Below are 56637 nucleotides of genomic sequence, written 5' to 3' on the forward strand. Positions count from 1 at the left end.
TCAGATCCCGGCGCAAACCGTGCTGGACGCGCTGGAAATTGTCAGGCGGGATTATGCAAACAAGTTAAAAAACGCGGAAAGCGCCTCGCAAACGCCGCAGAAGTAAGATGTTGCCCACGGCGGAGTGCTGGCAGAGTGGTCCTCTGCGCATGACGCCGATGGAGGCAATATTGATGGAAAAGGTCAGTCAAACCCCGCACGATGCGGTTTTTCGCCAGATGCTGATGCATCAGGCGGTGGCGAAGGATTTCCTGCAGCTGTATCTGCCCGCGCCGTTTCTGGCAATCTGCGAGCTGGATTCGCTGCAGCTGGTCTCCGGTAGCTTTGTTGAAGAGGACCTGCGCGCCAGCTATTCCGATATCCTTTACTCACTGCGCACCCGCCACGGACCGGGCTATGTTTACGCGCTGATTGAGCACCAGAGTACCCCGGACAAGCTGATGGCGTTTCGCCTGCTGCGCTACGCGCTGGCCGCCATGCAGCGTCATCTGGACGCTGGCCACGACACGCTGCCGCTGGTGGTGCCGATTCTGTTTTATCACGGCAAGGTCAGCCCCTGGCCCTGGCCCCGCAACTGGCAACAGCTATTCGCCGAACCGGCGCTGGCGAAGGCGCTCTATAGCGGTGATTTTCCGCTGGTGGACCTCACCGTTATGCCAGATAATCAGATAGTCCGTCATCGGCGGATGGCCATGCTGGAGCTGTTGCAAAAGCATATCCGCCATCGCGATCTGGCCGAGCTGCAGGTGCCGCTGATCGCGCTGATGACGCAAGGCTATCTGACAGAAGCGCAGTTGAATACGCTGCTGCGCTATATGTTGCAGGCGGGTACAACGGAACATCCGGGGGCGCTGATCCGCGCGCTGGCGGCGCAGTCGCCCAGGCATAAGGAGCTGATGATGACCATTGCCGAATGGCTGGAAGAGAAAGGCCGTAAACAGGGGCAGCAGGAGGGCGAGCAGGAAGGTCGAGAAGCCGCCACTCGCAGCATCGCCGCCAGAATGCTGGCGCGCGGCCTCGAACGACAAATCGTGAGAGAACTCACCGGGCTTAGCGACGAGGAGCTCGCCGCGCTGGCGCCCTGATGCAACAGGGGCGGCGTTGCGCCGCCCCTCTTCAGTTAAGACGCGACGGAGGGAGCTAAATCGTCGCCCTTTCCATCCCGCTTCACTTCCGTGACTTCATCACCCTTTTCATTTCGCAGATGGACTTCCAGCTGGTTAAAGGCAATGTTGATGTCATTCTCCCGGCACAGACGGTCGATGGCGCGGTTGAGCTCATCCACCGTGTAGCTGCGATCGCGCAGTTCACGGACATACAGACGTAGTTCATGATCCAGCGTACTGGGGCCGAATGTAGTGAAGAAGACCGCCGGCGCTGGCTCCTGCATCACTTTCGGATGATCGTGCGCCACCTTCAGCAGCACCTCCTTCACCTTATCCAGGTCGGAACCATAGGCGACGCCGAGGCGGATCACCACGCGGGTCACGGTGTCGGAGAGCGACCAGTTGATCAAGCGCTCGGTAACGAACGCCTTGTTCGGGATGATCACCTCTTTGCGATCGAAGTCGGTAATGGTGGTGGCGCGAATACGGATTTTGCTTACCGTACCGGAGAAGGTGCCGATAGTCACCGTATCCCCGATGCGCACCGGACGTTCGAACAGAATAATCAGGCCGGAGACAAAGTTACCGAAGATCTCCTGCAGACCAAAACCCAAACCAACCGACAGCGCGGCCGCCAGCCATTGCAGTTTGTCCCAGGAGACGCCCAGCGACCCGAATACCGTCATCGCCCCAATGGCGATAATCGCATAGTTAAGAATGGTGGTGATGGCGTAGGAAGTCCCCTGACGCATATTGAGCCGCGACAGGACCAGCACCTCCAGCAGCCCCGGCAGGTTGCGGATTAGCGCCCAGGCAACCATCGACGCCACAATGGCAAACAGCAGGCTGCCCATCGTCACGCTGCGCACCACGCTGGCCCCCGCCTCGGTGCCGTTGTAATGCCAGAGGGTGATGCTGTCGAGATAGGCGAAAACGGTGATCAAATCCGACCAAATCGCCCAGAACATGACCGCGAACAGCGCGATCATCACCAGCATGGTGATGCGCAACGTCTGCTGGTTAACCTGCTCGAGGGCGATAGTCGGCTCCTCCTGCGGCTCGGCGCCTTCCGCGCCCTCCTTCACCAGATGCTGACGGCGCGCCAGCGCCCGGCGCCAGGCGATACGCCGCGCCGCCACGCTCAGGCCACGCAGCACGGTCTGGTACAGCAGGTTCCAGATCATTACCAGATAAACCGTCTCGATCCAGCGTCCCGCCAGGCGCAGCGTGGTGTAGAAGTAGCCGGTCGCCGTCAGCACCATCAGGGCCACCGGAACGATAGACAGCACCGTGATCGTCAGCAGGCGCAGGCTGTGCGACTCTTTATCGCGCCAGCTTTCCCGGCACATCGGCCAGACCAGCACCGCGATCAGCAGTAAGTTGAAGAAAATCACCAACTGCCCCAGCACATCGTCCATCAGGTTCAGCGGCGACAGCTCGGAAATCACCGACCAGAAATTCAGCGGCAGCAGCGCCAGGCTGACGCGGACAATCTGCCGCCGCCAGTGGCTGGTCAACTGCGCCGGCATATTAAAGTGGCTGACCGCCACGCCGTTCTTTTCCAGCACTTTCCAGCACAGGCCAAACACCAGCCAGAACATCGCCAGTTTTTTACTGTACGCCCACAGCAGTCCGCTGATATTTAACTGCATGGTGAGTAAGATCAGGCCAATCGCCAGAATCACCAGCACCACCGGTAAGGCGCGGATCAGGTCGATAAAGATCGCCTTCGGCGTATGCAGTTGGGTATCATTGCGTAGTTGGCCTACCTGAGAAGCCAGCTTCGCCTGATAATCCTTGAGCCACTGCAAACGCCAGCGGATCAGGCCGGCAATTAGCAGCAGCGGTAATCCGGCGAGGAAAGCGATAAATACCGCCGGCCACGCTTTTTCCCAGTTCACGGTGATTTTCATCGCCTTAAACTGACCTTTCAGCGCTTCCGGGAAGGCCTTAATCCACTCCCAGTCCATCGGTTTATTGCTGTTCACCCAGAAAATTTGCTGGGTCAGGATTTCTTTCAGGCTGCTGGAGACGCTCATCAGCTGCTGCTGGTTGATCTGCAGGTTGATGGCCATCATCAGCTGGTTCCCCAGCTGTTTATTGAACTGGTCAAGCAGCTCGCGACGCATGTCGATCACTTCCAGCAGCGCGGCGTGCACTTCATCGGTTACTTCAGCGCTGTGCCCCTCTTCCAGCTTAGCGACATAGGCATCGCTCTGGAACAGGGCGTCGCGCTGCTGGTTAACTTCAAACTGTTCAAGCCGCAGGTCGGCTATGCGATTAGTCATATCCTGCAGCTCATCCGCCGACGGCAGCGTCTGCTGCTGCTGATAAAGAATGCGCGACAGCAGCAGGCTGCCCTTGAGCACGGAAATTTGCTCTTTAATATCCCGCTCAGACTGCAGGGCGCGGTCGAGCCAGTTCTTTACCTGGATATTGCGCTGCACCAGCTGGTTGCCATTCTCCGTCGCCTGGATCAGCTTCTCGCTCAACTGGTGGTTAACATCCAGCTCCTGCTTGACCAGCGGGTTGGCCTGAATACGCGTGGTTTCATCCGGCGTGACCGCCTCCTGGGCGGTTTTCTCAGTCAGCGTCAGTCGCTTGCTGTTCACCGCCTCCTGCAGCAGCTGCAGCTGATGCTCCAGCCGGTTGCTCCAGGCGGTTACATAGTCACGCTGCTTCTGCAGGGTATCCTGCAGGATAGTGTTGCCTTCGAGGCTCTTACGCTGCTGCTCGATCTGCGCGTTGAGCAACGCCTGCTGGGCCTGCAGCAACACCTGCTGGGTCGGACGCAGAGTCTCATCGCCCACCGAGGTGCCATTCAGACGATTACGGATCTGCTGCAGCTGCTGGGAGGCGTTGTACATCGCATTTTGCACCCGTTCCGGCTGCGTTTGCAGGGAAACCAGCTGGCTGTTGTAGGTTGCCAGATCGTTTTGCGCATTCTGCAGATCGTCCAGCGTTTGGGTGACGCGTGATTCCAGCTGACGCAGGGAGAGCGTGCTCAGCGTCTTGCGCGTCGCGTCGTCGTTCGGGACATCGCTCAGGTTGTTAAGGTTATCCACCGCCTGGCGCAGCTTCGCCGGGGCTTGCTCGACCTGCTGGCGGAGCTGCGTCGTCTCGCTCTTGATGCGATCGATTTTATCCAGCGTTTCCAGGGTCTGGGTCAAATCCTGCTGGACCAGTTTATCCTGCGGAGTCAGTTCCTTTTGCTTGTTTAATGTGTTGAGCTGACTCTGCACCTCCGCCCGGTCAGGGAGGTCTGCGGCGCGGCCCTGAACTGGACTGAAAAGGCCAATTAAACAGAGCAGCATAATGGTAAAGATGAACGTGGCGCGTTGCCTGGAGATCGTGTGCAGCATAGTTAATATGAATGAATGCAAATGCCGGAGAATACCGGGGGTCGTCGCAAGCGCGCAGAATAGCACTTCTCATCGCTGGCGAATAGCGGCGGACCGCGCTAAAAATTCACGCTCATCCGCACGCTTCGTTAAGCTGGCAGGCTCTCCGGGCCGCGAAGCGTGGGGCAGAATTGATACATCTCCAGCAGGATGGCGACGTAGTCACGCGCTTCCGCATGCAGGTCGAACGAGTCGGGAGCAAACAGCCAGTTCTCCATCAGGCCTGAAAGGTAGCTGCGCATTAAAATCGCCGCTCGCCGGGTGAGTAAATTGGCAGGCAACAGCTTCGCCGCGATACACTCTTTTAAGGTTTGCTCGATACGCTCGTAGCTCGCCAGGGAGAGCTGCCGCTGGGCCTGCTGCACTACGGTCATTTCTCCGACGAATTCGCACTTATGGAAGATAATCTCCATCATCAACCGACGACGCTCTTCTGTCACTGTCGCTTCAAGAACATAGACTAATATCTCCCTGATAACTGAGAGTGGATCGTTGGGGAATTTTGCCCGATACTCAATTTCGAGATCGCTAATACTGGCGTCTGACAGCTCCCAAATTTCGTTGAATAAATCTGATTTATTCTTGAAATGCCAGTAGATAGCCCCCCTCGTTACACCCGCAGCTTTTGCAATTGTTGCCAACGAGGTAGATGATACGCCTTGCTGCGAAAACAGACGCAGAGCAACATCCAGAATCAGTTGCCGGGTTTCACGTGCCTGTTGTTTGGTTTTTCGTGCCATAGGTTAATGACTTTACAGAGGTTACGTTTACATACATTTGTGAATGTATGTACCATAGCACGACCATAATAGAAAGACTGTAGTGGGTTTGTGGTTGTTTGAGCCACTGAACATTTTGAAATTGGACACTCGAGGTTTACATATGAACAAAAACAGAGGGTTAACGCCTCTGGCGGTCGTTCTGATGCTCTCAGGCAGCTTAGCGCTAACAGGATGTGACGATAAACCGGCTCAACAAGGAGCCCAGCACATGCCGGAAGTCGGTATTGTGACGCTCAAATCCGCACCTCTACAAATAACCACCGAACTGCCAGGCCGCACCAGCGCCTATCGCATTGCGGAAGTTCGTCCTCAGGTCAGTGGCATTATTTTAAAACGTAACTTCGTGGAAGGTAGCGATATCCAGGCCGGCGTTTCCCTGTATCAGATCGATCCAGCCACCTATCAGGCCAGCTATGACAGCGCCAAAGGCGACCTGGCAAAAGCCCAGGCGGCGGCAAACATGGATCAACTGACGGTCAAGCGTTATCAGAAACTGTTAGGCACTAAATATATCAGTCAACAAGACTACGATACCGCCGTCGCGACGGCGCAGCAGAGCAATGCGGCCGTGGTCGCGGCGAAAGCAGCCGTTGAAACCGCGCGCATCAATCTGGCCTACACCAAAGTCACCTCGCCGATTAGCGGTCGCATTGGTAAATCCGCAGTGACCGAAGGGGCGCTGGTGCAAAATGGTCAAACAACCGCCCTGGCAACCGTTCAGCAGTTGGATCCGATCTATGTCGACGTCACCCAGTCGAGCAATGATTTCCTGCGCCTGAAACAGGAGCTGGCCGATGGCCGTCTGAAACAGGAAAACGGGAAAGCGAAAGTGGAGCTGGTGACTAACGACGGTCTTAAGTATCCGCAGGCTGGCACGCTGGAATTCTCGGATGTCACCGTCGATCAGACCACCGGCTCTATCACGCTGCGCGCTATTTTCCCTAACCCGGATCACACCCTGCTACCGGGGATGTTTGTCCGTGCCCGTCTGGAAGAAGGGGTTAACCCTGACGCCCTGCTGGTGCCGCAACAGGGTGTCACCCGTACGCCGCGCGGCGATGCCAGCGTCATGGTAGTGGGTGAAGGCGATAAGGTCGAAGTCCGACAGGTCACTGCTTCTCAAGCGATTGGCGATAAATGGCTGGTCACTGACGGTCTGAAATCCGGCGATCGCGTTATCGTCACTGGCCTGCAAAAAATCAAACCAGGCGTGCAGGTAAAAGCGCAGGAAGTAGCTTCTGATGATAAACAGCAAGCCGCAGGCAACGCGCCATCAGAACAAACCAAGTCTTAACTTAAACAGGAGCCGTTAAGACATGCCTAATTTCTTTATCGATCGCCCCATATTTGCATGGGTGATCGCCATCATCATCATGCTGGCTGGGGGATTATCGATCCTCAAATTGCCGGTGGCGCAATATCCGACGATTGCGCCGCCAGCAATTTCCATTACCGCCATGTACCCCGGTGCTGACGCCGAAACCGTGCAAAACACCGTGACTCAGGTTATCGAACAGAATATGAACGGTATCGATCACCTGATGTACATGTCCTCGAATGGCGACTCCACCGGTACGGCGACCATCACCCTGACCTTCGAATCCGGTACCGATCCGGACATCGCCCAGGTTCAGGTTCAGAACAAGCTGGCCCTGGCCACCCCTCTGCTGCCGCAAGAAGTACAGCAGCAAGGGATCAGCGTTGAGAAAGCGTCCAGCAGCTTCCTGATGGTTGTCGGCGTTATTAACACCAACGGCACCATGAACCAGGACGATATTTCGGACTACGTGGCGGCCAACATGAAGGACCCGATCAGCCGTACCAGCGGCGTCGGCGACGTTCAGCTTTTCGGTTCCCAGTACGCGATGCGTATCTGGATGGATCCGAATAAACTGAATAACTTCCAGCTCACGCCGGTGGACGTGATCAGCGCTCTGAAAGCGCAGAACGCCCAGGTAGCCGCTGGTCAGTTAGGCGGTACGCCGCCGGTGAAAGGCCAGCAGCTCAACGCGTCCATCGTCGCACAGACGCGTCTGACCAATACGGAAGAGTTTGGCAACATCCTGCTGAAGGTGAACCAGGATGGTTCCCAGGTTCGTCTGCGTGATGTCGCCAAAATTGAGCTGGGTGGCGAAAGCTATGACGTGGTGGCGAAGTATAACGGCCAGCCAGCGTCCGGTCTGGGTATTAAACTGGCTACCGGCGCGAACGCGCTGGATACCGCCAACGCGATCCGCGCTGAACTGGCGAAGATGGAGCCGTTTTTCCCGTCGGGGATGAAAATCGTTTACCCGTATGACACCACCCCGTTCGTGAAAATCTCTATTCACGAAGTGGTTAAAACGCTGGTGGAAGCGATCATCCTGGTCTTCCTGGTGATGTATCTGTTCCTGCAGAACTTCCGCGCCACGCTGATCCCGACCATCGCGGTGCCGGTGGTCCTGTTAGGGACCTTCGCTGTGCTGGCGGCGTTTGGCTTCTCGATAAACACCCTGACGATGTTCGGGATGGTGCTCGCCATCGGCCTGCTGGTGGATGACGCCATCGTGGTGGTCGAGAACGTCGAGCGCGTCATGGCCGAAGAAGGCCTGCCGCCGAAAGAAGCGACGCGTAAATCGATGGGGCAGATTCAGGGCGCGCTGGTAGGTATCGCCATGGTGCTGTCGGCGGTATTTATCCCGATGGCATTCTTCGGCGGTTCAACCGGCGCCATCTATCGCCAGTTCTCCATCACCATTGTTTCCGCAATGGCGCTATCGGTACTGGTCGCGCTGATCCTGACGCCGGCGCTGTGCGCCACGATGCTGAAGCCGATTCAGAAAGGCAGCCACGGCGCGACCACCGGTTTCTTCGGCTGGTTTAACCGCATGTTCGATAAGAGCACGCACCATTACACCGACAGCGTAGGCAACATTCTGCGCAGCACCGGTCGCTATCTGGTGCTGTATCTGATCATCGTGGTGGGCATGGCGTGGCTGTTCGTTCGTCTGCCGAGCTCGTTCCTGCCGGACGAAGACCAGGGGGTATTCCTGAGTATGGCCCAGCTGCCTGCCGGCGCCACCCAGGAGCGCACGCAGAAAGTGCTGGATGAGATGACGAATTACTATCTCACCAAAGAGAAGGACAACGTGGAATCCGTGTTTGCGGTTAACGGCTTCGGCTTCGCCGGCCGCGGCCAGAACACCGGTATCGCGTTCGTCTCGCTGAAAGACTGGAGCCAACGTCCGGGCGAAGAAAACAAAGTTGAAGCGATCACCGGTCGGGCGATGGGCTACTTCTCGCAGATTAAAGACGCGATGGTCTTCGCCTTTAACCTGCCGGCTATCGTTGAACTGGGTACCGCGACCGGCTTTGACTTCCAGCTGATTGATCAGGGCGGCCTGGGACACGAAAAACTGACCCAGGCACGTAATCAGCTGTTTGGCATGGTGGCGCAGCATCCTGACGTGCTGACCGGCGTGCGTCCTAACGGTCTGGAAGATACACCGCAGTTCAAAGTCGATATCGATCAGGAAAAAGCCCAGGCGCTGGGCGTCTCCATCAGCGACATTAACACCACGCTGGGCGCTGCCTGGGGCGGAAGCTATGTCAACGACTTTATCGACCGCGGCCGCGTGAAGAAAGTGTACATCATGTCCGAAGCGAAATACCGTATGCTGCCGGAAGACATCGGCAAGTGGTATGTTCGCGGCAGTGATGGCCAGATGGTGCCATTCTCCGCCTTCTCCACCTCGCGTTGGGAATACGGTTCGCCGCGTCTGGAACGCTACAACGGTCTGCCATCGATGGAAATTCTTGGCCAGGCAGCGCCAGGCAAGAGTACCGGTGAGGCGATGAGCCTGATGGAAGAGCTGGCGGGTAAACTGCCGTCGGGTATCGGCTACGACTGGACCGGGATGTCTTATCAGGAGCGGCTGTCCGGTAACCAGGCCCCTGCCCTGTATGCCATCTCGCTGATTGTCGTCTTCCTGTGTCTGGCAGCGCTGTATGAGAGCTGGTCGATTCCGTTCTCGGTCATGCTGGTCGTACCGTTAGGTGTGGTCGGCGCGCTGTTAGCCGCCACCCTCCGCGGTTTAACCAATGACGTTTACTTCCAGGTTGGCCTGTTGACCACCATCGGCCTGTCGGCGAAAAACGCGATACTGATCGTTGAATTCGCCAAAGACCTGATGGAGAAAGAGGGCAAAGGGCTGATTGAGGCGACGCTTGAAGCGGTGCGTATGCGTCTGCGTCCGATCCTGATGACCTCCCTGGCGTTTATCCTTGGGGTTATGCCGCTGGTTATCAGCTCCGGTGCTGGCTCCGGTGCGCAGAACGCCGTCGGTACAGGCGTAATGGGCGGGATGGTGACCGCGACGATCCTGGCTATCTTCTTCGTGCCGGTGTTCTTTGTGGTGGTTCGTCGCCGCTTTAGTAAGAAAACGGAAGATATTGAGCACAGCCATCAGGTTGAGCATCATTAATCTGCACTACTGAACAAAGGGCCGCCACCGCGGCCCTTTTTTTGTTCATTACCGACAGGGCACATATTGCCATTGTTTATTTTTCGCGCTGCATTTAATATCTATTGATGTGTTGCAGACTATATCTATCGCGCTGTTTAGCCCTTAGGATCTTCTTACGCTCATTTACCAGGAATAATCCTAATATCATCATTCACGGCCGGCGGTTTCTGAACGCGACGACTGCCTGTCTTAAACCAATGATTGATAAGACATCTCTATTTTTCAGGCTGCGCGCCCGGGCCGCAGAAATTAATTCGTCTATTTTTAAGATAATTTCTCTCTGATAATTGTAATTTTTCGTAATAGCACGATGAAATCTCCTGGAGAGTGGATTATAGTTAAATCAGCAGGATTACTCAGTTAGTGTCAGGTCAGTTAGTCGTGTTCATCCCACAACGGTGTTTGTTAGTCGTCGTTTAAACCACTCAAAAGGGGATGCGTTATGGACGAATACTCGCCAAAAAGACATGATATCGCACAACTACGCTTTCTCTGCGAAACGCTGTATCATGACTGCCTTGCAAACCTGGAAGAGAGCAACCATGGCTGGGTCAACGACCCGACATCGGCTGTCAATCTCCAGTTAAATGAACTGATCGAGCACATTGCCACATTCGCCCTTAATTATAAAATTAAGTACGCTGAGGATAATAAGCTGATCGCTCAGGTTGACGAATATCTGGACGACACATTTACGTTGTTCAGTAACTACGGCATTAACTCTACGGATTTGCAAAAGTGGAAAAAATCCGGTAATCGGTTATTTCGTTGTTTTGTCAACGCCAGCCGGGAAAATCCGGCCAGTCTTTCGTGTTAGGATTATTACAATCAAAAGGTGGAATTATGTCTGATAAGCCATTAACTAAAACAGACTATTTGATGCGCTTACGTCGTTGCCAGACAATTGACACGCTGGAGCGCGTCATTGAAAAAAACAAATATGAACTTTCTGATAATGAGCTGGCGGTATTTTACTCAGCCGCCGATCATCGTCTGGCTGAACTGACTATGAATAAGCTGTACGATAAAATCCCGACGTCCGTCTGGAAATTTATCCGCTAATTAGTGCGCCCGACGCGGTCTGCTGACCGGATGGTAATCGCCAGCCTCAGCAGGACATCTTTGTGATAGTCATCACAGCATTCAGCAAACAGCAAACTTGTAACCGGTTTCTTTTTTATACTGTTGCGACCTCTAACGTCAGGTATAAGGAAGACCAATGAGTGAAGAAAAACGCAAAATGATCGCCGGTGAGCTCTATTTATCTGGCGACCCAACGCTTCGCGCCGATCGCCTGCGCGCCAGACAGCTGCTGCACCGTTATAATCATTCCGCCCCGAATGCCCAGGAAGAACGTCAGCATATTCTGGCCGAGCTGTTCGGTCGCGCTGGCGATGCGTATATCGAGCCAAGCTTTCGCTGCGACTACGGCTACAATATCTTTCTCGGCGCCGGTTTTTACGCCAATTTCGACTGTGTGATGCTGGACGTCTGCCCTATCCATATTGGCGATAACTGCATGCTGGCGCCGGGCGTCCATATCTATACCGCCACCCATCCGCTGGATGCTGAGGCCCGAAACAGCGGCCAGGAATATGGCAAACCGGTGACCATTGGACACAATGTGTGGATTGGTGGTCGGGCGGTGATCAATCCCGGGGTGACCATTGGCGATAATGCGGTCATCGCCTCCGGAGCGGTGGTCACTAAAGACGTTCCCGCCAGTACCGTTGTCGGCGGCAACCCGGCGCAGATCATCAAGCGCCTTCCGCCGCCGAATGCGTAACTGTTATGCTTTTCTGTAACTGATCTGTTACTTTCTCCGCGGAATACTGCAACATAAAATAACCTTCAGGCTGAGCCTGCCGCACCTGAGCCATCGGGCGCACGGGGCGGGCTTATTGCAGAATTCGGGGACCAAGATGACAGAAATACAACGCCTGCTGACTCACACCATTGACGAACTTAACGTGCAGGAAAAACGCGATAATCGCCCGCGTTTTAGCATCAGTTTTATCCGCAACCATCCGGGCCTGTTTGTTGCCATGTATGCCGCGTTTCTGGCGACGCTGGTGGTCATGCTGCGCTCTGAAACGCTGGTGGATTCGGTCTGGTTGTTGGTGGTGCTGTTCATCCTGTTCAACGCTTTTTTCTTCTTTGACGTCTATCCACGCTATCGTTACGAAGATATCGATGTTCTCGACTTTCGCGTGTGTTACAACGGCGAATGGTACAACACCCGCTTTGTCCCCCGACAGCTGATCGACCGTATCCTGCAGTCGCCGGACGTCGATAGCGAGCAGAAGGCACAGCTTAAAAAAATGGTCGACACCAAAGGCGAGCTCTCCTTTTACGATGTCTTTACGCTGACCCGCGCCGGTACTGCGCAATAAGACGATTCAGCGTCCGCAGCGCCAGCGGATAGCGGGAAGCCGAAGTATTGCCATACCCCAGCACCAGCCCGCTCCGCCCCCGCCGCGGGTCGAGATAGAAATGACTTAGCGCAGCGGGCGCCAGCTGAAACTGACGCGCCTGCTGCGCAATCGTTCGATCGTCGATCCCCTCTATGGCCAACGTCAGATGGAGTCCCCCTTCCCCACCGAGGACTTCACACGGCACGGTAATCTCTTGCGCCAGCGCCTCGCGCAGCTGTTGCTGACGTTTGCGGTACAGACGACGCATCGCTGCCAGATGACGCGCATAGTGTCCCTTCTCGATAAAGCTGGCCAGCGCACGCTGTTCAGCGCGGTGCCCGCCGCGCAGCAGCGCGCCAATGGCCTCCTGAGCGGCATCCGCCAACGCGGACGGCATGACCATAAAACCGATACGCAGCGCCGGAAACAGGGTTTTACTGAAGGTGCCGAGATAGACCACCGGGGCATCCGGGACCATCCCCAGCATCGCCGGGACCGGCTCTCCGCTGTGGCGAAACTCGCTGTCGTAGTCATCCTCCACAATCCACGCGCCGTGCCGATGGGCATACTCCACCAGCGCCAGACGCCGCGCGGCGCTCATGACGCTCCCAAGGGGATACTGATGAGAGGGAGAGGTGAAAATCAGCCGGGGTGGCTCTGCCACGCCGTTGGCGATACACATCCCTTCACCATCGACGGCCATCCCACAGACCCGCAGCCCCGCTCGCTGGAAACCACTCCTGGCGCCCAGGTACCCCGGCTCTTCCAGCCACACGCTGTCGCCCGGGTTGGTCAACAGCGAGGCGCATAAGTTGACCCCTTCCAGCGCCCCCTCGGTGATGACGATCTGCCGGATATCGCACCGGATGCCCCGGGAGAGCGCCAGATGGCGGGCGATAGCCTCCCGCAGTTGGGGATCGCCCGCGGCCTCACCGTAGCCCAGCAGCGTGCTGCCTTCGTCGCGCAATGCCTTATCGATTAACCGCCGCCACAGCGGCAGCGGGAAATAGTTCACCGCCGGCATGCCAGGCGTAAACGGCAGCGCCGGCGAGTCACGGCGCATAGCGGCTGGCAGCCCCTGCAGCCGCTCAGACAGCACAACGGGTGGCGCGATTACCTCCTGCCGACCGCTAGCGGCGAGCGGCACCACCTGCGTCCCCTGACGGCTTCGCGTCAGGTATCCCTCCAGCGTCAGCTGCTCCAGTGCGGCATTCACCGTATTACGCGACAGATGCAGTCGACCGGCAATCACGCGCGATCCTGGCAAACGGCAGCTGGCCGCCAGGGTTCCCTGCAGGATGGCATGGCGCAAAGTGTGGTAAAGGGCGCGCTGCAGGGTTTCGTCCGTTCGCTGCCGCATCCCCTGCGTCACCAACCCATAAAACGCATCGTCCGGTATATTCATGTCGCCTCCTCGTGGATCCATAAAAACATACTCTAATGGCACTTTTTATGGAACCAGCCAGCGCGTACGCTGCCTGTACATCCCCAATAAGGAAACCGCAATGTGTGAATACAATCAGTTTGGACAGGCGCTCGGCGCCGCGCTGCCCGACTGGCAACCCCGCCCCTGGCCGACCCGGCAGGTACTTCAGGGCAGCCGCTGTCGGCTCGAACCACTCACCCTCGCCCACGCCAGCGATCTGTTTGCTGCCCATCAGCTGGCGCCCGACGCCCGCAGCTGGACGTGGCTGCTGCGCGAACCGGAAACCAGCCTGGCTGAATTTAGCGCCTGGGTGGCGCAGGTTGCGACGCTGGCCGATCCGATCCATTTCGCCGTCGTTGACCAGCAGCGTGGAACGGCGGTCGGCTCGCTGGCGTTAATGCGCATCGATGCCACCCATGGCGTGGTCGAGGTGGGGCATGTCCATTTCTCTCCGCTGCTGAGCCGAACGGCTATGGCCACCGAAGCGCACTGGCTGTTGATGCAGTATGTATTCGAGACGCTCGGCTACCGTCGCTATGAATGGAAATGCAATAGCCTCAATACGCCGTCAGGCCGGGCGGCAAGGCGACTGGGATTTCAGTACGAAGGACGTTTTCGTCAGGCACTGGTGAGCAAAGGACACAACCGGGACACGGACTGGTTTTCAGTGATTGATGGCGAATGGCCGCAGCTGGATAGCGCCATGCGCCAATGGCTGGCCGCCGACAATTTTACCGCCGACGGCCAGCAGCGCCGTCCCCTGGAAAGCTTCCGTTAACGACGTTTTTTGCGCCCCTGCACTGCTTTGAAGCGGGGGTTGCTCTTGCAGATCACGTACAGCCGCCCTTTGCGTTTGACCAGCTGGCAATCCGGGTGGCGCTGTTTGGCGCTGCGTAATGAGTTAACGACCTGCATCATGCCTTCCTTTTTGCATCAATGAAGCCGCCAAAGCGCTGGCGGAAACGGGCCGCGCTACCCTCGCTGGCGAACGTTTTTTGTTTGCCGGTGTAGTACGGATGCGATTTCGAGGAGACGTCGATCGTCACATACGGATACGTCTCACCGTCGAGCTCAATCACGCGTTCGGTGCGGATGGTTGAGCCAACTTTAAAATATTCATTGGCGCTGGTGTCGTGAAACACCACCGTGCGATAGGGAGGATGGATATGGGCTTTCATCATGACCTCATAATTATGTTATAACATAACAATTAAGGTACGCCGTTCCACGACAAAGATCAACCATGGTCATATCAGGGGTAATAACAAAGAGGCGAGTTTCCTCGCCTTTGGCTTCAGGGCGCCAGACGGTGGGCGATAGCGCGAAGTTGCTCCGCGATAGCCTGCAGATCTTTCCCCTGCTCGACTCTGGCGCCGCTGGAATGGCGAATCACCAGGCGCGCCGGCAGGATGGATGAGGTATGCGCCGCGCCGCTGGTACTGGCGAGGATCCGCCGCACCGCCTCTTTCCCCTGCAGGTCGAGGTCCAGCGAGACCGTACTCAATGCCGGATAGAAAAAGGAGCTTTCGTAGGTATCGTCATAGCCAATCACCGACTTCTCTCCCGGCACCGCCACCTGATGCTGATGGAAGGCGCTGAGCACCCCCAGCGCCATCTGGTCATTGCCCACCAGCACGGCGCTGAAATTAGGCGTTTCCCGCAGCATCTGCAGCGCGCCGGCGTAGCCGCTCTGCGCATCCCAGTTGCCGCGCAGGACGGTCACCGGCTTCAGACCGTAGCCATCCAGGGTCTCGAGCCAGCTTTTCAGCCGCAGTTTCGCCGATACGGAGCTGTCCGGGCCTGCCAGCAACGCAATCTCCCGATGCCCCATCTCATAGAGATATTTGACGCTGGCCCGGGTGCCGTCCGCCGGGTTAAACGAAACGTTAAACACGGAGCTGTAGGGATCAACGTCGAGAAACAGGCAGACGATATCATCATTGTCAGCGGCGATTTTCTGCGCCTGTTCAGTCTCCAGCGGCACGTTGATAATGACCTTATCCACCCGCTGAGACTTCAGCTCATTGATGGAATCCTGGATGCTTTGGTTGACGCTCTCATCAATCATTGAAATCAGGACCTGGTAACCTTCCAGATTGGCATAGCGTTTTACCGCCGCCGCCACCTGGGAGGGGGCATGCCAGGCCAGCGAAATCGTCACCAGTCCGACCGTCTGGCTCTCCTTCCCCACCAGCTGCTGCGCCAGCCGGTTTGGCACATAGCGCAGAGCCTCTATCGATTTCTCCACCTTGCGGCGCGTCGCTTCGGATACATTGGCAGATTTGTTGAGTACCCTGGACACGGTCTGGTAAGAGACGCCCGCATGACGAGCGACGTCTTCCAGAGTAGCGCTTTTAGACTTCATGGTCCGGTTCCTTATGTTGTTATCCCATGATTGTAACAGGGGCCATTTGAAAAAACGCTCACCGCTACCTCTCATCGCAAAATTACACCACAAAAAGTATTACGTTCACAACCAGGTTAATTGTGAATCACCTCACTCATCACAACAAAAACCAGCGTTATTATTTGCAGTTAGTCACACAATAATCATATCTCATTTGCCTGAAGTTACATTTAGGCATTTTATGACATCAGTTATGTGAACGTAATACAAAACAATAAGAGGATAGAGATGAATACGACACTGCGCGTCCTTTCCACAGCATTAGCCGCTGCGCTAATCGCCCCTTCCGCCTTTGCGGCTACCGCTGCGATCCCGACCGTTGATTTTCATGGCTATTTGCGTGCCGGGGTTGGGGTCTCCGGCGACGGTAGCGAAGCGGAATGGCAAAAGAACAAGCTGGGCCGGTTGGGGAACGAATCGGATACCTATGGCGAGCTGGAGTTAGGCTCCGAGGTCTACAAAAAAGATGATGTCAGTTTCTATCTCGACAGCATGGTCAGCATGGTCTCCGATGGCTCTAACGATAATGAAACCACGCTGAACGATGACGCGCAGTTCGGCTTACGTCAGCTGAACCTGCAGATCAAAGGGCTGATCCCGGGCGATCCGAATGCGGTGATCTGGGGCGGCAAACGTTACTACCAGCGTCACGACCTGCACATCATCGATACTAAATACTGGAACATTTCCGGCTCCGGGGCCGGGGTGGAAAACTACACCCTTGGCCCGGGCGCCGTCTCGCTGGCGTGGATCCGCGGCGATGCCAACGACGTTGACTATCGCGTCGATGGCGACAGCAACGTCAATATCAACTATATCGATTTACGCTACGCGGGATGGAAGCCGTGGTCCGGGTCGTGGACCGAATTCGGCATCGACTACGCCATGCCGAACACCACCAAAAAACAGGATAGCTACGGCGGACTGTACGATGCCGAAAATGGCGTGATGCTGACCGGTGAAATCAGTCAGGATATGCTGGGCGGCTATAACAAAACCGTGCTGCAGTATGCCAACAAAGGTCTGGCGCAGAATATGGTCTCCCAGGGCGGCGGCTGGTACGATATGTGGAACTACGTGAACGACGCCACCGGCTATCGCGTGATTAACACCGGTCTGATCCCAATTACCGAGAAGTTCTCCATCAACCACGTTCTGACCTGGGGCTCGGCGGATGACATTACCGACTATACCGATAAAACGCGGATGCTGTCGCTGGTCGCCCGCGGGCAGTATCAGTTCACCGACTACGTGCGCCTGATTGGCGAAGTCGGCGGTTTCTATCAGAAAGACAGCTATAACAATGGCACCAGCTACAAACAGGCCGGTGAGAAATATACCATTGCGCTGGGCCTGGCGGACGGGCCGGACTTTATGTCACGCCCGGAATTACGTATTTTCGCGTCGTATCTGAATGATTCCGAAGATGGTAAACCGTTTGAAGACCAGACGGCGAATAATACCTGGAATTTCGGCGTACAGGTTGAAGCCTGGTGGTAATATCGCGCTGGTAAGACAAATACGTTATTTATATCTCCAACTGTAAGGTCATTAATTTCCCTCCGGTAATCATTATTGCCACTGCTGTCTTTGTCTTATTTTCGGGATAACCTGTTTTCAGGTTATCCCGTTTTATTTATTTCCGCGCGGCAAAATGGTCATCCAGCAATTGACGTAGCGCATCGGACTGCTTACCGAAAATAGCATGAACCTGCTGGCCAAGAATAATGACACCCAGCGCGCCCTGCTGCTGTAATGCGTCCGAGTCCACGGCTGCCAGATGACGAACCGTTACCCGCAGACGGGTAATACAGGCGTCCACTTGGGTAATATTCGCTTCACCGCCGAAGGCCTGAACCAACGCCTCGATTTGCTGTTTTTCCGCTTCGCTTAACGGCTGTGCCGGACGTGCAGGAGAGAAATAGTGCAGGAAAGATTTTAAACTCACCATCATAAACTCCAGGGTAATAGATACAAAAAAGCCTGCTCGGCAGAGCAGGCGTGGAGAAAAAAGGATTAGGCGTGGCGACGGAGAATACGGCAATCCCATGCTGACAGGGTCAGCGGGTCCGACACCGCCGCGTCGGTCAGGCAATCCCGATACCCTGACGGCAGGCTCAGGGTATGGCTTTGCGCGCTGTAGTTCTGCAGGAAGACAAACGTGCTCTCACCGTCGGTGCGCGCAGTAGCCACCACGCCGGGCGGTAAATCCGCCGCGATCGCCCGCGATAGCGCCAGCTCCTTGCTCAGGGCGGCAAAGAAGTCGCGCTGGAAGGCCAAATCGTTGCGGGAGGCCACATGCCAGGCTTTACCTTTCCCGAAGCCGTTCACCGTCACCGCTGGCCTTCCGGCATAAAAATCATCCCGGTAGGTGGCCAGCGTCTGCGCGCTTTCGGTATGGATCAGTTCACAGAGATGGCGCACCTGATACGGGCCCTGCAGACCGCACTGATTCCCGGCCAGGCCCTGCACCAGATTAAACTCGCCGTCATTCAGGCAGTCGATCTCTTCCGCCCAGATGCCCAGCAGATTGCGCAGCGGGCCCGGGAAGCCGCCGAGATAGCAGAGATCGGATTCGTTGACGATGCCGGTCCAGTAAGTGGTCACCAGATGGCCGCCGCTGGCGACAAACGCCTCCGCCCGCGCGGCAAAGCCGTCGCGCACCATGTATAACATCGGGGCAATGACCAGCCGGTACGGCGTTAAATCAGCGTCGGCGTCAATCACATCGACGGCGATGCCCTGCTCCCAGAACGGACGGTAGTGCTCATTGACCGTCTTCTCATACTCCATCCCCAGATTGCGCGGTCCCTGGGCGTCATCAAGCGCCCAGCGGTTCTGCTGGTCGAAGATAATCGCCACTTTCGCCTCGGTGCGACAGCCCCGGACCTCCGGTAGCTTGCTCAGTATCTCACCGAGTTTGCTGACTTCACGGCCAATACGGGTATCGATGTGCCCGACATGGTCGACCACCGCGCCGTGAAATTTCTCAACCGAACCGCGACTTTTCCGCCACTGGAAATACTGCACCGAGTCGGCGCCATGCGCCACCGCCTGCAGCGAGGAGAGAATATGCATGCCCGGTTTCTTCAGTTTGCTGGTCGGTTGCCAGTTAGTCGCACCCGGCGTGGACTCCATCAGCACAAACGGCTGGCCGCCCTTCAGGCTGCGCATCATGTCGTGATACATCGCGGTGTAGCAGGCCAGCGCGGTTTCGTCTTTGTCGCGGTGCCACATCGGATAGCTGTCCCACGAGATAAAGTCCAGCACCTCCGCCAGCTGCCAGTAGTCATAATCGTAGAAATACTCCATAAAGTTGGTGGTCACCGGGAGGGCGGCATTCGCCGCCTTCAGCGGGGCGATTTCATGGCGGCAGAAATCGGTCACCTGAGCGGTGTTAAAGCGATGCCAGTCAAGGTTGAGACCGTGGATCGACGTTTCGCCCTGCGGCGCAGGCGATTCAATCTGCGACCAGTCGGTATAGGTATGGCTCCAGAAGGTGCTCCACCAGGCCTGGTTGAGGTTCTCCAGGGTCTGGTACCGCGTCTTCAGCCAGTCGCGAAAGCGGGCCTGGCAGAGATCGCAATGGCATTCGCCGCCATATTCATTGGAAATATGCCAGCCCAGCACCGCCGGGTGCGCAGCATAGCGATCCGCCAGCAGGCTATTGATTTTCAGGGTCTTCTCACGATAGATCGGCGATGACATACAGTGGTTGTGACGGCCGCCGTGCAGGGCCGGCACCCGATCGCGCCCCACCCGCAGAACCTGCGGATAGCGTTGAGACATCCACGCCGGACGCGCGCCGCTCGGCGTGGCCAGAAATACATGAATGCCGGCGGCATACAGTTTATCGAGGATAGTATCCAGCCAGGCGAAATCAAATACCCCTTCGCGCGGCTCAAGTTTCGCCCAGCTAAATATGCCCACCGACATCACATTGCATTTTGCCTGCTGCATCATGGCAATGTCTTTATCAATAATGTCGGGGTCATTCTCCCATTGTTCCGGATTATAATCCGCGCCATGCAGCAGCGTATTAACCTTTGAATGTAAAGGTGCAAATTTATTCATAATAAACTTCCTGAAAAGAACGACAAATAATTAATTAAATACTTTTACCGACGGCAGTACTTTTCCCTGGCAGTCAAATAGCGCCTGATTTTCCCGCGCATTACCCTCTTTCCATTCGTCATGGATATATTTCATCCCCGCCGGGGTGGCCCAGGTATTTCCCGGCACAGCAATCCACGTCGGCTCCCAGTAAAAAATACCTTTGCCGCGCTGGTCGGGAACATCTATTACGGCCTGCATCAGATCGTGGATATAGCGATATTGCCCCTGCACGGTGGCGGGATAGCCTCCGTCCTTTTCCTCTTTGGCCTGAAAACTGTTTTCCGCGTTATCGCAGTTAGCCAGGGTATAGGCATAGGCCGCCTCGACGACAATGACATCTTTGTTATAACGTTTGCTGATGTCATCCATATTGGCCTTCAGGGCGCTGATCGGCCCGTTCCAGTAGGTGTACATCGACAAACCAATCACGTCATAGGGCACATGACGTTTCTCTATTTCGTCAAACCACCAGCGGAAGGTATCGTTCTTGGTCCCTTCAGCCAGATGCAGCATGATTTTCACCTGCTCGCCATTGCGCAGATTCGCCTTCAGACCATCAATGGCCGCGTTCAGCAGCCCGGCCAGCCGGTCGAACTCGCCGCCCCCCTGCCCCCAGCTTTTCCCTTCCGGCCACAGCATACCGCCGTTGATCTCATTGCCGATCTGCACCATATCCGGCAGGACGCCCGCCTGCTTAAAGCGGGCGATGGTATCCCGGGTATAGTCATGAATCGCCGTTTTCAGCTGCGGATAATCCATCTTTTCCCAGGCCTTCGGTTTGAACTGCTTGCCGGGATCGGTCCAAAAATCGCTGTAATGGAAGTCGAGCAGCAGCTTCATTCCCTGGGCTTTCGCCCGTTTCGCCAGCGCCAGGGTAGTGGCCAGATCGTTATTCCCGCCGCCATAGCCCTCGCCGCTTGCCGATTGCGGATCCACCCACAGGCGGAGGCGAACATAGTTGACGCCGTTCTCTTTCAGAATGGCGATCGGATCCTTACGCTGGTTATTCTGGTCGTAGAAAATTGCCCCGTGCTTTTCGGCATCCAGCAGCGTGGAGATATCCGCGCCTTTAATAAAGTCCGCCGGCATACCCTGAAAGGCGCGGGTTTCAAGCGCGTCCGCTGCCAGCGAAGGGAGGGAAAAACTGCATGCCAGACAAACCGCAAGCCATGCGGGTGTAAATCTTTTCATGTGCTTATCCTTTAGTACTGCCCGAGGTCAGGCCGGAGACGAAGTATTTTTGTAACGCCAGATAGAGGATCGCGACCGGCACGGCAATCAGCACCGCCCCCGCCGCGTAGGTGGTGTAGCTGGCCCCCATTTTTTGCGCCACCAGGTTATACAGACCGATAGGCAGCGTGTATTTATCCGGGGTACGCAGGATGGTGCTGGAGAGGATGAAATCCCCCAGCGGGCCGGTGAAGGAGAACAGCGCCACCACCGCAAGGATCGGCCTCGACAACGGCATGATGATCTCAATAAAGATGCGAAAGCTACTGGCGCCGTCCATGCGGGCGGACTCATCCAGATCTTTAGGGATCGCGTCGAGATACCCCTTCATCAGCCAGGTGTTCATCGGGATCATTCCCCCGACGTAGATCAGCACCAGCGCCAGATGGCTGTTTATCAGGCCAAGCAGTTGCGACAGCACAAAGATGGCAATCAGCGCGGAAAACTGCGGGATCATCTGCAGCAGCAGGAACAGCATCAACCCGTTCTGCCGCCCTTTAAAGCGGAAGCGGGAGAAGGCGTAAGCGGTAAAGCTGACGCTAATCAGGGTCAGCACCATGGTCAGAAAGCTGATTTTCATCGAGTTCCAGTACCAGGTGAGGTAATTCACATTGCCATTGAACAGATCGGCATAGTGCTGGAACGACAGGTTTTCCGGAATGATCGAGGTACTGAGCAGGCTATTGCCGGCGTTCAGCGACGCCCCGACGGTCCAGACCAGCGGGTAGATAATCACCACCGAGACCAGGATAACCACCAGCCAGGTGAGAGAGAGTCGGATCCACTTTTCGCGTTTAATACTGGGTGATTGAGCCATGTTGCTTCCCTTACGCCATGTCGTCATTTTTGAAGGATTTGGTGGCGCGGAACTGCCACAGCGCCAGGCCGACGACGAAGATCGACAGCAGGATAGTGATGGTCGCCGCGATGGCGTACTGCGACGAGGACATCGTCAGCTTATAGATCCACGACACCAGAATATCCGTCCCGCCGGCGTTAGATCCCGCCACCGCAGGGCCGCCGTTGTTAAACAGATAAATAATGTTGAAATTATTAAAGTTGAAGGTGTACTGGGTGATGATGATCGGCGCGATCGCGTACAGCACCAGCGGCAGGGTGATGGTGCGCAGGCGGGTAAAGGCGCTGGCGCCGTCCATCGTCGCCGCTTCATACAGATCGTCCGGGATCGCCTGCAGCACGCCGGTGGTCATGGCAAAGACAAACGGAAAGCCAAGCCAGGTCTGCATCATGATCAGCGCGGTTTTGGTCCAGAACGGGTCGGTTAGCCATGCCTTCGGGCTGATGCCGAAGAATGACAGGATCGCGTTGTTAATCACCCCGAAGGAGTCATTGAACATCCCGGCAAAGACGAGGATAGTGACAAACCCCGGCACCGCCCACGGCAAAATAAAGATGGTGCGGATCAGCGGCTTAAAGCGCAGATCTTTTTGGTTCACCAGAATCGCCAACAGCACGCCCACCGTACACTGCAGGGTGGTCGCCAGCAGCGTCCACACCACGGTCCACTGCAGCACATCCAGAAAGGTGGAGCGCCAGATGGAGAGGGTGAAAATATTGACGAAGTTTTTCAGCCCCACCCAGTCCACCAGCTTCGCCGGCGGCGTGTGGTACAGGTTGTAGTTGGTGAAGGCGATGGCGAAACCAAACAGAATGGGAAAGATCACCACAAAGACCAGCAGAATAAAGCCCGGGGTGATCATCAGGTACGGGAAGCCGTCGCTCAGCAGCATCTGGTACTGCTTACGCACGCTGTTCAGCGCGACCCCTTCATCGCGTTTTTTGCCGTTCAGCCACGCGTCCCGCAGCGAGAGAAAATAGATCAGCACGCCAAAAGCGACGATCAGCACGCTGATAATCCCCTCCGCTAACAGGAAGATAGAGTTATCCCGGGGCACCTCTTCACCCAGGGTATAGAGCCCCCACAGCCCCTCGCGCAGGAAATCGTAAAAAATACCCAAAAAGCTACTCAGCAGCACCAGGAAGACCAGCCCCTTCAGCCACTGGCGATGATAAAACTGGCCGAAACCCGGCACGATTGCCAGCAACAGGCCGCACCACGCATGGCGCCTGGGCCCGCGCGCGTCGCTAAAATTTTCGCTGGAATGGATGCTCACACTCGACTCCTTCTACAAACGGGAGGTCCCCCTCCCGCTCGGTGACTTCACGTGACGGTAAATTACTGATTGCTGGCCTGCATCGCTTCAATCTGCATCTTGATCTGTTTCACCGCATTATCGAGCGCGGCCTGCGGCGCCTGCTTGCCGGTGAGGCTCAGTTCAAGCGCGGCATTGGCCGGCCCCCACACTTCCCCCATCTCCGGAATGCCCGGCATAGCCATCGCCCGAGCCGACTGGACGGCGACGGCGCTGGCCTTTTCGTCATTTTTAATCACCGGGTCGTCAATCATCGCCTTCAGCGGCGGGATTTCGCCGGTGGCGACATAGCGGGCTTTTACATACTGCGGCTGGTTGATGAACTCGATAAACTGTTGCGCCAGCGCCTTGTCTTTACTCCAGGTCGATACCACGTAGCCCTTAACGCCGAGGAAGGAGCTCATTGGCTTGCCGTCCGGCAGGGTCGGCAGCGGCACCACGCCATAGTTGATACCGGCGGCTTCATACGGCTGGAAGGCCCAGGGGCCGTTGATCACCGCCGCCGCTTTTTTCTCGGTAAACAGCGAATCAATGGCGTTCAGCCCGTTATCGCCGAGGATCCCTGCGGGGAAGGCCTTCTCGGCATAGAATTTTTTCAGGAAGGTCACGGCTTCCACGGCGCCGGGCGTATTGAGCCCCACCTGCTGCGGATTAAAACCGCCGCCGTCGTTCTTCGCGAAGATATAGCCGCCCATCGGGCCAATCGCCCCCCAGCTGTAGTAGATCTGATCAAACTTGGCCAGCAGGCCGTATTTGTTCTGCTCGCGCTGGGTCTTCGAGTAGTCCAGCCAGGCCTGCAGACTGTCCAGCGGCTTGTCGATCAGGTCCTTGTTGTAGATAAGCACCAGGGTTTCCACCGCTTTCGGGATCCCATACAGCGCGTTGTCCATGCGGAAGGCGTTGATAGAGGCTGGCGTAAAGGCATCCTGTTTCGCCTGCTCGACGTTGAGCGGCGAGAGAAGTCCCTGAACGACGGCGCCGCCGAGCTGATCATTCGGGATCACCAGCACGTCCGGCCCAATGCCCGCCGGGCCATCGAGGCGCAGCTTTTCCAGCTGCTGGGCATAAGGCATCTCCTGCAGATTGACCTTCACGTTGTACTGCTTCTCAAAATCGCTGACCGCGGTTTTGATGCCAGTGGATTTTTTAATGTCTTCCCAAACGTTGAGCTGCCCGGCGGCATGCGCCTGCAGGCTGGTAAGTTGCCCCGCCGCGAGGGTGGTAAGGATCAGTGCAGCAAGCGTGTTCTTTTTCATTATCAACCTCATGTGAAGGTATAACAATTTAATGGTTTTTATTTGACTTACGTCTGCCAGTTAGGAAAAAAATCATTTCAAACTGGCTTGTTACATAGAAAACAGACTCTGGTTCGCTTTTGTTATACGCTACGCTTTGATTAGGGATAAAACTACCATAAGCTGCCAGTTGTGTGATCATCCTTGCAGAAATGAAACGCCGCTGTATGGCGCAAAAACCGCGGAAGTTATAGTCAGGACATGATTTTAGCGCTGTTGAATATTGTCACGCTGATTTGTTACACGTAATACAAACACACTCAAATCAGCGACACGCCAACGGCAAACAACGGCTACTCACTTCGGGGAATGTGGATGTCCAATATACGACTGAGGAATGTCACCAAAAGGTTCGGCAGCACGGTGACGCTGCACCAGGTCAATCTCGATATTGAAGATGGCGAGTTTGCGGTCTTCGTCGGCCCTTCCGGCTGTGGAAAATCGACGCTGTTACGTATGATTGCCGGGCTGGAAGAGGTCAGTGACGGGGAAGTGCTGATTGGCGATGAGGTGATGAACGATGTGGTCCCCGCCCGCCGCGGCGTGGCGATGGTTTTTCAGTCCTATGCGCTCTATCCGCACATGACGGTGGCGGAGAATATGGGCTATGGGCTGAAAGTCAATAAAGTGCCGAAAGCGGAGATCCGTCGCCAGGTGGAAATGGTGGCCAAAACGCTGCAGCTCTCTCACCTGCTGGATCGTAAACCGAAGCAGCTCTCCGGCGGCCAGCGGCAGCGTGTGGCCATTGGCCGCGCTATCGTGCGTAATCCCCGGGTGTTTATGTTCGATGAGCCGCTTTCTAACCTCGATGCCGAGCTGCGCGTCGATATGCGCCTGCATATCGCCCGACTGCACCAGGAGCTGAAGACCACCATGGTGTATGTCACGCACGATCAGGTGGAGGCGATGACGCTCGCCGATAAAATCGTAGTCATGAACTACGGGAAGGTCGAACAAATGGGTTCGCCGATGGCGCTGTACTACAATCCGGTCAACAAATTCGTCGCCGGTTTTATCGGCTCGCCAAAGATGAACTTTTTGCCGGCCACCGTCAGCGACTGGCAGGCAGAGCGCTTAACGGTCACCCTCGCCCAGGACCAACAGCTCACCCTGAACGTTGCCACCCAACCGCTGAAGCCCGGCGCCGCGGTCACGCTGGGGATCCGGCCAGAGCACCTCACGCCGGAAGTCTCCACCGGTACCGTGGTGGAGTTTCAATGTGAAGTGGTGGAGCGTCTGGGCAACAATACCTACCTGTTCGGCCAGTGCTACGGTCACGATAACGTCAAGGTTCTGCTGCCCGGCGACGTCCATTTCCGCCCGTGGCAGAAGATTAATCTGGCCTTCGATGACCGCTTCTGCATGGTGTTTGATGAGAACGATCTGCGCATCAGCGCCGATATCACGGCGCCGGACGCCCACTAAGCCAACATATTGCTGTCATCTGCGCAGCGTATGCTGCGACTGAATGCCGGAATACATCCTGCCCGGCATTCACACCCTCATTTTTATTCTGCTGCATCGGAATCATCCTTCTCTCCCGGCATCGCAGGTTATTGTGATGCCGGTTTTTTTGCCTACGCAGCGCGATTTCTCCCGCTGCGCCCGGTTTATCTTTCGCATATACTGATGACACCCGGCGAACGATAAGGATACAGGCATGAGGACCCGGCATCTGATGGCGCTGTTTACAGGAGTGCTGATACTGGCCATCATCCTGCCTATCTCGCTCAGCATCTGGCAGGCGGCGCGGCAGGCCAAAATGCAGTTCTATCGTGAGCTGGATGATTATTCCAACCGTATTGTCGTCCGCACGCTGCAGGTCGCCGATCAGGCCCGGGAAGCACTGCGGGAGGCCGACTCACACTCTGCCGCCTCCTGTAGCCCTGAGCATCTGCTCACCCTCCGCCGGATCGCCTATACCCATCGCTACGTGCAGGAAGTGCTCTGGCTGGAAGATTCCGTACCGCAATGCTCCTCCCTGGAAGACCATAGCGTTGCGGTGACCTTCCCGCCACCGGATCACATTGCCCCCGACGGCTATCGCACCTGGCTGACCTCGATTAACGATCTTGGCCTTAATCACCAGATGACGGCCATGGCCAGCCGGCAGCATATGGTAATGATCGATCCCATCTCCTTCATTGATGTGGTGCCCGCCAGCGAGGAGAAGATCCATACCATGCTGTTTGGTTTGGACCATCTGAAAATGGTGATCAGCAGCCAGCCGCTGCCGGCGAAGGTCTGGCAACGGATTAAAGATCCGCACCTGAATATGCTGACCCTGGATAATACGGTCTACCGGATCCAGCGCATTCCCGAGCTGGGATCCGGCATTGTGACCTGGTCATCCACCCTGCCGCTACAGCAGCGTATTCGCCAGCAGCTGATCTTCTGGCTCCCTGTCGGCATCTTCACCAGCCTGCTTGCCACCTGGCTGCTGCTGCGCCTGCTGAGACACCTGCGTTCACCGCGCAACAGTATGCTGGACGCCCTCAATTCCCAGGCGATTCAGGTTCACTATCAGCCGATTATTTCATTGCAGGACGGAAAAATCGCCGGGGCCGAAGCGCTGGCGCGCTGGCAGCAACCCGACGGCACCTTTTTATCGCCGGATATCTTCATTCCCCTGGCCGAGCAAACCGGACTGATCACCCAGCTGACGGAAGATATCGTCAGGAAAATTTTTGCCGACCTGGGCCTCTGGCTGAGGCAGCGGCCGGAAGTGCATATCTCCATCAACCTGTCGGTGGATGACTTACGCTCTCCCACCCTACCCAAGCTATTACACGATCAGCTGCAGCACTGGGGGATCGCCGCGGAACAGATTATCCTTGAGATCACCGAGCGCGGGTTTGTTGACCCGGAGACCACCATGCCGGTGATCGCACACTACCGCGAGGCCGGGCACCGCATTTCGATTGACGATTTCGGTACCGGCTACTCCAGCCTGAGCTATCTGCAGAAGCTGGACGTCGACACGCTGAAAATCGATAAATCCTTTGTCGATACCCTCGAGTACCGGCCGCTGACGCCGCACATTATTGAAATGGCCAAGGCGCTCAATTTGGCCACCGTCGCCGAAGGGGTGGAAACCGTAAGCCAGCGCGATTGGCTGAGACAGCATGGCGTTCAGTACGCCCAGGGCTGGCTGTACAGCAAAGCGCTGCCAAAAGAGTCGTTTATTCTGTGGGCGGAAGAGAACCTCCATGCGCATTAAGCGGCAGGCGGCCTGCGCAGAAGGTCAGCGGGCGCGGCCTCTTCGCCGCCCTCTGCCGGAGGCTACTTCAGATAGGATTTAATCACCTGCATCACCGTCTCCAGATCCGCCTCACGCTGCGTCTCGTCTGGCTCTTTCACCACATGGTCGGTGAGATGTCCCTGGATAACCTGCAGCATCATGCCATTGACCGCGCCGCGGATCGCCGCCAGCTGCTGTAGCACCTCAGCGCACTCATGCTCGCGATTAAGCATTTTCTCTAATGCGGTACTCTGCCCCTGAATTTTCTTCAGCCGGGTCAGTAACTTCTTTTTGTCTCTCACTGTGTGTGACATTACGCTATCCACCGTTTTTTTCTGTCCGGGATTACCGACCTGCGTGGTCAGCAACGCCTGCCAGCATACCATGATCCTTTTTATTAGCCGCTTTATCTACTGGGGGGTAGTATTTTACTACTGGGGGGGAGTAGGATAAACGCACTTTTGGCAAGGATCCCGATATGAACGATTTCACTTCCCTTTTGCAGCAGGGCAATGCCTGGCTGTTTATTCCCAGCGCAATACTGCTCGGCGCGCTGCACGGCCTCGAACCCGGGCACTCAAAAACAATGATGGCCGCCTTTATCGTGGCGGTGCGAGGAACCTTAAAACAGGCGGTACTGCTGGGGCTGGCGGCCACGGTTTCGCATACGGCGGTGGTCTGGCTGATCGCCATGGCCGGTCTGTGGTTTGGCCGCGGCTGGAACGCCCAAACCTCTGAACCCTGGTTTCAGCTGGTCTCAGGGATTGTCATTGTGCTGATTGCCTGCTGGATGCTCTGGCGCACCTGGCGCGAATCGCAGCCCCACACGCACCATGATCACCACCACGAACATGATCATCACCACGAACATGATCACCACCACGAACATGATCACCACCATGACCATCACCATGCGTCCTCATCCGCCGCGCCGCTGGTGGCGGAAGAGTGGCAGGATGCGCATCAGCGGGCCCATGCTCAGGAGATTAACCGGCGCTTCGATGGCCGCCAGGTGACCACCGGGCAGATCGTGCTGTTTGGCCTGACCGGCGGGCTGCTCCCCTGCCCGGCGTCCATTACCGTGCTGCTTATCTGTTTACAGCTGAAGAAATTCTCGCTGGGCGCCACGCTGGTGCTGGGCTTTAGCGTCGGTCTGGCGCTGACGCTGGTGGCTTCAGGGGCTATCGCCGCCCTGAGCATGAAACATGCCACCCGCCGCTGGCCGTGGCTTAACGACCTCTCGCGCAAGGCACCCTGGTTCTCAGGCTTACTGATTATTGTGGTGGGGATCTACATGATGCTTCATGGCCTGAGCGGCCTGTAAGCGATGAAAGGCCCTCTCCGTGATGAAGAGGGCGATGGGTTAATTCAGGAGACTATTTCCCGGGGAGGGCTGACCGCGTTGCGGTTGACGGGCTGACTGAACCACGGCAGGCACAGCTGGATAAGCGGTCCAATCGACAGCGCGTAAATGACGGTTCCGACGCCAAACTTCCCCCCCAGCAGACAGCCAATCAGCAGCACGGAAAGCTCGATCGCCGTCCGGATACCGCGCAATGACCAGCCGGTGCGAGCGTGCAGCCCGGTCATCAGGCCATCGCGCGGACCCGGGCCAAACCCCGCGCCAATGTACATCCCGGTGGCGATCGCGTTCAGCACAATCGCCACCACCAGCAGCGCACTGCGCGCCACCAGCGATTCCAGCGGCGGCAGGACGGCCAGCGTGGCGTCCGCCGCCAGCCCCAGCACGATCACATTGCTCACCGTACCGAGCCCCGGCATCTGCCGGATCGGGATCCATAGCAGCAGCACCGCGGCTCCGGTCAGAATAATCACGGTCCCGAAACTGATCCCCAGCTGTTTAGCCACTCCAAGATGAAAGACGTCCCACGGATCGGCGCCGAGATTAGCATGCACGAAGAGCGCCGTGGACACGCCGTAGAGCACCAGACCGATATATAACTGCAGCAGGCGACGAAGCATATTTTTTCCTCAACATCATTGCGAATGCCCTCATCATCAGCAAAAATGGACTGATAATTAATGGCCAGTTTTGGAAAAGTGGATCGCTATGTCAGCCCGACGCTTTGGAACACAGTCCCTGGTACGCCTGCTCGGCAACTGGCAGGAGTCCAGTTCTCGCACACCGCTATGGCGCCAGCTGGCGGAAGCGCTCCGCCTGCTGATCCTCGATGGCCGTCTGACGCTACAGACGCGCCTGCCCGGCGAGCGCGAGCTGGCGGCGGCACTCAACGTCAGCCGGACGACCATCGCCAGCGCCCTCGGCCAGCTGCGGGAGGAGGGATTTCTCCAAAGCCGCCAGGGGAGCGGGTCGCGCATTGTTTTGCCGGAACGCCCTGCCGACCTGCCGCCGTCCTCTGCGACCCCCTCGACGATCAATCTCTCTACCGCCGCCCTCAGCGCCGGTCCGGAGGTCCATCAGGCCTTCCAGCATGCCATGACCCTGTTGCCGCCCTATCTCGCCCAGACCGGCTACGATCAGCAGGGGCTCCCGGTGCTGCGGGAAGCGATTGCCCGGCGCTACAGCGAACGTGGCCTGCCGACGCGGCCCGATGAAGTGATGGTGGTCAACGGCGCGCTCAGCGCCTTCGCGCTGATCCTGCGTCTGTTCACCGGCCCCGGTGACCGGGTGGTCATTGATGCCCCGACCTATCCAATGGCCATCAGCGCCATTCAGGGCGCCTCCTGCCGGCCCATTGGGGTCGCACTCCCACAGCAGGGGTGGGACTGCGATGGATTCGCGGCGATCATTGCGCAGACCGCGCCGCGTCTGGCATGGCTGATGCCGGATTTTCACAACCCCACCGGGCGCTGTATGGATGCCCTCACCCGCCAGCGGGTCGCGGACATCGCGGCCAGGACGCGAACAACGCTGGTGATCGATGAGACCATGGTCGACCTCTGGTATAACGCCCCGCCCCCGCCGCCGCTGGCCTGCTTTAATCCCGACGCCGCGGTGATCACCATCGGTTCGGCCGGGAAAAGTTTCTGGGGGGGACTGCGCATCGGCTGGATCCGCGCCAGCACGCGAACAATCGCCTCGCTTATTCAGGCCCGCGACTCTCTGGACTTGGGTACGCCGCTGCTGGAGCAGCTGGCCTGCAGCTGGCTGCTGGCAAACGCCGCCACGCTGCTGCCGCCGCGACGGGAGATGCTGAAGGCGCGCCGGGACATGTGCGAAGAGCTGATGAAAGAGTATTTTCCCCGCTGGCGCTTTACGCCACCGGAAGGCGGGCTCTCTTTTTGGGTGGAACTCCCTGACATGCTAGCCACTTTGTTCTCTGCACGTGCGGAAAGCCAGGGGATCCATATCGGCACCGGCACGCGGTTTGGTCTGGAGGGCGCGTTCGATCGCTATTTACGTCTGCCGTTTACGCTGCCGGATGAAGCATTGCGCCAGGCCTTCTCCACGCTACAACCATTGTGGCACAGCCTTGCAGAACAGCGGGAAAGTACGCGTTTGCGGAAAATAATATAAGAAAATATCGACGGGCTGGCTTCAGCCCGTCAAAAGTCCGTCATCCATGAGGTATATGAGATGTTTTTATAAAATTGCCTGGGTATCCTGCCATCTGGTTATGGCAACCCGGTGACGGAAATAAGGCAATTTCATTAATGCTGGCGCGGAATAGGAAACCCTTTCAAGGAAATAATAAAGCCATCTTCATCTTTTTTAATTTTAGCGCCGGTGTCACACCAGTCGGAGGCAATGCGAAAGAACTCATCACTACCGATATTCCAGTTCAGGCGAACGTGTTTCACGTATCCTGAGCGCAACATATCGCAGGCTTCGCTGTAGTTGCTGGCTGTAGAGAATTGTTGTTTCATTTTTTCTTCTTCAGAAGTTTTCTTAATGCTTTGATTTCTTTAGGGGTTAATGGCGTCGCTTCCTCTTCGGTATGCTGGCTGTCAATGTCCTCTTCCGTCACCCCCGCCTCATCTGCTGACGCCTCCAGCTGAAAAGCCAGCTGCAGCAGCTTTTCCGTTGCCGTACCCAGGTTCTCGTTATTCACTTCCGCATAATGACGCAACTTCTCTTTTAACTCAGCGTCAATTTTTACATTCAAAACCACTGTGGTCATAGCTACGCTTCCCGTGCAATAAAATCATCATAATTAATACACGAAGTTAACATGCTGATCCAGAGATATATTTTATAGCATGGATCTGGCAACAAATTCCCACCAATAAGATGCGCTTTATTTATGACACGCAAATGACATTAATATGTCAGTAGCATTTCAGATTTATGACAAGTAAATATTATGGAATAAGTAGAGGGTGTTTTAGCAACTAAAAATAATATGTGATCTGTATTAGGAATAAATTCTGGCCAGCAGAGAAGACCGCACAAATACAAGGGGAAAATTACGAAGGCCGAAATGGGTGGGGGCCCTGCCAGCTACATCCCGGCACACACGTCGTCTGCTCTGGCTGCTTCCTTCCGGACCTGACCTGGTAAACAGAGTAGCGTTGCGGGAGAACCAACAGAGCCCCCATTGAGAGCGTTGTTACCCAACGCGCTGGCGCATTATCCCTGCTGACCTGGTGAATTGCAAGCACGCCCCGACTGCCTGCTGGTTTATTGCGCAATAATGCGAATAAAACCAGTCACTCACGCTCAACCTGTGAGATTGCGAGCGCGCGCTCAGCACACAGTCGGGATATCCACCATACTTAGCCATCTTGCGTCCCCTTTTATCATCAGCACCTTGTCTCGACGGTAATCGAATGACTGACTCATCACCACAGACCATCACTCTGCCTTTACCCGCCATTGAAGGGATGACCATCGCCTTTCAGGGGGTGAATTATCTGCGCCCTGAAAAAATGCTCGACTTCGTGACCATTACTCAGGCGCCGGTGCGGGCGGTCACGCCGCTGGCGCTGCTCTATTCCACCGTCGGCGTCCTGCGCCAGGTGGAACTGCGCAAGCTACCGGTCTACATCAGCGGTCGGGTGGTATACCCCATCTCGTCGTTGACCATGCCGGGCCTGCGCGCGAAGCTGATCATCAACGCGACCTCGCAGCGGTTAAAATTCCTTGAGAGCCTCATCGCCAGTTCACCTTCCGACAATGTCCATGGCATGCAGATCCTCGGCCTCGCTCTGACGTTCACCATCGAACAGCCCGCCTGATCGGGCAGGCTGTACAGCCTGAAGATCAGCGCTTATGCTGGCGTTTTTCGGGTAACAGGACTGAATATGGATCCGCACGATACATTTCCCCAACGTGTCTGGCACATTGTGGCGTCGATACCGGAAGGGTATGTCACGACCTATGGCGATGTCGCCAGGCTGGCCGGTTCGCCGCGCGCGGCGCGCCAGGTGGGCGGTGTGCTGAAGCGTCTGCCGGAAGGGTCCACTCTGCCCTGGCATCGGGTGGTCAATCGCCATGGCGATATCTCCCTCACCGGCCCCGATCTGCAGCGGCAGCGTCAGGCGCTGCTGGCCGAAGGGGTGCAGGTCTCCGGCGGCGGCCATATCGATCTCCAGCGCTATCGCTGGGTTTACTGAAGACCCAAAAAAAGCCCCCATTCGGGGGCTTAGCGAGCTTACTGTGCGACAGGCACGGCGGTCTGCTGAACCGGAACCAGCGTCAGGTCGGCATGGGTGCCACCCTGGTTGATCACCGTCTGCACGGTATCGGTAATGAACATCAGCTGGCCGTTAACCGTAATCGCTGCGCTCAACAGAATGCGGGCGTTCGGTTGAATATCTGCCGGGTTGTAAGGCAGTGCAAAGTTGAATGGCGCCTGCTTGCCTTCGGTACGCACCGCTTTTTGCGACAATACGCGGGCTGGCGCATCGGCCAGAGAAGCATCCGACAGGGTCACCGTCAGCACCGCTTCCGGCGGCAAAGCGATTCTCTGGCGGATATTAATCGTCCCCGTGACGCTCGGCTGCTGCTGCGCCACGCTCAGCGTCGCAATACCGTAAGGGTCGGGTGCGGCCGCCTGCGTCGAAGAATTGTTCGAGTGGTGATTAGCACAGGCGGTCAGCGTCGCGGCGACGGCTAAGGCACTAAACATATAGGCAAATTTCATGATGTTCTCCTTATCATCCCTTAATACCCAGGAGGATGTTCCGCCGCTTCGCCGGCAGGAACTTTCGTGTCGTCAATAAGTGTGGCACAGATCGCAGATTTCTTCCTGTTGACCGGTTGTTATTCAGATTATTACACCCATCGGACCACTTGCGATTCCAGGTTATACTTTGCCACATTACGCGCGCGGCGCCGCCATTGTTAACTGAGGAAAAGTATGAGTCAGGCACTCTCTAACCTGCTGGCATTATTAGATTTGGAAAAAATTGAGGAAGGGTTGTTCCGTGGACAGAGCGAAGACCTGGGATTGCGCCAGGTTTTTGGCGGCCAGGTGGTGGGCCAGGCGCTGTATGCGGCAAAAGAGACCGTGCCCGTTGAACGTCTGGTGCATTCGTTTCACAGCTACTTTCTGCGCCCCGGCGACAGTCAAAAACCGATCGTCTACGATGTGGAGGTGCTGCGCGACGGCAACAGCTTTAGCGCCCGCCGGGTCGCCGCCATCCAGAACGGGAAGCCGATCTTCTATATGACCGCCTCCTTCCAGGCGCCAGAGCACGGCTATGAACATCAGAAAGCGATGCCGGCCGCCCCCTCCCCTGATGGGCTGCCTTCGGAAACCGACATTGCCCGCAAGCTGGCGCATCTCCTGCCGCCGCAGGTGAAAGACAAATTCCTCTGCGATAAGCCGCTGGAGATCCGCCCGGTGGAGTTTCATAACCCGATGAAAGGCCATATCGCCGAGCCGGTGCGTCAGGTGTGGCTGCGCGCCAACGGCGCCGTTCCCGACGATCTGCGCATTCATCAGTATCTGCTGGGCTATGCCTCGGACTTTAACTTCCTGCCGGTGGCGCTGCAGCCGCACGGCGTTGGTTTCCTTGAGCCCGGCATGCAGGTCGCCACTATCGATCACTCGATGTGGTTCCATCGGCCGTTTAATATCAATGAGTGGCTGCTGTACAGCGTCGAAAGCACCTCGGCCTCCAGCGCCCGCGGCTTCGTCCGCGGCGAGTTCTACACCCAGGATGGCACGCTGGTTGCCTCAACGGTGCAGGAAGGGGTGATGCGCAACCGCAACGCATAAAAAAAGCCTCCCCTACGGGAGGCTTTTTGCTACATGGAGAAGGGTTTTCTGTCAGGCGTTGTAAGCGTTTTCGCCATGGCTGTTGACGTCCAGCCCTTCGCGCTCCTGCTCTTCCGGCACGCGCAGCCCTACGGTCATATCCGCTACTTTGTAGCCGATAAAAGCGACGACGCCGGACCAGACCACGGTAATGCCGATACTTTCCAGTTGCACCAGCAGCTGATGGCCCATGGTGACGCCTTCCGCATAACCGACGCCGCCCAGAGAAGTCGCCGCGAAGATACCGGTCAGAATACAGCCGACGATGCCGCAGACGCCGTGAACGCCGAAGACGTCGCAAGGGTCATCCACACGCAGCCAGCGTTTCAGCGCAGTCACGCCCCAGATACCCGCCAGGCCAGAGGCGATACCGACGATCAGCGCGCCGCCGACACCGATATAACCACACGCCGGCGTAACGCCAACCAGACCGGCAATTGCCCCGGAGCAGGCGCCCAGCAGTGAAGGTTTGCCGCGCAGAGCCCATTCGCCAAAGGTCCACGCCAGGATAGCAGCGGCGGTCGCCACGACGGTGTTAACGAACGCCAGGGCCGCGATTTCATTCGCTGCGCTGGCAGACCCGGCGTTGAAACCGAACCAACCCACGTAGAGGATAGCGGTGCCGGTGAACACCATCGGCAGGTTATGCGGTTTGAACGCTTCTTTGCCGAAGCCCACGCGTTTGCCCATCATATACGCGCCCACCAGCCCGGCGACCGCGGCGTTGATGTGCACAACGGTGCCGCCGGCGAAATCCAGCGCGCCATGCGTCGCCAGCAGACCGCCGCCCCAGACCATATGCGCAATCGGCACGTAGGAGAGCGTCATCCACACCACCACGAAAATCAGCACGGCGGAGAAACGGATACGTTCAGCCAGCGCCCCGACGATCAGCCCGACGGTGATGCAGGCGAACGAGCCCTGGAAGGCGACGTGGATATACTGATAGAAGGTGCCCATCAGCGCTTTCAGTTCAATATTTTTCAGCATCACCCAGTCAAAGCTGCCGAAGAAGCTGCCGCCGGTGCCAAAGGCCAGGGTATAGCCATAAATGACCCACAGTACGCAGACCAGGCCAAAGGTGACAATCACCTGCGTCAGCATGGAAAGAACGTTCTTACCGCGGATCAGGCCGCCGTAAAACAGCGCAATCCCCGGGATAGTCATAAACAGAACCAGCGCGGTGCAAATCATCATAAACGCGTTATCGGCTTTGTCCGCCACCGCAGGCGCGGCCATCGCCAGCCCCGGAAGAAGGGCTAATGCCCCCAGACCCGATTTCATTGTTGCCATTTTCATTGTTTCGTTCCCCATCACTGTGTGGTCTGGAAATTACAGTGCCGCTTCGTCAGCTTCGCCGGTACGGATGCGAATGACGCGCTGCAATTCAGCGACAAAAATTTTGCCGTCGCCAATTTTTCCGGTGTAAGCCGCTTTGCTGATGACATCGATAACTTCATCCAGCTGATCGTCGGCGATCGCCACATCAATCTTCACTTTTGGCAGAAAGTTGACGCTATACTCGGCGCCGCGGTAGAGCTCCGCATGTCCTTTCTGACGGCCAAATCCTTTGACTTCAGTGACCGTCAGGCCCTGAATGCCGATGGAAGACAAGGCTTCACGCACGTCTTCCAGTTTGAATGGTTTGATTACCACGGTAACCAGCTTCATAAGTCCCCTCCAGTCAGTATTCGGTAATGGCCGCAGCTAACACGATGGATATAAAGCAAGGGCTATGCCAGAAATGAAAAAAGGCCGCTGAGCGGCCCTTTGATGGCAAAAAACAGGCGAGAGGTCAGGCATTAGCCGGCGTAAAGGAATTTAACGGGCAAAAATGCACCACAGCGGTGCATTTGATGTAACGTTTTTGCACCACGACAGGCCGCCCAGCCTTCGCTGCCTGCTGGTGGTGCATCAGGCGCTGAGCGACTCTTCTCTGGCGCTGGCCGCCAGCTCTTCACCAGCCAGCTGTAGCTGATACATCTGCCAGTAGCGGCCTTTCGCCGCCAGCAGCTGCTGGTGGTTGCCCCGCTCGACGGCCTGACCACGATGCAGAACCAGAATGGTATCCGCCTCGACGATGGTCGACAGCCGATGGGCGATAACCACCAGGGTGGTATGCTGGCGAACCTTCGCCAGCGCCTGCTGGATCGCCTGCTCGGTACCGGAGTCGATGTTTGCCGTCGCCTCATCCAGAATCAGTACCTGCGGGGTGTCCACCAGCACGCGCGCCAGCGCCAGCAGTTGCTTCTGTCCGACGGAGAGATTATTGCCCTGCTCGCCCAGTTGGGTGTACAGGCCGTCGCTCATGCTGCGCGCCACCGCCGCCAGCTGCACCGCCTCCAGCGCTTCCCAGACCTGGGTTTCGCTGATGTCCCGGCCCAGCGCGACGTTGGCGTAGAAGGTATCCGCCAGCACCACCGGATCCTGTTGCACCATCGCGATGCCCCGACGCAACGCGCTATGGCTAAGAGAAGCGAGCGGCCGGCCATCGATGCGGATCTCCCCGTGGGTTAACGGATAATAGCCCATCATCAGACTGGCGAGGGTACTCTTCCCGCTGCCGGTATGCCCGACCAGCGCCACAAAACTGCGGGAAGGGATATCCAGCGTGATATCCTGGAGGACCAGACGATCCCCGCGGTAGGCGAAGGAGAGATGGTCGATTTCCACTCGACCGCTGCTCAGCGGCGCGTCATCGGCGCCCCACGCCTGGCGCGGACGATCCATTAGCTCGAAAACGCGTTCGCCGGCGACCACCGCCTGCTGCAGCATTGACTGCTGGGTGGTCAGCTCAATGAGCGGCTCGTTAAGGCGTCCGAGATAGCTGATAAACGCATACAGGACCCCGACCTCAATTGTGCCCGCCGCGCTAAAGCCGAACAGCATCAGCAGCCCGCACAGCACCAGCGAGGAAAAAAGACTCAGCAGCGGACGCAGCAGAAAACCGTCGAGGCGCAGCGTCTGCATCCGCGCCAGGTAGTGGGCGTAGCTGGCCTCACGCATCCGTTCGCCAAAACGCGCCTGCTGGCGGAACTGCTGGATGACCCCCATGCCGTTGATCACTTCGTTAAAGCCATCGTTGATGTCGGCAAGCCAGGCGCGCACCCGGCGCACGATCGGCGTGCTATAGCGCTGATAAATGATCATCACGATCAGCACCGCCGGGAAAATCGCGATCGCCACCAGCGCCATCCGCCAGTCGAGGCTAAACATCGCCACCAGCATCGCGCCGATCAGCGCCGCGCTACGCAGCACCGTCGCCACTACCGTCACGTACAGGTCGCGAATGACTTCCGTATCGTTGGTTACCCGGGAGATAAGCTGCCCGACCGGCTGAGTATCAAACTCGCTGAGCGGCTGATGCAGGGCGGCATCCATCACATCGCTGCGTAACTGCTGGACCACGCCAACCGCGGCGCGGTTAAACAGCAGCGACTGGCTATAGTGCAGTAACGCCGCCAGCAGCTGCAGACCGATATAGGCTGCCGCCAGGCCTGCCACCAGCTTCAGCGGCAGAGTATGTTTCGCCACCATATTGTCGATGAAATAACTGATAAGCAGCGGACCGCTCACCTCTGCCGCCGCCGCGATCCACATCATCGCCACCGCGATGGCCAGCGGCTTACGCCACGGTGAACCATAGGCCAGCAGGCGTTTAAGCGTCGGCCAGAGTTCGGTAAAGCTACGCATCCAGGACCTCCTCTTGCTCCTGGGGAACCTCGTCGAGCGCGGCCTCCAGCTGCTGATAGCGATACATGTCGCGATACCAGCCTGGCTGCACGGCCAGCGCCTCATGGCGGCCACGCTGGGCAATATGTCCGTGCTGCAGTACCAGAATTTCACTGGCCTCGGTCAGCGCCGACAGGCGGTGGGCGCTGATAATCACCGTCCTCCCCTCTCCCCACTGGCGCAGGTTATGCAGGATCTGGTGTTCGGTGCGACCATCCACCGCCGATAAGGCATCATCCAGGATCAGAATTTCGGCCTCCAGCAGCAGGGCGCGGGCAATAGAGATACGCTGTTTCTGGCCGCCGGAGAGCATCACGCCGCGCTCGCCCACTTCGGTATCGTACCCCTGGGGCAGACGCAGAATGTCGTCATGCACGCTGGCCAGCCGCGCCACCCGCTCAATCTGTTCCGGCGTCGCGTCCGGTTTTCCCAGCGCGATATTATTGGCGACGGTATCGGAGAATAAAAACGGCGTCTGATTGACCACCGCCAGCCGTTCGCGCCAGCTGTCGAGCTGCAGACGCGGTAGCGGCAGATCGTGAAAGCGGATCTCGCCGCTGGTGACGTCAAAATGGCGCTGCAGCAGGGCCAGAATGGTGCTTTTGCCGGCGCCCGTCGGCCCGCAGATGCCCAACATTTGCCCCGGCTGAAGGGTAAAATTAACCTGTTCCAGTGAAGGTTTGCTCGCCTGCGGATAGATGAAATCGCGGATAGCGACCTGCAGGACGCCGCGGCCTGCCGGCACCGTCTCGGTCCCGTCGTCCACCGCCGGCGCCTCTTCGAGCAGGGTGCGGATACGACCATAGGCCGCGCTACCGCGCTCCACGATGTTAAACATCCACGCCAGCGCCAGCATCGGCCAGATCATCAGGCCAAGGTACATCACGAAGCTGGTCAGCTGCCCCAGCGTCAGGCTGCCGTGGATCACCATCCAGCTGCCGCCGCCGATGGCCAGCAGGTTCGCCGCCCCGATGGCGATATAGATGGTAGGGTCGAAGCGAGCGTCAATTCGCGCCACGCGCATATTTTTCGCTCCGGTATCAGCCGCATCGGCGGCAAACTGCGCCGACTGGCGATCCTCCAGCCCGAACGCCTTAATCATGCGGATGCTGGTCAGGCTCTCCTGCGTGCGATCGTTGAGGCTGGAAAAGGCCGCCTGGGCGACGCGAAAACGTTCGTGAAGGGCATCGCCGTTGCGTTTGATCGCCAGGGCCATCAGCGGCATCGGCAGCAGCGCCAGCAGGGTGAGCTGCCAGCTAATCTGCGTCGACATCACAATCAACACCGCACAGCCCATCACCAGGGAATCCACCAGGGTTAACACCCCTTCACCGGCGGCAAACACCACCCGGTCCACGTCGTTGGTGGCGCGGGCGATCAGATCCCCGGTGCGATGGCGCAAATAGAACGCCGGATGCTGGCGGCTCAGCTGCCGGTAAAAGTCTTCCCGCAGTTCGACCGCCAGCTGGTAAGAGGCGCCGAACAGCAGCACGCGCCAGACATAGCGCAGCAGGTAGACCATCACCGCGATCAGCACCAGCGCGCCGATCCACATCCACACCTTCTCCGCGGTGTAATGTTGTTGCGTCACGCCGTCGACCACAATGCCCACCACCTTCGGCGGAACAAGCTGCAGGACGGCAATAATGGCCAGCAGGGCAATTGCGCCAAGATAGCGGCGCCACTCCCGGCGGAAATACCAGCTGAGTTGTGCAAATAATCGCAAGCAGTAAGATCCTGATTTGTTATGGGTTACGGCGCAATACCGTTATTCGACAGGCAAGGCGGTGGTGTATTTTATCTGTTCCATGGCAAAACTCGAAGTGACATCCGACAGCCCCGGCACGCTGTTCACCAACCGTTTATAAAAGTCGTCATAGCGCTTCATATCGGCCACCTGCACCCGCAGCAGATAGTCATACTCCCCCGCCATCCGCCAGAAGCCGAGCACTTCAGCCATCTGCGTCACTTCGCTCACAAAATGGCAATACCAGTCGCTGCTGTGATGCTGGGTCTTGATCAGGACAAACGCCGTCAGCCCCAGCCCCACCTTTTCCGCATCCAGTAAGGCGACGCGCCCGCGGAGAATACCCTCATCCTCGAGTCGTTTCAGGCGTTTCCAGCAAGGGGTCGTGGTCAGATTAACGGCATCGGCCAGCGCCTGCAAAGAGAGGGTGCAATCTTCCTGCAGCAGCGCCAGCAGCTTACGGTCAATTTTATCTAACATAAGGCCACCAGAGAGAATAATTTACTCCCGCAATTGTAATTGAAAGGCCAAATAGCAACAATTTTTCCCGCACAATCCGCTAAGCTGGGCACAAAATGACAAACAGGAATCCGAGATGAATAGCGCCTGGGTAAAACACGCCATTAGTGAAATTAACGCCGACTATCAGCGTTCCGCCGATACACACCTGATTCGCCTGGCGCTGCCTGGTTTTCCGGGGATCCCGATTTATCTGAAGGATGAAAGTACGCATCCGACCGGTAGCCTCAAACATCGTCTGGCGCGGTCGCTGTTTCTCTATGGCCTGTGCAACGGCTGGATCAAAGAAGGCACCACGATTATCGAATCGTCTTCGGGTTCGACTGCAGTTTCTGAGGCCTATTTCGCCCGCCTGCTGGGGCTGCCGTTTATCGCCGTGATGCCCTCCTGCACCGCCAGACGAAAAATCGAACAGATCGAGTTCTACGGCGGACGCTGCCATTTTGTGCAGAGCGCCTGCGAAATCTACGCGGCTTCCGAAACGCTGGCGCGTGAACTGAACGGCCACTATATGGATCAGTTTACCTTCGCCGAGCGGGCCACCGACTGGCGCGGCAATAACAATATCGCCGACAGTATTTTCCGCCAGATGAGCCATGAGCCGCACCCGCAGCCGTCGTGGATCGTGATGAGCGCCGGCACCGGGGGGACCTCGGCGACCATTGGCCGCTATATTCGCAGCCAGGGTTACGAGACGCAGCTGATGGTTGTCGACCCGCAAAATTCAGTATTCCTTGATTACTGGCAGACCCGCGACGCCAGCCTGCGCAGCCCGATCGGCAGCAAAATTGAAGGCATCGGCCGCCCGCGCGTCGAGCCATCGTTTATTCCCGATGTTGTCGATGAGATGCTGCGCGTGCCGGATGCGGCGAGCGTGGCCACTGCTCTGTGGCTGGAAACGCAGCTTGGGCGAAAAGTCGGCGCCTCGACCGGGACCAACATGTGGGGCGTGCTGCAGCTGGCCGCGCGGATGCGCGAGGAAGGACGCACGGGTTCCCTCGTCACCCTGCTGTGCGACAGCGGCGAGCGTTATCTGGAAAGCTATTACAACCCGCAGTGGGTGGCGGCCAACATCGGCGATATCGCCCCCTGGCAGGCGGAGATCGCCCGGCTGGTCGGCAGAACATAAAAAAAGCCAGATAGAATGCTATCTGGCTTGCTGGAAGGGTCTCTCTATTCGGGGGAATAAGGAAGATCAGGATTATCCAGCCAATGCGTTAAAAAATGGGAGACCGCCTGATGCCGGCAGTCGCCAATAACCGGGAGATGCGGCAGCTCGGCTTTCAGCTGCGGCATCGCGTTGCCCATGATGAACCCCCGCCCGACGCTGCGAAGCATCTCGCGATCGTTCATCGCATCGCCGAAGGCCATGCACTCCTGTAGGGAGAGTCCCAGGTGCTGGCTCAGCCTCGCCAGCGCCGCGCCTTTATTGCAGCCAACCGGCAGCACTTCCAGACAGTCCATCGCCGAGAAGCAGAGAAACGCGCGCTGGCCCAGCGCCTCATTCAGTTGGATCCGCAGGCGGCGCAGATCGTCATGATCGCCGCAGAAGCAGATCTTGGTGACATGATGCGCCGACATACGTTTCGGATCGCACAGTTGATAGCGAAACCCGCTGAAGACATGCGCCTTCAGCAGCTCAGGTCTTGCCTGGCCGGTGAACCAACCGCCGTCATTAAACACGTGCATGCTGGCCCGGGTATCCCATCGACTATGCAGCACGTCTTCCGCTACCTCGGGATTGAGATCCTGACGGTACAGCTCCTCCCCTTCCAGCGAGTGGATGCGCGTCCCGTTGCCCGTGATCAGAAATGCGTCCAGGGAAAATTCACCCATCACATGGTGCATCTCCAGCGCATGGCGGCCGGTGGCGAACGTCAGAGTGATATCGCGTTCCCGCAGCCGTTTCAGCGCGGTGAGCGTCTTTTCTCCGAGACGATGGTCCGGCATCAGTAAGGTGCCGTCCATATCAAATGCTGCCAGTTTTGCCATGGTGTTTTCCCCGATGTGTGATGGGCTTCGCTTGTGTTGCAGTATCACCTGGGATATACGGAAGTAATAGTGAATAGATAATATAAATTGTTCCGGGTTTATTGCGGCCCGGTGGGCGACAGCGCTTATGCGACTCTTACACCGTTTAAACCAGTACCAGCGGCTGTGGCAGCCCTCTGCCGGGGCGCCGCAGCAGGTCACCGTCGGCGAGCTGGCGGAACGCTGTTTTTGCAGCGAACGCCACGTCCGTACCCTACTGCGTCAGGCGCAGGAAGCTGGATGGTTAAGCTGGCAGGCCAGCTCCGGGCGCGGCAAGCGCGGCTTGCTCTCTTTTTACAAAACGCCGGAACGTCTGCGCAATGAGATGATGGAGCAGGCGCTGCATAAAGGTCAGCAGCAAAACGCGCTGGAGCTGGCGCAGCTAGCCCCGGTGGAGCTGAAAGCCCTGCTCCACCCCTTTCTGGGCGGTCAATGGCAAAACAATACCCCGACGCTGCGTATTCCCTACTATCGCCCGCTGGAGCCGCTGCGTCCCGGCTTTCTGCCCGGACGCGCCGAGCAGCATCTGGCCGGGCAGATCTATGCCGGGCTGACGCGCTTCGACGAAGGTGACAATATGCCGATCGGCGATCTGGCGCACCACTGGCAGGTCTCCCCTGACGGCCTGCGCTGGCAGTTTTATATCCGCTCCACACTGTGCTGGCACAACGGCGATGCGGTGGAAACCGCACAGCTGCGGCAGCGCTTACTGCTGCTGCTGGAACTGCCCGCCCTGCGGACCCTCTTCGCCAGCATCAGCCGCATCGATGTCACTCACGCCCAGTGTCTGACTATCACGCTGCATCGTCCTGACTACTGGCTGCCGTTCCGCCTCGCCAGCTATTGCAGCGTGCTGGCCCATCCTGACGATCCGGCCATCGGCTGCGGACCGTTCCGCCTGAAGCGGTTTAGTCCGGAACTCGTCCGCCTGGAGAACCATCCTCGCTACCACCTGCGGCATCCGCTGATCCAGGCGGTGGAGTACTGGATCACCCCCCAGCTCTTCGATCGCGATCTCGGGACCAGCTGCCGCCACCCGGTGCAGATCACTATTGGCGATCGCGAAGAGCTGCATAACCTGCGCCAGGTCAGCAACAGCATCAGTCTTGGCTTCTGCTATCTGACCCTGCGTCACAGCCCTCGGCTTAGCAAAGCGCAGGCCCAGCGGCTGGTATCGATAATTCACTGCTCGTCGTTGCTGGATACGCTGCCGCTCGACGAGGATCTTATTACGCCAAGCCATGAGGTGTTGCCGGGATGGTCCATCCCGCAGGGGCCGGAAAACAGCGCGGTGCCGCTGCCGGCCAGGCTCACGCTGCTCTACCATCTGCCGGTCGAACTCCACGCCATGGCCGAACAGCTGAGACAGCGGCTGGCTGTGCTGGGCTGCGAGCTGACGCTGCTGTTCCATGACGCCAAAAACTGGGAAGGCTGCCAGCATCTGGGGCAGGCCGACCTGATGATGGGCGACCGCCTGATCGGCGAAGCGCCGGAGTATGCCCTGGAGCAGTGGCTGCGCTGCGATATGCTGTGGCCTAATTTGCTGACCGGGGCGCAATATGCCCATCTGCAGGCGACATTAGACGCGGTACAGGCGCAGCCGGAAGCCCGCAGCCGCAACGATGCGCTGCGCAACGTATTTAACAGCCTGATGGAAGACGCCATCATGACGCCGCTGTTTAAATATAACTATCGGATCAGCGCCCCGCCGGGAGTCAATGGCTTGCGCCTCAACGCCCGCGGCTGGTTCGACTTCGCCAGCGCCTGGCTGCCGGCGTCGACGTGACAGAGCTGGTGGTGGCGGGCGTCTGGCGCTACCATATCGCCTTTACTCATTTAGTCAGGAATTGCCATGAAACGCGCCGTAGTTGTCTTCAGCGGAGGACAAGATTCAACCACCTGTCTGGTGCAGGCTCTGCAACAGTATGATGAAGTGCATTGCGTCACTTTTGATTATGGCCAACGCCACCGCGCGGAAATCGACGTTGCGCGCGAACTCGCCCTGAAACTTGGCGCCGTCGCGCATAAAGTGCTGGACGTTACCCTGCTCAATGAACTGGCGGTTAGCAGCCTGACCCGCGATAACATTCCGGTACCGGACTATCAGCCTGATGCCGAGGGCATTCCCAATACTTTTGTCCCGGGGCGCAATATTCTGTTTTTAACCCTGACGGCCATCTACGCCTATCAGGTAAAAGCCGAAGCTATCATCACCGGCGTGTGCGAGACCGACTTCTCCGGCTACCCGGACTGCCGCGATGAGTTTGTCAAAGCGCTGCACCACGCCGTCAGCCTTGGAATGGCGAAAGACATTCGCTTTGAAACACCGCTGATGTGGCTGAACAAAGCCGAGACCTGGGCGCTGGCCGACTACTGGGGTCAGTTAGATCTGGTGCGCCGGGAAACCCTTACCTGCTACAACGGCATTAAGGGCGATGGCTGCGGCCAGTGCGCCGCCTGCAACCTGCGCGCTAACGGGCTTAACCAGTATCTGGCCGATAAAGTCGGGGTAATGGCGGTGATGAAGCAAAAAACCGGGCTGATACAGGCATAGCCTCCGCAGAGGTATCTTCCAAAAGCTTCAGTTCAACTTCCCCGGTAGCGCTACGCTTACCGGGGCAAGGGGTTCATCACCTTCCGTGGGTCGAGGTGCGCCACCGCCCGGCACGCACGCGACGGTTGTCAGCGCAAGTTCATCTGGTCGAGTTTCTCACGCAGTTCCCCTTCCAGCGGCAGCGCCTTCTGGGTTTTCAAATCGATACAGACGAAGGTAATCAGCGCATCGGCCACCACCTCGCCGTTGGGGTTGAGAGTGACCACCTGGCTGAGCGTGCCGCTTTTGCCGTTGAGTTGCTCCAGTTTGCTGCTCACTGTCAGCACATCGCCCAGGACCGCCGGACGGCGGTAGTTAATATTAATGTTCACCACCACGAAGGCGATGTTTTTCTCGGTCATCCAATGAAATGCCGGACTCTTTTCCAGACCATCCCAGCGGGCCTCCTCAAGGAACTCCAGGTAGCGTGCGTTATTCACATGCTGGTAGACGTCCAGATGATAGCCGCGAACTTTAATTTGTGTCTGCATAGCATCAATGCCTTTCTGTTATTGTTGTTTATGAGGTAAGAGGTCACACCACTTGATGCAACCTCTTTATCCTGGCAAAAAATCACCGCTGTGCAAGCGCTGGCAAAAAATTTACAGCGTCAGATGGGATAAATTCCGCTCCACCAGCGCGCTGCCCATCCCCGGGACCTGCTTCAGATCATCAAGGGTTTTGAACGGTCCGTACTCCTCACGGTAGCTGACAATCGCCTGGGCTTTTTTCAACCCCACGCCATTCAGAGCCTGCGCCAGCTGTTCGGCGCTGGCGTGGTTAATGCTGACTTTGGTCGCCCCGTTGTCGGCCTCGCCGGGCTCCGCTTTCGCCTTCGCCGAAGAGGACGCCTGGACATGCTCTTTGGTTACCGCCGCTTTGCCGCTGGCGGGGGCAGCCAGCGCGCCCTGTGCGCCTACCGCGAAAACCAGAACGCCCGCGGCCATCAGTGCTTTTATTCCATATTTCATGCTGATATCTCCTTGTGTATAGACAGCAAGGCTACGATAGCGTCAGTGCGGATGGCCGACAAAAGGCAAATCACAGAAATGGAAAGGGCCGCGAAAGCGGCCCTTGAGGATTACATGGTGTTGCGTATTTTTGCGAAACGACGCGAAATTACTGCTGCTGGTCGATGCTGTCGCCCAGCTTAATTTTCGCCGCCTTGCGCAGGTTGCTCATCAGCGCTTCGAAAGCGATTTGGGCATTGTTCTGGGTAATCCCCTGAACCATAGCCTTCTTCTGCTCTTCCGGCATGCTGCCTGCTTTCACTTCATCGAGCGCCACCAGCACCACATCGCCTTGCATGTTGCTGCCAACGCCATAGACCGGTTTGCCCTGCTGCGGCAGCGGCAGAGTAAATGCCAGCTGGCTCAGCGGATCCTGGCCGGTACGGGAAAGCGTCTGCGGTGCGCCAAAGCTCAGGCCAGCCGCCTTCATCGCCTCATCGCCTTTGCCGTCTTTCAGCGCCGCCAGCAGCTTATCGGCATCCCGCTTCGCCTGCTGTTCCGCTTTATTGTGCTTAACGATATCGCTAACCTGCGCCTTCACTTCGGCCAGCGGTTTCACCGCCTCGGCTTTGTGCTCGCTGATACGCAGAACAAAGGCGCGATCGCCGTCAACGGTAATGATGTCGGAGTTGCTGCCCGGCGCGCCGTTCACACCGACCAGACCGCCGTTGAAGATAGCGTCAGCGACCGGTTTAAAGTTCAGCTCTTCCGGCAGATTATCGCGGCCAAACCAGCCGGTTTCCACCACCTGCAGTCCGGCGACCTGCGCCGCGCCCGCCAGCGATTCATTATCGTTGCTGGCCGCATCGCTCACCTTCTGCTGCAGCGCATAGTAAGCATCCAGCGCTTTCTCCTGCTTCACTTTCGCCGCAATGTCATTGCGCACGTCAGCCAGCGGCTTGACCTGCGCCGGCTGGACGTCGTCCAGACGGGCCACCAGGAAGCCAACCGAGGATTTGATCACCCCGGAGAGCTGGCCTTTCTCTTTCAGGCCGGCGTCTTTCAGCTCAGGCACGGTAGAGGCATCTTCCATCCACCCCATATCGCCGCCGTTGCGGGCAGAGATAATATCGGTCGATTTTTCTTTTGCCAGCGTGGCGAAATCGGCGCCTTTTTGCAGCTCGGCCAGTACCGCTTTCGCATCAGCTTCAGTTTTAGTCTGAATCACGCTGTAGCGATTACGCTGCGGCTGAGTGAACTGATCTTTGTGCTGGTCATACCATGATTGAATTTCTTCGTCAGAGGCGTTTTCCTGCATGCTGGCGGCATCCATCTTGATGTAGCTCACGCGGAACTGCTCCGGCGCCATAAAACGGGCCTGATTCTGCTGCCAGAAAGCGTTGATTTCCTCATCGCTGGCGGTCTGTTTTTCCGCCAGGGCGTTGACGTTGATGGTCGCTTCGCGAACGACACGCTGCTGAGACACCAGCGCCGCCAGCTGATCGGACTCGCCGGGCAGCATGAAGTCGGTACCCGCAATGGCGTTAATCAGCTGCTGCGTGGTCAGCTGGTTACGCAGCGCCTGGGCGTACTGATCGGTGGTCATCCCCATCTGGGCGACAATACCGCTGAAACGCTGGTTGTCGAACTTACCGTTCGTCTGGAACGCCTGCGTCTGGAAGATCGCCTGCTTCACCTGCTCATCGCTGATGCTGAGGCCCAGCTCGCGGGCATACTGATCCAGAAGCGACTCGTCAATCAGGCGGTTCAGCACCTGCTGGCGCATGGTTTTCATGTAGTTTTCGTTCGCCGCCAGCTCGGAGAACTGGTCGCCAAGCTGCTGCTGCATACGGTTACGTTCGCTGGCGACGGCGTTTTCAAACTGCCCACGGCCAATCTCCTGGCCATTCACTTTTGCGGCATAGTTTTTGCCACCGCCAATCAGGTAACCACTCACCCCGGTCAAAATGAACGAGACGATAATGATACCGAAAATAATCTTGAGCACGACGCTGTTGGCGGCCGTGCGTAGGTTGTCCATCATGGTGTAACAACGCTCCGCTGTAGATGACTTTAGCTCGCGCAGCATAGCACGTGATGGCCGCCGCGCGTGAGGACGTATTTTGACAAGAAAACAGGGTGATTGTCAGCCCACAAGTGGCGATAAACACACATAAAGTGGTCTGAAAAGGCAATAAAAAAGGCACATCTCACGATGCGCCCTTGTACTTCGTCACATTCCCTGACGGGAAAGCCGATCAGTTCACCGCGTCTTTCAGCGCTTTACCAGCACGGAAGCCCGGCACTTTTGCGGCAGCGATAGTAATTTCTTTACCTGTTTGTGGGTTGCGACCAGTACGGGCGGCACGTTCTTTAACAGCAAAGGTACCGAAACCTACCAGCGCAACGTCATCCCCAGCCTGCAGAGATTCAGTAACAGAAGCGATTAAAGCATCTAACGCACGTCCAGCTGCAGCTTTAGAAATGTCCGCACCCGCAGCAATTTTGTCAATCAGTTGAGATTTATTCACTGTTCTCTTCCTCTCTTTATAATTTATATCGCACCAGAGTCCTTCATAGTGCGACCGCGCAGCAGTTATATCAGGACTGTCATGCCCTTACAACAGCAGTTGTCGATGACCCCCCTGCCAGCGATCTAAGTTAGCTACACAAAAAAAGGCTGGCAAGTCCGAAATGACTTACCAGCCCTATTTTTATTAGCGCAATTTGCGCAGAATCACTATTTCGCGGTCACAACCTGCATGCCAAACGGTTCGTTTTGCAGCGCAAGTGTCAGAACTTCCTCGATTCGTTTCACCGGATGGATATCCAAATCAGCGATAACGTTATCCGGAATTTCTTCAAGGTCGCGTTTGTTCTCATCAGGAATCAGAACAGTCTTAATACCGCCGCGATGCGCCGCCAGCAGTTTTTCCTTCAGACCGCCGATCGGCAGCACCTGTCCACGCAGCGTAATCTCCCCGGTCATCGCCACATCGGCGCGTACCGGGTTGCCGGTCAGGCAGGAGACCAGCGCCGTACACATGGCAATCCCCGCGCTCGGACCGTCCTTCGGCGTCGCCCCTTCCGGTACGTGGACGTGAATATCACGCTTCTCGTAGAAGTCGGCGTTAATGCCCAGCTTGTCCGCCCGCGAACGTACCACGGTCAGCGCAGCCTGAATCGACTCCTGCATCACCTCGCCCAGCGATCCGGTGTAGGTCAGTTTACCTTTGCCCGGTACGCAGGCGGTTTCGATGGTCAGCAGGTCGCCGCCCACTTCCGTCCACGCCAGACCGGTCACCTGACCGACGCGGTTCTCGCTATCGGCGCGGCCATAGTCGAAGCGCTGCACGCCGAGATAATCATGCAGATTCTCACCATTAATTTCGATGTGTTTCAGCGATTTATCCAGCAACAGCTGCTTAACGGCCTTACGGCACAGCTTGGAGATTTCACGCTCCAGGCTACGAACGCCCGCTTCACGGGTGTAGTAACGAATAATGCCGATAATGGCGCTGTCGTCGACGGTCAGTTCGCCTTTTTTCAGCGCGTTGCGTTCGATCTGCTTCGGCAGCAGGTGACGCTTGGCGATATTCAGTTTTTCATCTTCGGTGTAACCCGAGAGGCGAATCACTTCCATACGGTCCAGCAGCGGCGCCGGAATGTTCATGGAGTTGGAAGTCGCCACGAACATCACGTCGCTGAGATCGTAATCCACTTCCAGATAGTGGTCGTTAAAGGCCACGTTCTGTTCCGGATCCAGCACCTCAAGCAACGCAGAAGCCGGGTCGCCGCGCATGTCGGAAGACATTTTGTCAATCTCATCCAGCAGGAACAGCGGGTTTTTTACCCCCACTTTCGCCATTTTCTGGATCAGTTTGCCCGGCATCGAGCCAATATAGGTTCGACGATGACCGCGAATTTCCGCTTCATCGCGCACGCCGCCCAGCGCCATGCGGACGTATTTCCGGCCGGTCGCTTTGGCAATAGATTGCCCCAGCGAGGTTTTACCTACCCCCGGCGGTCCCACCAGGCAGAGGATCGGCCCCTTGATTTTGTTCACCCGGCTCTGCACCGCGAGATACTCAAGGATGCGATCCTTCACGCGCTCCAGACCATAGTGATCGGTATCAAGGATCTCCTGGGCCTGACGCAGGTCTTTCTTGACCTTACTGCGCGCATTCCACGGCACCTGCACCATCCAGTCGATGTAGCCACGCACGACGGTCGCTTCCGCAGACATCGGCGACATCATCTTCAGCTTCTGCAGTTCCGCTTCGGTTTTCTCTTTCGCCTCTTTCGGCATTTTCGCCGCGTCGATCTTGCGCTTCAGCGCTTCGTTTTCGTCCGGGGCGTCGTCCATCTCGCCGAGTTCTTTCTGAATCGCTTTCATTTGCTCGTTCAGATAGTACTCGCGCTGGGATTTCTCCATCTGCTTTTTGACGCGGTTGCGAATGCGCTTCTCAACCTGCAGCAGATCGATTTCCGATTCCATCATCGCCATCAGATATTCCAGACGTTCGTTGACGTCGGACATCTCAAGCACGGACTGCTTGTCCGCCAGCTTCAGCGGCATATGCGCCGCGATGGTATCCGCCAGGCGCGCCGGATCGTCGATGCTGTTCAGCGACGTCAGCACTTCCGGTGGAATCTTCTTATTCAGCTTGATATAGCCTTCAAACTGGCTGATAGCGGTACGAACCAGCACTTCCTGCTCACGTTCGTCAATCGCCGGCGAGTCGAGATACTCCGCTTTCGCCGAGAAATGCTCGCCATTATCAGACAGCGCAGAAATGCGTGCACGCTGTAGCCCTTCGACCAGCACCTTCACGGTGCCGTCTGGCAGCTTCAGCATCTGCAAAATAGACGCCACGGTTCCAACGGTGAAAAGATCGTTTACACCCGGCTCATCCGTCGACGCTTCTTTCTGCGCAACCAGCATGATTTTTTTATCATGGTCCATGGCCGCTTCGAGGCAACGGATAGATTTTTCCCGCCCTACGAACAGGGGTATGACCATGTGCGGATAAACCACCACATCGCGCAACGGCAATACGGGGATTTCAATGCGTTCAGAACGCTCAGGATTCATAGAGCTCTCTCTTAGTTTAAAGTCCGCCAGGTAGCCGACGACGCCACACTCCACTGCATCGTCGTTAATATGTAATCCAGTATATGGGGATGTATTCCACACATTCAACGGCGGGAATGCAGGAAAAATAAAAGGGGAGATAAAATCCCCCCTTTTTGTTAACTGCTTGAGTGAAATGGCTAATTATTCGCCAGATGCCTGCTGCGCTTCCGGTTTGCCGTAGATCAGCAGCGGTTTGCTCTGACCGGCGATAACCGACTCATCAATGACCACTTTTTCGACATCTTCCATCGAAGGCAGATCATACATGGTGTCCAGCAGCGCCGCTTCCACAATGGAACGCAGGCCACGGGCGCCGGTTTTACGCGCCATCGCTTTCTTGGCGATGGCATCCAGCGCTTCGTCGCGGAATTCAAGCTCTGCGCCTTCAAGGCTAAACAGCGCCTGATACTGCTTGGTCAGGGCGTTTTTCGGCTCTTTCAGGATCTGGATCAGCGCTTCTTCGCTCAGCTCGTTCAGGGTCGCCACGACCGGCAGACGGCCGATGAACTCCGGAATCAAACCAAACTTGATCAGATCTTCCGGCTCGACCTGGGCCAGCAGCTCGCCTTCGCTCGCTTTGTCGGACTTCGCTTTAACCGTCGCGCCAAAACCAATGCCGGAGCCGGTTTCCACACGGTGGGAAATCACTTTGTCCAGACCGGCAAACGCGCCGCCGCAGATAAACAGGATCTTGGAGGTATCAACCTGCAGGAACTCCTGCTGCGGGTGTTTACGCCCGCCCTGCGGTGGAACGGCGGCGACGGTGCCTTCGATAAGCTTCAGCAGCGCCTGTTGCACGCCTTCGCCGGAGACATCGCGAGTAATCGACGGGTTATCGGACTTACGCGAAATTTTGTCGATTTCGTCGATATAGACGATGCCGCGCTGCGCTTTCTGCACGTCGTAATCGCACTTCTGCAGCAGTTTCTGAATGATATTTTCTACGTCCTCACCCACATAACCGGCTTCGGTCAGGGTGGTGGCGTCCGCCATGGTAAACGGCACATCCAGCAGGCGCGCCAGCGTTTCCGCCAGCAGCGTTTTACCGGAGCCGGTCGGCCCGATCAGCAGGATGTTACTTTTACCCAGCTCTACGCCATTGCTGGTATCGCCATTGCGCAGACGTTTGTAGTGGTTGTATACCGCGACCGCCAACACTTTTTTCGCCTGTTCCTGACCGATGACGTAGTCATCAAGGTGGTGGCGAATCTCGTGCGGCGTCGGCAGCGCGCTGCGCTCGCGGTGCGGCGCAACTTCTTTAATCTCTTCGCGAATGATGTCGTTACATAAATCAACGCATTCGTCGCAGATATACACGGATGGCCCGGCGATCAGCTTACGCACTTCATGCTGGCTTTTGCCGCAAAAAGAGCAATACAACAATTTGCCCGATCCATCTTTGCGTTTATCTGTCATGAGTCCAAACCTCTTTTTAAGTTCTTTGTGCCGCACACGACGACGCAAATGCCATTCTCAGGCGCAAGCCGCCATATAGCGTTGTGCCGCCCTTCATTAGTATATACACAAAATCCTTCGCGCTACATCGCGGCGGTAGCGAAGCGACCGGCCGCCTGCCTGCCCGGCAAGCGTCCGGAAAAATGCAAACCGCTCAGCAAACGTGGCGAGAAGGATGAAGCGTAAAGCGGCACCCTTACGCCCAGGGCATCAATTACGATGGGTCAAAATAGAGTCGACCAGTCCGTACTCCACGGCTTCCGCAGCAGACAGGAAGCGGTCACGCTCGGTGTCACGCTCAATCTGCTCAAGAGACTGGCCGGTATGATGCGCCATCAGCTCATTCATGCGTCCTTTCACCTTCAGGATTTCACGGGCGTGGATCTCAATATCCGTCGCCTGCCCCTGATAGCCGCCCAGCGGCTGGTGGATCATCACGCGGGAGTTCGGCAGGCAGAAACGCTTGCCCTTCGCCCCGGCGGTCAGCAGGAACGCGCCCATGGACGCGGCCTGGCCCATACAGATGGTGCTGACGTCCGGCTTGATGAACTGCATGGTGTCATAAATCGACATCCCGGCGGTGATCACCCCGCCCGGAGAGTTAATGTACAGGTAAATGTCTTTTTCCGGGTTTTCCGCTTCCAGAAACAGCATCTGCGCCACGATCAGGTTTGCCATGTGGTCTTCGACCTGGCCGGTCAGAAAAATGACGCGTTCCTTAAGCAGACGGGAGTAGATATCAAAAGAACGTTCACCGCGTGAGGTCTGTTCAATGACCATCGGCACCAGGGCCATATGGGGTGCAAAGTTGTCTCGTTCGCCACTGTATGACATTTCCGTCTCCTGGAGTAATTTTAAAATACCTGCTGCACTGATTGTAACCTTACGGACGGATTATCAGCCACAGTTTCTATCCGCTGAACGCGTCACCGCCTCTTCAACACGCGTGCGATTGCGGATGCAGTTGCCTCCCTCGGTAATGGGGATGGCGTTGCCATATTTCAAGCATAACAAGCTTTTGCTGTAACGCTATCATGGTAAATGCGTTTTAGCACCGTGCCAGAGGCTATCATTATCCTAAAAAAAAACCCGCCGCCTTTCGGCAACGGGTTTTTGCCCGAACCTTGAACAATCGCGGCGAAATTACGCCTGCTGGTTCATCAGTTCGTTGAAGGAAGTGGCTTTTTCAGACACTTTGGCTTTCGCCAGCACGGCTTCAACAGCCTGCTCTTCCAGCGCCACGTTGCGCATGTTGTCCATCAGCTCTTTGTTCTTGCTGTAGAACTCAACCACTTCTGACGGATCTTCGTAAGCAGAAGCCATCTCTTCGATCAGGCCTTTCACGCGCTCTTCGTCAGCTTTCAGCTCGTTGGTGCGAATCACTTCGCCCAGCAGCAGGCCAACCACTACGCGGCGTTTAGCCTGCTCTTCGAACAGTTCGCGCGGCAGTTCCAGGGCCTGTTTCTCGTTGCCACCGAAACGCTGAGCAGCCTGGCGACGCAGCACATCGATTTCGCTGTCGATCAGAGCTGCCGGAACGTCGATGTCGTTAGCTTTAACCAGACCTTCGATAGCCTGAGACTTCACGCGGTTACGCACAGCGCCTTTCAGCTCGCGTTCCATGTTTTTACGCACTTCAGCGCGCAGGCCAGCGACGGAACCATCTTCCACGCCGAAACGTTTGATGAATTCTTCGGTCAGCTCCGGCAGTTCACGTTCTTCAACTTTCTTCAGGTTGATAACGAACTTAGCCGCTTTACCTTTCAGGTTTTCTGCGTGGTATTCTTCCGGGAAGGTCACGTCGATGGTGAACTCGTCACCCGCTTTGTGGCCTTTGATACCGTCTTCGAAGCCCGGGATCATGCGCCCCTGGCCCATCGCCAGTACGAAGTCAGAAGCTTTGCCGCCTTCGAACTCTTCACCATCTACGGAACCGGTGAAGTCGATGGTTACGCGATCTTCAGCGTCAACCGCGCCTTCTTTTTCTTTCCAGGTTGCCTGCTGCTTGCGCAGGGTTTCCAGCATGGTGTCAACGTCAGCGTCGGTCACTTCAACAACCGGTTTTTCTACTTCGATCGCTTCCAGACCCTGCAGTTCAACTTCCGGATACACTTCGAACTCTACCGCGTAGGTGAAGTCTTCACCCAGTTTGTATTCGCCCGGAACGTAGTTCGGCGCGCCGGCCGGATTGATTTTTTCTTTGATGATCGCGTCAACGAAATGACGGCTCATCAGGTCGCCCAGCACGTCCTGACGAACGGAAGCGCCATAGCGCTGAGCAACAACATTCATCGGCACTTTGCCTTTACGGAAGCCGTCAATGCGAACTTTTTTCGCTACGTTGACCAGCTCGCTTTTGACAGCATTCTCGATGCTGTCAGCGGCGATAGTAATCGTTACACGGCGCCCAAGGCCCTGAGTGGTTTCAACTGAAACTTGCATCTTGTTACCTCAAAAAAATCACAGTGCTCGGTCAACTCTGGAAGCGCGTGTAGGTGGCTTCGCAGAACCGGGATGCCCTCTTCAAATCAGAAACACATTCCCTGTCGTCAGAATCATCCCGAAGACATTCATATATAAGACGCGGCATTATAGCGGCATCACTTTTGTGAGTCGAGAACGGTTGTCGCCTGGTGCTGCGGCATTTTTCACATTTCCCGCTCAATTTTGTCCGCAAAAGCGCTGAGTTTGCGCATTTTCCAGGCAAAACAAAACGGCCCGTAGGCCGTTTTTGCTAAATCTGCAAGCAACATACTGGAAAAGCGCCAGCGGTTGCAAATGGGATTTCTAGGCGATGCTGCCCGCGCCGCGGCACGGCGGCGAGGCGAAAACCGTATCCTGTAGCGCTTCCCATTCTTTAATCGTGTAGGTGTGCAGCGCCAGGGCGTGCACCGTATTCGACAGCTCCTCGGTTAGCGTGCCGTAGATCATACGGTGGCGATTTAGGAAACGCTCGCCAGTGAAGCGATCGCTCACTAACACCACTTTAAAATGACTTTCAGAGCCCGCAGGGACGTTGTGACGATAACTTTCATCCACGACTTCGAGATACATCGGGTCGAACGCTGCTCTAAGTTTTGCTTCGATCTGTTCACGTATCATCATGAATTTTCTCCTCCGACAACGCTGAGATGCCGCCACTCCATTTAAATGTTAGCCGCTTTTACCGCTTCCATTAGGAGAAAACAA

The 56637-nt window shown here is 56.9% G+C and carries 53 protein-coding genes and 1 other RNA gene (1 of these 54 running past the window's edge); 20 read left to right on the forward strand and 34 right to left on the reverse strand.

From position 1 onward, the window contains the following. On the forward strand, window positions 1-106 hold the 3' portion of the coding sequence (gene rsmS, locus ABLV64_RS00770; protein ID WP_004204742.1) for a pleiotropic regulatory protein RsmS. The gene continues 68 nt to the left of window position 1, outside the view; only the last 106 of its 174 coding nucleotides appear in the window; its start codon lies off the left edge, out of view; its stop codon occupies window positions 104-106. A 67-nt stretch (window positions 107-173) separates the two neighbouring features. Next, on the forward strand, window positions 174-1085 hold the full coding sequence (locus tag ABLV64_RS00775) for an Rpn family recombination-promoting nuclease/putative transposase (protein ID WP_004204743.1): 912 nt from the start codon (window positions 174-176) through the stop codon (window positions 1083-1085). A 35-nt stretch (window positions 1086-1120) separates the two neighbouring features. On the opposite strand, the gene mscK is transcribed toward ABLV64_RS00775, so the two are convergent. Together mscK and acrR are read right to left on the reverse strand one after the other, a co-directional pair. After that, on the reverse strand, window positions 1121-4468 hold the full coding sequence (gene mscK, locus ABLV64_RS00780) for a mechanosensitive channel MscK (RefSeq protein WP_064150579.1): 3348 nt from the start codon (window positions 4466-4468) through the stop codon (window positions 1121-1123). A 128-nt stretch (window positions 4469-4596) separates the two neighbouring features. Next, window positions 4597-5247 (reverse strand): multidrug efflux transporter transcriptional repressor AcrR, encoded by a 651-nt coding sequence (acrR, locus tag ABLV64_RS00785; protein WP_004204746.1) that lies wholly within the window; start codon window positions 5245-5247, stop codon window positions 4597-4599. A 142-nt stretch (window positions 5248-5389) separates the two neighbouring features. Between acrR and acrA the strand changes: the two genes are divergently transcribed. The 5 genes from acrA to maa all read left to right on the forward strand — a co-directional run bounded on the left by acrA (window position 5390) and on the right by maa (window position 11580). Further along, window positions 5390-6583 (forward strand): multidrug efflux RND transporter periplasmic adaptor subunit AcrA, encoded by a 1194-nt coding sequence (gene acrA / locus ABLV64_RS00790; protein WP_004204747.1) that lies wholly within the window; start codon window positions 5390-5392, stop codon window positions 6581-6583. A gap of 22 nt (window positions 6584-6605) precedes the next feature. Continuing rightward, window positions 6606-9752, forward strand: a complete 3147-nt coding sequence (gene acrB / locus ABLV64_RS00795) for a multidrug efflux RND transporter permease subunit AcrB (protein WP_004204748.1) — start codon at window positions 6606-6608, stop codon at window positions 9750-9752. 484 nt (window positions 9753-10236) lie between these two features. Further along, window positions 10237-10611, forward strand: a complete 375-nt coding sequence (gene tomB / locus ABLV64_RS00800) for an Hha toxicity modulator TomB (protein WP_002892066.1) — start codon at window positions 10237-10239, stop codon at window positions 10609-10611. A 26-nt stretch (window positions 10612-10637) separates the two neighbouring features. Beyond that, on the forward strand, window positions 10638-10856 hold the full coding sequence (locus ABLV64_RS00805) for an HHA domain-containing protein (protein WP_002892050.1): 219 nt from the start codon (window positions 10638-10640) through the stop codon (window positions 10854-10856). 157 nt (window positions 10857-11013) lie between these two features. Then, the gene (gene maa, locus ABLV64_RS00810) at window positions 11014-11580 is read left to right on the forward strand and encodes a maltose O-acetyltransferase (RefSeq protein ID WP_004204750.1); all 567 of its coding nucleotides are present in this window, start codon (window positions 11014-11016) and stop codon (window positions 11578-11580) included. Here the strand turns inward: maa and ABLV64_RS00815 are convergent. After that, window positions 11552-11674, reverse strand: coding sequence for a hypothetical protein (locus ABLV64_RS00815; RefSeq protein ID WP_032431198.1), 123 nt, complete (start codon window positions 11672-11674; stop codon window positions 11552-11554). The two genes, maa and ABLV64_RS00815, sit on opposite strands and share 29 nt — an antisense overlap. 42 nt (window positions 11675-11716) lie before the next feature. Here ABLV64_RS00815 and ABLV64_RS00820 point away from each other — a divergent pair, with 42 nt between their 5' ends. Beyond that, a complete protein-coding gene (locus tag ABLV64_RS00820; protein WP_004204751.1) occupies window positions 11717-12187 on the forward strand; it encodes a YlaC family protein in 471 nt (156 codons plus the stop codon). Here the strand turns inward: ABLV64_RS00820 and ABLV64_RS00825 are convergent. Then, the gene (locus tag ABLV64_RS00825; protein WP_205608699.1) at window positions 12156-13613 is read right to left on the reverse strand and encodes a PLP-dependent aminotransferase family protein; all 1458 of its coding nucleotides are present in this window, start codon (window positions 13611-13613) and stop codon (window positions 12156-12158) included. The genes ABLV64_RS00820 and ABLV64_RS00825 overlap by 32 nt on opposite strands. 100 nt (window positions 13614-13713) lie before the next feature. Between ABLV64_RS00825 and ABLV64_RS00830 the strand changes: the two genes are divergently transcribed. Beyond that, window positions 13714-14412: a GNAT family protein gene (locus tag ABLV64_RS00830; RefSeq protein WP_004204753.1), complete on the forward strand. Its 699-nt coding sequence runs from the start codon at window positions 13714-13716 to the stop codon at window positions 14410-14412. On the opposite strand, the gene ykgO is transcribed toward ABLV64_RS00830, so the two are convergent. The 3 genes from ykgO to ABLV64_RS00845 form a co-directional block, all read right to left on the reverse strand. Next, complete coding sequence (gene ykgO, locus ABLV64_RS00835; protein ID WP_002892018.1) at window positions 14409-14549, reverse strand: type B 50S ribosomal protein L36; 141 nt, start codon at window positions 14547-14549, stop codon at window positions 14409-14411. The genes ABLV64_RS00830 and ykgO overlap by 4 nt on opposite strands. Beyond that, window positions 14549-14812 carry a type B 50S ribosomal protein L31 gene (locus ABLV64_RS00840; protein WP_004204754.1) on the reverse strand — a complete coding sequence of 88 codons (264 nt, stop codon included), beginning with the start codon at window positions 14810-14812 and terminating at the stop codon, window positions 14549-14551. Before ABLV64_RS00840 ends, ykgO begins: the two co-directional genes overlap by 1 nt. 116 nt (window positions 14813-14928) lie before the next feature. After that, window positions 14929-15999, reverse strand: a complete 1071-nt coding sequence (locus ABLV64_RS00845) for a LacI family DNA-binding transcriptional regulator (RefSeq protein WP_004204755.1) — start codon at window positions 15997-15999, stop codon at window positions 14929-14931. A 270-nt stretch (window positions 16000-16269) separates the two neighbouring features. On the opposite strand from ABLV64_RS00845, the gene ABLV64_RS00850 reads away from it, so the two are divergent. Further along, window positions 16270-17541, forward strand: coding sequence for a maltoporin (locus ABLV64_RS00850; RefSeq protein ID WP_004204756.1), 1272 nt, complete (start codon window positions 16270-16272; stop codon window positions 17539-17541). Between the two features lie 136 nt (window positions 17542-17677). On the opposite strand, the gene ABLV64_RS00855 is transcribed toward ABLV64_RS00850, so the two are convergent. The 6 genes from ABLV64_RS00855 to ABLV64_RS00880 form a co-directional block, all read right to left on the reverse strand. Continuing rightward, on the reverse strand, window positions 17678-17992 hold the full coding sequence (locus ABLV64_RS00855) for a glucose PTS transporter subunit EIIB (RefSeq protein ID WP_004204757.1): 315 nt from the start codon (window positions 17990-17992) through the stop codon (window positions 17678-17680). A gap of 65 nt (window positions 17993-18057) precedes the next feature. Continuing rightward, window positions 18058-20115, reverse strand: coding sequence for a beta-galactosidase (locus tag ABLV64_RS00860; protein ID WP_348843125.1), 2058 nt, complete (start codon window positions 20113-20115; stop codon window positions 18058-18060). A 30-nt stretch (window positions 20116-20145) separates the two neighbouring features. Beyond that, window positions 20146-21348: an arabinogalactan endo-beta-1,4-galactanase gene (locus tag ABLV64_RS00865; RefSeq protein ID WP_004204760.1), complete on the reverse strand. Its 1203-nt coding sequence runs from the start codon at window positions 21346-21348 to the stop codon at window positions 20146-20148. A gap of 4 nt (window positions 21349-21352) precedes the next feature. Further along, window positions 21353-22204 (reverse strand): sugar ABC transporter permease, encoded by an 852-nt coding sequence (locus ABLV64_RS00870; protein WP_004204761.1) that lies wholly within the window; start codon window positions 22202-22204, stop codon window positions 21353-21355. Between the two features lie 10 nt (window positions 22205-22214). After that, window positions 22215-23522 carry a sugar ABC transporter permease gene (locus ABLV64_RS00875; protein ID WP_348843126.1) on the reverse strand — a complete coding sequence of 436 codons (1308 nt, stop codon included), beginning with the start codon at window positions 23520-23522 and terminating at the stop codon, window positions 22215-22217. A 62-nt stretch (window positions 23523-23584) separates the two neighbouring features. Continuing rightward, window positions 23585-24817 (reverse strand): maltodextrin ABC transporter substrate-binding protein, encoded by a 1233-nt coding sequence (locus tag ABLV64_RS00880; RefSeq protein ID WP_017898899.1) that lies wholly within the window; start codon window positions 24815-24817, stop codon window positions 23585-23587. A gap of 354 nt (window positions 24818-25171) precedes the next feature. Between ABLV64_RS00880 and ugpC the strand changes: the two genes are divergently transcribed. Both ugpC and ABLV64_RS00890 read left to right on the forward strand, forming a co-directional pair. Further along, window positions 25172-26281 (forward strand): sn-glycerol-3-phosphate ABC transporter ATP-binding protein UgpC, encoded by a 1110-nt coding sequence (gene ugpC, locus ABLV64_RS00885; protein ID WP_023319854.1) that lies wholly within the window; start codon window positions 25172-25174, stop codon window positions 26279-26281. A 235-nt stretch (window positions 26282-26516) separates the two neighbouring features. Next, entirely contained in the window at window positions 26517-28076 is a 1560-nt protein-coding gene (locus ABLV64_RS00890; protein WP_348843127.1) for an EAL domain-containing protein, read from the forward strand. A 62-nt stretch (window positions 28077-28138) separates the two neighbouring features. Here the strand turns inward: ABLV64_RS00890 and ABLV64_RS00895 are convergent, their stop codons facing one another. Further along, window positions 28139-28411: a metal-sensing transcriptional repressor gene (locus ABLV64_RS00895; RefSeq protein WP_004204767.1), complete on the reverse strand. Its 273-nt coding sequence runs from the start codon at window positions 28409-28411 to the stop codon at window positions 28139-28141. A 164-nt stretch (window positions 28412-28575) separates the two neighbouring features. Here ABLV64_RS00895 and ABLV64_RS00900 point away from each other — a divergent pair, with 164 nt between their 5' ends. After that, window positions 28576-29421: a nickel/cobalt efflux protein RcnA gene (locus ABLV64_RS00900; RefSeq protein WP_348843128.1), complete on the forward strand. Its 846-nt coding sequence runs from the start codon at window positions 28576-28578 to the stop codon at window positions 29419-29421. 44 nt (window positions 29422-29465) lie between these two features. Here the strand turns inward: ABLV64_RS00900 and ABLV64_RS00905 are convergent, their stop codons facing one another. After that, window positions 29466-30080 (reverse strand): membrane protein, encoded by a 615-nt coding sequence (locus tag ABLV64_RS00905; RefSeq protein WP_017898903.1) that lies wholly within the window; start codon window positions 30078-30080, stop codon window positions 29466-29468. 88 nt (window positions 30081-30168) lie between these two features. On the opposite strand from ABLV64_RS00905, the gene ABLV64_RS00910 reads away from it, so the two are divergent. Continuing rightward, a complete protein-coding gene (locus ABLV64_RS00910; RefSeq protein ID WP_057213684.1) occupies window positions 30169-31596 on the forward strand; it encodes a PLP-dependent aminotransferase family protein in 1428 nt (475 codons plus the stop codon). 134 nt (window positions 31597-31730) lie between these two features. On the opposite strand, the gene ABLV64_RS00915 is transcribed toward ABLV64_RS00910, so the two are convergent. From ABLV64_RS00915 to ffs, 3 genes are all read right to left on the reverse strand, one after another. Next, complete coding sequence (locus tag ABLV64_RS00915; protein ID WP_004142688.1) at window positions 31731-31946, reverse strand: hypothetical protein; 216 nt, start codon at window positions 31944-31946, stop codon at window positions 31731-31733. Then, window positions 31943-32200, reverse strand: coding sequence for a hypothetical protein (locus tag ABLV64_RS00920; RefSeq protein WP_004204776.1), 258 nt, complete (start codon window positions 32198-32200; stop codon window positions 31943-31945). Before ABLV64_RS00920 ends, ABLV64_RS00915 begins: the two co-directional genes overlap by 4 nt. Window positions 32201-32511: 311 nt before the next feature. Further along, window positions 32512-32608, reverse strand: an RNA gene (ffs, locus tag ABLV64_RS00925) — signal recognition particle sRNA small type. 241 nt (window positions 32609-32849) lie between these two features. Between ffs and ABLV64_RS00930 the strand changes: the two genes are divergently transcribed. Next, window positions 32850-33257, forward strand: a complete 408-nt coding sequence (locus ABLV64_RS00930; RefSeq protein ID WP_049003068.1) for a hypothetical protein — start codon at window positions 32850-32852, stop codon at window positions 33255-33257. A gap of 66 nt (window positions 33258-33323) precedes the next feature. After that, complete coding sequence (locus ABLV64_RS00935; protein ID WP_004204778.1) at window positions 33324-33635, forward strand: MGMT family protein; 312 nt, start codon at window positions 33324-33326, stop codon at window positions 33633-33635. 38 nt (window positions 33636-33673) lie between these two features. On the opposite strand, the gene ABLV64_RS00940 is transcribed toward ABLV64_RS00935, so the two are convergent. Then, entirely contained in the window at window positions 33674-34165 is a 492-nt protein-coding gene (locus ABLV64_RS00940) for a YbaY family lipoprotein (RefSeq protein ID WP_348843129.1), read from the reverse strand. A 216-nt stretch (window positions 34166-34381) separates the two neighbouring features. Between ABLV64_RS00940 and tesB the strand changes: the two genes are divergently transcribed. Beyond that, window positions 34382-35245, forward strand: a complete 864-nt coding sequence (gene tesB, locus ABLV64_RS00945) for an acyl-CoA thioesterase II (protein ID WP_004204779.1) — start codon at window positions 34382-34384, stop codon at window positions 35243-35245. Window positions 35246-35296: 51 nt separating this feature from the next. Here tesB and amtB read toward each other — a convergent pair whose 3' ends face one another. The 5 genes from amtB to ABLV64_RS00970 form a co-directional block, all read right to left on the reverse strand. Continuing rightward, entirely contained in the window at window positions 35297-36583 is a 1287-nt protein-coding gene (gene amtB / locus ABLV64_RS00950) for an ammonium transporter AmtB (protein WP_004204781.1), read from the reverse strand. Between the two features lie 33 nt (window positions 36584-36616). Continuing rightward, complete coding sequence (glnK, locus tag ABLV64_RS00955; RefSeq protein ID WP_002891893.1) at window positions 36617-36955, reverse strand: P-II family nitrogen regulator; 339 nt, start codon at window positions 36953-36955, stop codon at window positions 36617-36619. A 243-nt stretch (window positions 36956-37198) separates the two neighbouring features. Continuing rightward, the gene (locus ABLV64_RS00960) at window positions 37199-38977 is read right to left on the reverse strand and encodes a SmdB family multidrug efflux ABC transporter permease/ATP-binding protein (protein WP_004204783.1); all 1779 of its coding nucleotides are present in this window, start codon (window positions 38975-38977) and stop codon (window positions 37199-37201) included. Beyond that, window positions 38970-40742: a SmdA family multidrug ABC transporter permease/ATP-binding protein gene (locus ABLV64_RS00965; protein WP_004204785.1), complete on the reverse strand. Its 1773-nt coding sequence runs from the start codon at window positions 40740-40742 to the stop codon at window positions 38970-38972. The genes ABLV64_RS00960 and ABLV64_RS00965 overlap by 8 nt, the downstream gene beginning before the upstream one ends. Before the next feature lie 42 nt (window positions 40743-40784). Next, window positions 40785-41243, reverse strand: coding sequence for an Lrp/AsnC family transcriptional regulator (locus ABLV64_RS00970; protein ID WP_004204786.1), 459 nt, complete (start codon window positions 41241-41243; stop codon window positions 40785-40787). Between the two features lie 115 nt (window positions 41244-41358). Between ABLV64_RS00970 and ABLV64_RS00975 the strand changes: the two genes are divergently transcribed. Then, on the forward strand, window positions 41359-42411 hold the full coding sequence (locus ABLV64_RS00975) for a PLP-dependent cysteine synthase family protein (protein ID WP_023319850.1): 1053 nt from the start codon (window positions 41359-41361) through the stop codon (window positions 42409-42411). A 44-nt stretch (window positions 42412-42455) separates the two neighbouring features. On the opposite strand, the gene cof is transcribed toward ABLV64_RS00975, so the two are convergent. Continuing rightward, the gene (gene cof / locus ABLV64_RS00980) at window positions 42456-43274 is read right to left on the reverse strand and encodes an HMP-PP phosphatase (RefSeq protein WP_017898908.1); all 819 of its coding nucleotides are present in this window, start codon (window positions 43272-43274) and stop codon (window positions 42456-42458) included. A 127-nt stretch (window positions 43275-43401) separates the two neighbouring features. Here cof and ABLV64_RS00985 point away from each other — a divergent pair, with 127 nt between their 5' ends. Further along, a complete protein-coding gene (locus ABLV64_RS00985; protein ID WP_048323175.1) occupies window positions 43402-45099 on the forward strand; it encodes an SgrR family transcriptional regulator in 1698 nt (565 codons plus the stop codon). Between the two features lie 66 nt (window positions 45100-45165). Continuing rightward, window positions 45166-45867, forward strand: coding sequence for a 7-cyano-7-deazaguanine synthase QueC (gene queC / locus ABLV64_RS00990; protein ID WP_004204791.1), 702 nt, complete (start codon window positions 45166-45168; stop codon window positions 45865-45867). A 128-nt stretch (window positions 45868-45995) separates the two neighbouring features. Here queC and ABLV64_RS00995 read toward each other — a convergent pair whose 3' ends face one another. From ABLV64_RS00995 to bolA, 9 genes are all read right to left on the reverse strand, one after another. After that, window positions 45996-46397, reverse strand: coding sequence for a YbgC/FadM family acyl-CoA thioesterase (locus tag ABLV64_RS00995; RefSeq protein WP_004204793.1), 402 nt, complete (start codon window positions 46395-46397; stop codon window positions 45996-45998). Window positions 46398-46508: 111 nt separating this feature from the next. Beyond that, complete coding sequence (locus tag ABLV64_RS01000; RefSeq protein ID WP_048294255.1) at window positions 46509-46877, reverse strand: helix-hairpin-helix domain-containing protein; 369 nt, start codon at window positions 46875-46877, stop codon at window positions 46509-46511. 148 nt (window positions 46878-47025) lie between these two features. Beyond that, complete coding sequence (ppiD, locus tag ABLV64_RS01005; RefSeq protein ID WP_043521447.1) at window positions 47026-48900, reverse strand: peptidylprolyl isomerase; 1875 nt, start codon at window positions 48898-48900, stop codon at window positions 47026-47028. A 214-nt stretch (window positions 48901-49114) separates the two neighbouring features. After that, entirely contained in the window at window positions 49115-49387 is a 273-nt protein-coding gene (gene hupB / locus ABLV64_RS01010) for a nucleoid-associated protein HU-beta (RefSeq protein ID WP_002444653.1), read from the reverse strand. Window positions 49388-49596: 209 nt separating this feature from the next. After that, entirely contained in the window at window positions 49597-51951 is a 2355-nt protein-coding gene (gene lon, locus ABLV64_RS01015; RefSeq protein ID WP_004151336.1) for an endopeptidase La, read from the reverse strand. 183 nt (window positions 51952-52134) lie between these two features. Then, complete coding sequence (gene clpX, locus ABLV64_RS01020) at window positions 52135-53409, reverse strand: ATP-dependent protease ATP-binding subunit ClpX (protein ID WP_002891807.1); 1275 nt, start codon at window positions 53407-53409, stop codon at window positions 52135-52137. 249 nt (window positions 53410-53658) lie between these two features. Continuing rightward, window positions 53659-54282, reverse strand: coding sequence for an ATP-dependent Clp endopeptidase proteolytic subunit ClpP (clpP, locus tag ABLV64_RS01025; RefSeq protein ID WP_002891804.1), 624 nt, complete (start codon window positions 54280-54282; stop codon window positions 53659-53661). Between the two features lie 309 nt (window positions 54283-54591). After that, complete coding sequence (tig, locus tag ABLV64_RS01030) at window positions 54592-55890, reverse strand: trigger factor (RefSeq protein WP_004204798.1); 1299 nt, start codon at window positions 55888-55890, stop codon at window positions 54592-54594. Between the two features lie 345 nt (window positions 55891-56235). Beyond that, window positions 56236-56553 carry a transcriptional regulator BolA gene (gene bolA, locus ABLV64_RS01035; protein ID WP_002891649.1) on the reverse strand — a complete coding sequence of 106 codons (318 nt, stop codon included), beginning with the start codon at window positions 56551-56553 and terminating at the stop codon, window positions 56236-56238. Between the last annotated feature and the right edge of the window lie 84 nt (window positions 56554-56637).

The sequence above is a fragment of the Klebsiella sp. JB_Kp031 genome, assembly GCF_040064295.1.
GTDB lineage: Bacteria > Pseudomonadota > Gammaproteobacteria > Enterobacterales > Enterobacteriaceae > Klebsiella > Klebsiella quasipneumoniae.

What these genes read in the sequence shown, in the direction of transcription:
- ABLV64_RS00775 (WP_004204743.1), top strand. Translation starts at nt 174, where the DNA reads ATGGAAAAGGTCAGTCAAACCCCGCACGATGCGGTTTTTCGCCAGATG.
- mscK (WP_064150579.1), bottom strand. Translation starts at nt 4,468, where the DNA reads ATGCTGCACACGATCTCCAGGCAACGCGCCACGTTCATCTTTACCATT.
- acrR (WP_004204746.1), bottom strand. Translation starts at nt 5,247, where the DNA reads ATGGCACGAAAAACCAAACAACAGGCACGTGAAACCCGGCAACTGATT.
- acrA (WP_004204747.1), top strand. Translation starts at nt 5,390, where the DNA reads ATGAACAAAAACAGAGGGTTAACGCCTCTGGCGGTCGTTCTGATGCTC.
- acrB (WP_004204748.1), top strand. Translation starts at nt 6,606, where the DNA reads ATGCCTAATTTCTTTATCGATCGCCCCATATTTGCATGGGTGATCGCC.
- tomB (WP_002892066.1), top strand. Translation starts at nt 10,237, where the DNA reads ATGGACGAATACTCGCCAAAAAGACATGATATCGCACAACTACGCTTT.
- ABLV64_RS00805 (WP_002892050.1), top strand. Translation starts at nt 10,638, where the DNA reads ATGTCTGATAAGCCATTAACTAAAACAGACTATTTGATGCGCTTACGT.
- maa (WP_004204750.1), top strand. Translation starts at nt 11,014, where the DNA reads ATGAGTGAAGAAAAACGCAAAATGATCGCCGGTGAGCTCTATTTATCT.
- ABLV64_RS00815 (WP_032431198.1), bottom strand. Translation starts at nt 11,674, where the DNA reads ATGGCTCAGGTGCGGCAGGCTCAGCCTGAAGGTTATTTTATGTTGCAG.
- ABLV64_RS00820 (WP_004204751.1), top strand. Translation starts at nt 11,717, where the DNA reads ATGACAGAAATACAACGCCTGCTGACTCACACCATTGACGAACTTAAC.
- ABLV64_RS00825 (WP_205608699.1), bottom strand. Translation starts at nt 13,613, where the DNA reads ATGAATATACCGGACGATGCGTTTTATGGGTTGGTGACGCAGGGGATG.
- ABLV64_RS00830 (WP_004204753.1), top strand. Translation starts at nt 13,714, where the DNA reads ATGTGTGAATACAATCAGTTTGGACAGGCGCTCGGCGCCGCGCTGCCC.
- ykgO (WP_002892018.1), bottom strand. Translation starts at nt 14,549, where the DNA reads ATGCAGGTCGTTAACTCATTACGCAGCGCCAAACAGCGCCACCCGGAT.
- ABLV64_RS00840 (WP_004204754.1), bottom strand. Translation starts at nt 14,812, where the DNA reads ATGAAAGCCCATATCCATCCTCCCTATCGCACGGTGGTGTTTCACGAC.
- ABLV64_RS00845 (WP_004204755.1), bottom strand. Translation starts at nt 15,999, where the DNA reads ATGAAGTCTAAAAGCGCTACTCTGGAAGACGTCGCTCGTCATGCGGGC.
- ABLV64_RS00850 (WP_004204756.1), top strand. Translation starts at nt 16,270, where the DNA reads ATGAATACGACACTGCGCGTCCTTTCCACAGCATTAGCCGCTGCGCTA.
- ABLV64_RS00855 (WP_004204757.1), bottom strand. Translation starts at nt 17,992, where the DNA reads ATGGTGAGTTTAAAATCTTTCCTGCACTATTTCTCTCCTGCACGTCCG.
- ABLV64_RS00860 (WP_348843125.1), bottom strand. Translation starts at nt 20,115, where the DNA reads ATGAATAAATTTGCACCTTTACATTCAAAGGTTAATACGCTGCTGCAT.
- ABLV64_RS00865 (WP_004204760.1), bottom strand. Translation starts at nt 21,348, where the DNA reads ATGAAAAGATTTACACCCGCATGGCTTGCGGTTTGTCTGGCATGCAGT.
- ABLV64_RS00870 (WP_004204761.1), bottom strand. Translation starts at nt 22,204, where the DNA reads ATGGCTCAATCACCCAGTATTAAACGCGAAAAGTGGATCCGACTCTCT.
- ABLV64_RS00880 (WP_017898899.1), bottom strand. Translation starts at nt 24,817, where the DNA reads ATGAAAAAGAACACGCTTGCTGCACTGATCCTTACCACCCTCGCGGCG.
- ugpC (WP_023319854.1), top strand. Translation starts at nt 25,172, where the DNA reads ATGTCCAATATACGACTGAGGAATGTCACCAAAAGGTTCGGCAGCACG.
- ABLV64_RS00890 (WP_348843127.1), top strand. Translation starts at nt 26,517, where the DNA reads ATGAGGACCCGGCATCTGATGGCGCTGTTTACAGGAGTGCTGATACTG.
- ABLV64_RS00895 (WP_004204767.1), bottom strand. Translation starts at nt 28,411, where the DNA reads ATGTCACACACAGTGAGAGACAAAAAGAAGTTACTGACCCGGCTGAAG.
- ABLV64_RS00900 (WP_348843128.1), top strand. Translation starts at nt 28,576, where the DNA reads ATGAACGATTTCACTTCCCTTTTGCAGCAGGGCAATGCCTGGCTGTTT.
- ABLV64_RS00905 (WP_017898903.1), bottom strand. Translation starts at nt 30,080, where the DNA reads ATGCTTCGTCGCCTGCTGCAGTTATATATCGGTCTGGTGCTCTACGGC.
- ABLV64_RS00910 (WP_057213684.1), top strand. Translation starts at nt 30,169, where the DNA reads ATGTCAGCCCGACGCTTTGGAACACAGTCCCTGGTACGCCTGCTCGGC.
- ABLV64_RS00915 (WP_004142688.1), bottom strand. Translation starts at nt 31,946, where the DNA reads ATGAAACAACAATTCTCTACAGCCAGCAACTACAGCGAAGCCTGCGAT.
- ABLV64_RS00920 (WP_004204776.1), bottom strand. Translation starts at nt 32,200, where the DNA reads ATGACCACAGTGGTTTTGAATGTAAAAATTGACGCTGAGTTAAAAGAG.
- ABLV64_RS00930 (WP_049003068.1), top strand. Translation starts at nt 32,850, where the DNA reads ATGACTGACTCATCACCACAGACCATCACTCTGCCTTTACCCGCCATT.
- ABLV64_RS00935 (WP_004204778.1), top strand. Translation starts at nt 33,324, where the DNA reads ATGGATCCGCACGATACATTTCCCCAACGTGTCTGGCACATTGTGGCG.
- ABLV64_RS00940 (WP_348843129.1), bottom strand. Translation starts at nt 34,165, where the DNA reads ATGAAATTTGCCTATATGTTTAGTGCCTTAGCCGTCGCCGCGACGCTG.
- tesB (WP_004204779.1), top strand. Translation starts at nt 34,382, where the DNA reads ATGAGTCAGGCACTCTCTAACCTGCTGGCATTATTAGATTTGGAAAAA.
- amtB (WP_004204781.1), bottom strand. Translation starts at nt 36,583, where the DNA reads ATGAAAATGGCAACAATGAAATCGGGTCTGGGGGCATTAGCCCTTCTT.
- glnK (WP_002891893.1), bottom strand. Translation starts at nt 36,955, where the DNA reads ATGAAGCTGGTTACCGTGGTAATCAAACCATTCAAACTGGAAGACGTG.
- ABLV64_RS00960 (WP_004204783.1), bottom strand. Translation starts at nt 38,977, where the DNA reads ATGCGTAGCTTTACCGAACTCTGGCCGACGCTTAAACGCCTGCTGGCC.
- ABLV64_RS00970 (WP_004204786.1), bottom strand. Translation starts at nt 41,243, where the DNA reads ATGTTAGATAAAATTGACCGTAAGCTGCTGGCGCTGCTGCAGGAAGAT.
- ABLV64_RS00975 (WP_023319850.1), top strand. Translation starts at nt 41,359, where the DNA reads ATGAATAGCGCCTGGGTAAAACACGCCATTAGTGAAATTAACGCCGAC.
- cof (WP_017898908.1), bottom strand. Translation starts at nt 43,274, where the DNA reads ATGGCAAAACTGGCAGCATTTGATATGGACGGCACCTTACTGATGCCG.
- ABLV64_RS00985 (WP_048323175.1), top strand. Translation starts at nt 43,402, where the DNA reads ATGCGACTCTTACACCGTTTAAACCAGTACCAGCGGCTGTGGCAGCCC.
- queC (WP_004204791.1), top strand. Translation starts at nt 45,166, where the DNA reads ATGAAACGCGCCGTAGTTGTCTTCAGCGGAGGACAAGATTCAACCACC.
- ABLV64_RS00995 (WP_004204793.1), bottom strand. Translation starts at nt 46,397, where the DNA reads ATGCAGACACAAATTAAAGTTCGCGGCTATCATCTGGACGTCTACCAG.
- ABLV64_RS01000 (WP_048294255.1), bottom strand. Translation starts at nt 46,877, where the DNA reads ATGAAATATGGAATAAAAGCACTGATGGCCGCGGGCGTTCTGGTTTTC.
- ppiD (WP_043521447.1), bottom strand. Translation starts at nt 48,900, where the DNA reads ATGATGGACAACCTACGCACGGCCGCCAACAGCGTCGTGCTCAAGATT.
- lon (WP_004151336.1), bottom strand. Translation starts at nt 51,951, where the DNA reads ATGAATCCTGAGCGTTCTGAACGCATTGAAATCCCCGTATTGCCGTTG.
- clpX (WP_002891807.1), bottom strand. Translation starts at nt 53,409, where the DNA reads ATGACAGATAAACGCAAAGATGGATCGGGCAAATTGTTGTATTGCTCT.
- clpP (WP_002891804.1), bottom strand. Translation starts at nt 54,282, where the DNA reads ATGTCATACAGTGGCGAACGAGACAACTTTGCACCCCATATGGCCCTG.
- tig (WP_004204798.1), bottom strand. Translation starts at nt 55,890, where the DNA reads ATGCAAGTTTCAGTTGAAACCACTCAGGGCCTTGGGCGCCGTGTAACG.
- bolA (WP_002891649.1), bottom strand. Translation starts at nt 56,553, where the DNA reads ATGATGATACGTGAACAGATCGAAGCAAAACTTAGAGCAGCGTTCGAC.